Raw genomic sequence first — 56,703 nt, 5'->3', positions numbered from 1 at the left:
AATCCGGGGACGACCCCATCCATCGATGGAGGTCTTCAATGTCCTGGATCATTCTGTTTTTTGCCGGCCTGTTCGAAGTCGGCTGGGCCGTGGGCCTGAAATACACCGACGGCTTCAGCCGCCCTCTCCCTACCGCATTGACCGTTGCCGCCATGGCCATCAGCCTTGGCCTGCTGGGTCTTGCCATGAAGGAATTGCCGCTGGGCACGGCCTATGCGATCTGGACCGGCGTGGGTGCGGTGGGCACGGTGATCGCCGGGATCATTCTGTTTGGTGAGTCCATGGCACTGTTTCGGCTGGCCAGTGTGGCGTTGATCATTACCGGGTTGGTTGGGCTCAAGATCAGCGCTTAGGCCACTGACACCATCGCGGGCAAGCCCGCGATGAGGCCCGCCCGCCTACTCACCAACTATCTAACGGCCCCACGCAAATCCCCCACCAGCGCCTGCAATTTCGCTGGCTCAGCCACTTCAACAGCCACCGCCGGCCCCGCCACCAGGGTCACCCGCGACCACAACCGACGGAACATCCCCTTGTTCGGATCGCGGCTGAAGAAACTCCCCCACAACCCCTGCAACGCCAGCGGAATCACCGGCACCGGCGTTTCTTCGAGAATCCGCGTCAGCCCGCCCTTGAACTCGTTGATCTCGCCATCGGCGGTCAACTTGCCTTCAGGGAAAATGCACACCAACTCGCCATCCTTCAGATACTGGGCGATGCGGGTGAAGGCTTTTTCGTAGATTTGAATGTCTTCCTGGCGCCCGGCGATCGGAATCGTCCCGGCCGTGCGGAAGATGAAGTTCAGCACTGGCAGGTTGTAGATTTTGTAATACATCACAAAGCGAATCGGCCGACGCACTGCGCCGCCAATCAGCAACGCATCGACGAACGACACATGGTTGCAAACCAGCAGCGCGGCGCCCTCATCGGGAATCAGCTCCAGGTTGCGATGCTCGACGCGGTACATGGAATGGCCGAGCAGCCAGATCATGAAACGCATGCTGAATTCCGGGACGATTTTGAAGATGTACGCGTTAACGCCGATGTTCAGCACAGACACCGCCAGGAACAGCTGCGGAATCGACAGCTTGGCGATACTCAGCAAGACGATCGACACAATCGCCGACACCACCATGAACAGAGCATTGAGAATGTTGTTGGCGGCGATCACTCGGGCCCGTTCGTTCTCGACGGTGCGGGACTGGATCAGCGCATACAGCGGCACGATATAGAAACCGCCGAAGACGCCAAGCCCGAGGATGTCGATCAACACCAGCCAGGTGTGACCGAAGCCAAGGATTTCGATCCAGCCATGGCCGGCAATGCTGTCCGGAATTCCACCGGAATGCCACCACAGCAGAAGGCCAAATACGGTCAGGCCGAATGAGCCGAACGGCACCAGACCGATCTCGACTTTGCGCCCAGAGAGCTTCTCGCAGAGCATCGAACCCAGTGCGATCCCGACCGAGAACACTGTAAGAATCAGCGTCACCACGGTCTCGTCGCCGTGCATCCACTCCTTGGCGTACGCCGGGATTTGCGTCAGATAAATCGCCCCGACAAACCAGAACCATGAGTTGCCGACGATCGAACGCGAGACCGCAGGGGTTTGCCCCAGGCCCAGCCTCAAGGTGGCCCAGGACTGGCTGAAGATGTTCCAGTTCAGGCGCATGTCCGGCGATGCCGCCGCGGCCCGGGGAATGTTGCGGCTGGCCAGGTAACCGAGCACCGCGATGCCGATGATTGCCATGGACACCACCGGCGCGTAGTTGCTGGCGGACATCATGATCCCGGCGCCAATCGTCCCGGCGAGAATTGCCAGGAAGGTGCCCATTTCCACCAGGCCGTTGCCGCCCACCAATTCTTCTTCGCGCAAGGCTTGCGGCAGGATCGAGTATTTCACCGGCCCAAACAGCGCCGAGTGGGTGCCCATGGCAAACAGCGCCACCAGCATCAGCGACAGGTGATCGAACATGAAACCGACCGCGCCCACCGTCATGATGACGATTTCCCCGAGCTTGATCAGACGGATCAGCGCGTCCTTGGCGAATTTTTCCCCGAACTGCCCGGCCAGCGCCGAGAACAGGAAGAACGGCAGGATAAACAGCAACGCACACAGGTTGACCCAGATCGAGCGATCACCCTCAATCGTCAGCTTGTACAAAATGGCGAGGATCAGCGACTGCTTGAAGATGTTGTCGTTAAAGGCCCCAAGGGACTGTGTGACAAAAAAAGGCAGGAAGCGCCGAGTGCGAAGCAAGGTGAACTGCGAGGGGTGACTCATCTTCCATGTGTCCCTGATATTGGGTAGCTGATTTTGGGTAGAGAGCGGCGTGGATACTGTTATTGGAATGCCGAACGTCGATCCAGGCCACACACATTACCTAATCTTTGCCGGTTATTTCTTTAATCCTGCGATGCACGGCGAGACAAACAATTCCCCCCTCCACGCGCCCTGCACCGTGCGTTTGCCGACAATCAGCCACATCACCGCCAGCATGGCCACCAACACGCAACCAAAGACACCGAAAAACGTCAGGTTCAAGGTGCTGGCCAGTTTCAGCGTAGTCAGGGAATAGACACCCAGCGGGAAAGTGAAACCCCACCAGCCAAGGTTGAACGGGATGCCAGCGCGCAAGTAACGCATGGTGATCAGCAGCGCCATCAGCATCCACCAGAACCCGAAGCCCCACAGCGTGATACCGGCGACTAACCCAAGCCCATCAGCTATTTCACCAATCCCCGGCAGACCGTTGGCGGCAAAGATCGCCGGAGCGTCGGCGCCCAACAGCAACATGCCCAATGCACCAGTACCGATGGGACCCAAGGCCAGCCAGCTCGAGGCGGCCATGTTTTCGTGGGGCAATTTATGCAACGCCATGCGCAGCAACAAAATGGTCAGAATGCTGAACGCCACCGGCAGGGAAAAAGCCCAGAGCACGTAGCTGGTGATTAGCACGACCAACTGGGAATGAGCATCGGCCAGGTGCGGCGCCAGCAAACCACCACTGGCAGCCGCCACTTCCGCCGCTACCACCGGCAACAGCCAGACGGCGGTCATCTGGTCGATGCTGTGCTCCTGACGGGTGAACATCAGGTAGGGAATCAGCACGCCGCAGGCCAGCGACAGCGCCACGTCCAGCCACCACAGCACTTCGGCGACATGAATCACACCGTCGCCCCAGCGCGGCAGGCCGAACAGCAGAAAGCCATTGATGATGGTCGCCAGGCCCATGGGAATGGTGCCGAAAAACATCGAAACCGTGGAGTGGCCGAAAATCCGCCGCGCCTCGTCGAAGAACATGACCCAACGCGCGGCATACATAGCCGTGAACAACACAAACAGAACAATATTGAACAGCCACAAACCTTCGGCAAACGCATGCAGGCCGGGTATTGCGAGGGGCAGTTGCACGAGCGCGAGTGCCAGTACCCCGGTGCCCATGGTCGCGGCGAACCAGTTCGGGGTGAATTGGCGGATGGCTTCTCTTGGGTGCTGTAAATGACTGAGCGGTTTGATACCGGGTTTAACACTACGGGTGCAGGTCATGGTGAACTCCTGTCCTCTGATGAGGTAGGAACTCATGATAGATCCGAATAGAATATCTATATAACGGGTAATTTCTCTAACTGTTATCTGTTTTGCAGATATAGCATCAGACGCTGCCTTCAGTCTCGATCACCAATATCCTCGCCACGCCCTGCGGATGAGCCACATGCTCGGTGCCCACCGAGGCATAAAAAATATCGCCGACCTCCAGCAGGGTTTCCTTTTCGAGGCCTGCTTCGCGATAACGCATCTGCACCTGCCCATCCAGCACCACGAATACTTCCTGACCATCGTTGACGTGCCATTTATACGGCTGATCGGTCCAGTGCAAACGGGTGGTGATGCCGTTCATGTTGGCGATATCCAGCGCCGCCCAGGCGCGGTCACCGGTGAAGGATTTGCTGCGGATGATCTTCATGGGTCGGTCCGTCGAAATGAATGGCGGTGCCTAGGCTAACGGTCATCGAACATCGACGCCACAGGCTTTGACGGACCGCTCACGAAGCAACCCGATCAGCGCACCGAGCGACAGGATGATCAGTACCGCACCGTAACCGTCGGTGGTCGCCACCAGCCCAAAGGTGCGGGTCAGATTACCGGCCAGCAACGACGGCAAGCAGAACGCCAGATAACTGAGCACATAAAATGCCGACATCAATCCGGCCCGCTCATGAGGCAAAGCCAGCGGCACGATGCTGCGCAAGGCGCCAAGGAAACCCGTGCCGAATCCACTGCCCGCCACCAGCGTGCCGAAGAAAAACAATGGCAGGCTGGCGCTGTGGACCGCCAACAGAATCAGCGCAACGCCTGCGGGCAGCAAACTAGCTCCCAGCAGCAAGACCTTGTCGGCCGGCCGATTGCGCAAGGTGTAGATCATCGAGGCACCGGTCACTGTCAACACGGCCACCGTCGCACCGCCAATCAGGTTCGACGTGGACCCGGTGGCTGTCCGCACCAGGGACGGCGCCAGGGAGGCGAAAAAACCGCCGAGCGCCCACACAGCGAGGTTGATCGGCAGCACGCGCCACAACATTCGCCGCGCCTGAATCGGCACATGCAGGGTCGGGCGCAGCGAGGCCCAGGCACCCGGTTGTCGACTGACGCTTTCCGGCAGGCGCCAGACGTACAGCGCTTGCATCACAAACAGCGCGAACAACACCCAATAGGTCAATTGCAGCGGCAGGGGCGCAAACTCGGCCAATAATCCGCAACCCATGGCCCCCAGCGCCATGCCCAGCAACGGCGCAACACTGTTGACCATCGGTCCTTGCTGGCGATCAGTGTCCAGCAACGCCGCACTCAAGACGGCGGTGGCCATTCCCGTCGCAAACCCCTGAAGTACTCGCGCACCGATCAACCAGGCGACGCTGTCGGCGTTGATGAACAGCAACATCGCCAGCATATTCAGCAACACGGCGATAAAAATCACCGGTTTGCGCCCCAGATAATCCGACAGCGAACCGACCGTGAGCAGCGCCGCCAGCAAGCTGAGGGCATAGACACCGAAAATCAGAGTCAGGGTCGCGGCTGAGAACTGCAGGTGCTCCTGATAGAGGTGATACAACGGGGTCGGCGCGGTGGAAGCGGCGAGAAAACTGAGTAAGGTGATCGCCAGAAACCACAAGCTGGAACGATTTGTCGCTGGAAGAGACATGAGCACACTCCGCAAAAGCTAACTTTTTGCTTTTGCGGAGTCTGCTACCGGCCAGCGCTTAAAGCAAATTCTTTGTGTTAAGGTCCGCTGCATGGCTATTAAAGAAGGTTTACGCCCCGGTGGCAGAAGTGCCCGGGTTCAAGAGTCGATTCATTCGGCCGTCCGCGCGCTCCTCCAAGAGCAGGACCGCGCCTGCGTGACCGTGCCGCAGATTGCTGCCCGGGCCGGGGTGACGCCGTCGACCATTTACCGACGCTGGGGTGATCTGTCAGCACTGCTGGCCGATGTCGCTCTCGCCCGCATGCGCCCCGACAGTGAGCCGGCCAATACCGGCAGCCTGCGCGGGGACGTGCGAGCCTGGGCGGAGCAGTATCTGGACGAAATGAGTTCCGAACCCGGGCGCAACATGATGCGCGACGTGCAATCCAGTGCCACGCCGGGCTATTGCGTGAAGATCATTGGCGGGCAGTTGCAGACGATTCTGGATCGCTATCCCGATCAACCACGGCCAAGTGTCGACCGGCTGATCAATATGGTGGTGGCGCCGACGGTGTTTCGCATCCTGTTTGCGGCGCAGGCGCTGGAGGTTGAAGAGTTGCATCGGTTGATCGATATTGCGTTGAGTCAGTAACGCCGCCCATCGCGATGGGGCCCGCAATGACGACCGGGATCTGACTGATACACAACCTGCGACACCCCGCCACGCCACGACCTTGGTCGACACTGACTAACTCAGGCGGTCATGCGAGACTGTCTGGATCGGGCGCAGTCCCGGATGTCTTTTGTCTGGAGTTCCCATGTCGCTGTCCACCGGGCTGATCGCCACTGTCGCCCTGGCCTATATGGCCATCCTGTTCGCCATCGCCTTTTACGGCGACCGTCGCAGCACGCCGTTGCCGCCACGGGTGCGTGCCTGGGTGTACAGCCTGTCGCTGGCGGTTTATTGCACCAGCTGGACGTTCTTTGGCGCCGTGGGCCAGGCGGCCGAACAACTCTGGTCATTCCTGCCGATCTACCTCGGGCCGATCCTGCTGCTGGTGTGCGCGCCGTGGGTCCTGCAAAAAATGGTGATGATCAGCAAACAGGAGAACATCACCTCCATCGCCGACTTCATCGCCGCCCGCTATGGCAAATCCCAGTCCTTGGCGGTAGTCGTCGCGCTGATTTGCCTGGTCGGCGTGCTGCCCTACATCGCCTTGCAGCTCAAGGGCATCGTGCTGGGCGTGAACCTGTTGATCGGCGCCGGCGCCGACGCCATGGGCACGCGCGCGCAGGACACGGCATTGATCGTATCCCTGGTGCTGGCGCTGTTCACCATCGTTTTCGGTACCCGCAACCTCGACGCCACAGAACACCACCGCGGCATGGTGCTGGCGATTGCCTTTGAATCGCTGGTCAAGCTGTTCGCTTTTCTCGCGGTCGGCGCGTTCGTGACCTACGGCCTGTACGACGGTTTCGACGACCTGTTCGACCAGGCCATGCTCGCCCCGCGCCTGGAAGCGTACTGGAAGGAAACCATCAACTGGCCGTCCATGGTGGTGCAGACCGGTGTGGCGATGATGGCGATCATCTGCCTGCCCCGGCAATTTCATGTGACCGTGGTGGAAAACATCGACCCCCAGGACCTGCGCCTGGCCAAATGGGTGTTCCCGGCCTATCTGGCGCTGGCGGCATTATTTGTCGTGCCGATCGCGCTGGCCGGTCAGATGATGCTGCCCAGCTCAGTGCTGCCGGACTCATTCGTCATCAGTCTGCCTTTGGCCCAATCTCACCCGGCCCTGGCGATGCTGGCATTTATCGGCGGCGCTTCGGCGGCGACCGGCATGGTGATCGTCGCCAGCGTGGCGCTGTCGACCATGCTCTCCAACGACATGCTGCTACCGTGGTTGCTGCGGCGCAACAATGCCGAACGGCCATTCGAAGTGTTCCGCCAGTGGATGCTTTCGGTGCGCCGGGTGAGCATCGTGGTCATTCTACTGCTGGCCTACGTCAGCTATCGCCTGCTGGGCTCGACCGCGAGCCTGGCGACCATCGGCCAGATCGCCTTCGCCGCCGTGACCCAACTGGCTCCAGCCATGCTCGGCGCGCTGTACTGGAAACAGGCTAACCGTCGTGGCGTGTTCGCCGGGCTGGCCACCGGGACATTCCTCTGGTTCTACACCCTGGTGTTGCCGGTTGCCGCCAACAGCCTCGGCTTGCCCCTGAGCAGTTTTCCGGGCCTGGCCTGGCTGCAAAGCAACCCGCTGAACCTGCCGATCACGCCGCTGACTCAAGGAGTGGTGTTGTCCCTGGCGGGTAACTTCACCCTGTTCGCCTGGGTCTCGGTGCTGTCACGCACGCGGGTTTCGGAGCACTGGCAGGCCGGTCGCTTCATCGGCCAGGAAATCAGCGCCCGCCCCAACGCTCGCTCGATGCTGGCGGTACAGATCGACGACTTGCTGCAACTGGCTGCCCGGTTTGTCGGCGAAGAACGGGCCCGTCAGAGCTTCATCCGTTTCGCCTATCGCCAGGGCAAAGGCTTCAACCCGAACCAGAATGCCGACGGTGAATGGATCGCCCATACCGAACGCTTGCTGGCCGGTGTACTCGGCGCTTCTTCGACCCGGGCGGTGGTAAAGGCCGCCATCGAAGGTCGGGAAATGCAACTGGAGGACGTCGTACGGATCGCCGACGAAACCTCGGAAGTGCTGCAGTTCAACCGCGCCCTGCTGCAAGGCGCCATCGAGAACATCACCCAGGGCATCAGCGTGATCGACCAGTCGCTGAAACTGGTGGCCTGGAACCGGCGTTACCTGGAGCTGTTCAACTACCCCGACGGTTTGATCAGCGTCGGCCGGCCGATTGCCGACATTATTCGCTACAACGCCGAGCGCGGCCTGTGTGGCCCCGGCGAAGCGGAAGTGCATGTCGCCCGCCGCTTGCACTGGATGCGTCAGGGCCGCGCCCATACCTCCGAACGACTGTTTCCAAACGGCCAAGTGATCGAGCTGATCGGCAACCCGATGCCCGGCGGCGGTTTCGTCATGAGCTTCACCGACATCACCGCGTTCCGCGAAGCCGAACAAGCGCTGACCGAAGCCAATGAAGGCCTCGAACAACGGGTCACCGAACGCACCCATGAACTGTCGCAACTCAACCTTGCCCTGACCGAAGCCAAGGGCACCGCCGAATCGGCCAACCAGTCGAAAACCCGTTTCCTGGCCGCCGTCAGCCATGACTTGATGCAACCGCTGAACGCCGCGCGGCTGTTCTCTGCCGCCCTCTCCCATCAGGAAGAGGGTTTGTCCAGCGAAGCGCAGAAGCTGGTTCATCACCTGGACAGTTCACTGCGTTCGGCCGAAGACCTGATCAGTGATCTGCTGGACATTTCCCGTCTGGAAAACGGCAAGATCAACCCTGATCGCAAGCCTTTCGAACTCAATGAGTTGTTCCATACCCTCGGCGCCGAGTTCAAGGCACTGGCTCAGGAACAGGGGCTGAAATTCCGCGTTCGGGGCAGCGCGCTACGGGTCGACAGCGACATCAAACTGCTGCGACGGATCTTGCAGAACTTCCTGACCAATGCCTTCCGCTACGCCAAAGGGCCCGTGTTGCTCGGCGTTCGGCGACGCAACGGCGAGCTGTGCCTGGAGGTCTGGGACCGTGGACCGGGCATTCCGGAAGACAAACAAAAGGTGATTTTCGAAGAGTTCAAACGCCTCGACAGCCACCAGACCCGGGCCGAGAAAGGCCTGGGCCTGGGACTGGCGATTGCCGATGGACTGTGCCGCGTGCTCGGTCATACCTTGCGCGTGCGCTCCTGGCCGGGTCGCGGCAGTGTGTTCAGTGTCAGCGTGCCATTGGCTCGGGCACAAACCACGGTGCCGGCCAAGGTCGCCGAACTCAATGGCCATTTGCTCGGCGGCGCGCAGGTGCTGTGCATCGATAACGAAGACAGCATCCTGATCGGCATGAACAGCCTGCTCACGCGCTGGGGTTGCCAGGTCTGGACCGCGCGCAACCGTGATGAATGCGCGACGCTGCTTAACGACGGGATGCGTCCGCAGTTGGCGCTGGTGGATTACCACCTGGACGATGGCGAGACCGGAACCGACTTGATGGCGTGGTTGCGCACGCAGCTGGGCGAGCCGGTGCCGGGGGTGGTGATCAGCGCCGATGGACGGCCGGAGACCGTGGCCCAGGTGCATGCGGCGGGCCTGGATTACCTGGCCAAGCCGGTGAAACCGGCGGCGTTGCGGGCGTTGTTGAGTCGGCATTTGCCGTTGTAGCGTGATGATTGAGGCCTTTGCTGCGATCTTTTGCTCTTTATTCCGGCAACTCGGCCAAGCCATCGACATCCGTCATCGCCCGCTCCAGCAGATCCGCCGGCAAGCTCTTGCTGGCCCGCGCGCCAAGCAACTTGAGCTGTTCGCTGCGACTGACCAGATTGCCACGACCTTCTGTCAGCTTATTGCGGGCAGAGCTGTAGGCCTTGTCCAGTTGCTGCAAGCGATTGCCGACCTCATCCAGATCCTGAATGAACAACACGAACTTGTCGTACAGCCAACCGGCGCGCTCGGCGATTTCCCGGGCGTTCTGGCTCTGGCGCTCTTGCTTCCACAGGCTGTCGATGACCCGCAAAGTGGCCAGCAACGTGGTCGGGCTGACGATCACGATATTGCGGTCGAAGGCCTCCTGGAACAGCGTCGGCTCAGCCTGCAACGCCGCGGAAAACGCCGCTTCGATCGGGACGAAAAGCAGGACGAAATCCAGGCTGTGCAAGCCGTCGAGCCGCTTGTAGTCCTTGCCGGCCAGGCCTTTGACATGATTGCGCAGGGACAGCACGTGCTGCTTGATCGCGATCTGGCTGATGCCGTCGTCTTCGGCGGCCACATATTGCTGATAAGCCGTGAGGCTGACTTTGGAATCGACCACGACCTGCTTGTCGCCAGGCAGGTAAATAATCACATCCGGCTGGAATCGCTCACCGTCCGGCCCCTTGAGATTGACCTGGGTCTGGTACTCGCGCCCCTTCTCCAGGCCCGCGTGTTCAAGCACCCGTTCAAGAATCAGTTCGCCCCAATTGCCTTGGGTTTTCTGCCCTTTCAAGGCGCGAGTGAGGTTGGTGGCTTCATCGCTCAGGCGCAGGTTCAGTTGTTGCAGACGCTCCAGTTCCTTGGCCAGGGAAAAGCGCTCGCGGGCTTCGGCCTGATAACTTTCCTCGACGCGTTTTTCGAATGACTGGATGCGCTCCTTCAACGGATCGAGCAGTTGCCCCAGACGCTGCTGACTGGTTTCGGCAAAACGCTGCTCGCGCTCGTCGAAGATCTTGCCCGCCAGCTCGGCGAATTGCGCTCGCAGCTCATCTCGCGAGCCTTGCAGATCGTTGAGGCGCTGCTGATGACTTTCCTGCTGCTCACGCAACTCGGCGTTGAGTGACGCGGCTTGGGCGTCCAGGCGACGCAACTCAGCTTCTTTGCCGGCACGTTCGATGTTCCAGGCGTGGGCCGCGTCGCGGGCATCGTCGCGTTCGATCTGCAGTAACTCGACTTCACGGCGCAGGGCGGCCAGATCGGCCTGTTTGGCGGCGTTGGCCTGGCTCAGGTCAGCGACTTCATCACGGCAGGTGTCGAGCTGGGCGTTCAAGCCATCCTGCGTCAGCTGGGCCATGGCCAGGCGCTCTTCCAGCAATGCCAGTTCGGCCTGCCCCATACTCGCCCGACGCTGAAGTTGCCAGGCCAGTACCAGTAACGGCAGTGCAGCGCCCGCCAGCCCCAGCAATGCGCTGGTCAAGTCCATCGCCATAGCCACTCCTGCCGATCAGATAAAGCGTGAAGGTTAACCAAGGCGTCAGGTCTTGGACAGCTCAGTCTTCGATCAGGCCGAGTTCCTGCCGGGCGCGTCGGTCCCCTGCGCGCGCGGCCTGGCGCAACAATTCCTGGCCAATGCGGCGATCCCGGGCGTTCCCGCACTCGCGGCACATCAATTGGCCGAGGCGGCTTTGCGCGGCCACCACGCCTTCACGGGCAGGTTGCTTGAGTAAACGTCCGGCGAAGTGTTTGACGTTGAGGTTTTCGCCCAGGCGCGGGGTGTCCAGAAGCCACTCGGCCACACGCATCGAAAAGCGCTTGGGTGGGTTAATGCTGGAGGGTGTTGAGGCAGCAGAGACAGGTACTGAGCGAAACTTCATAAAGCACTGTGGGGCAGATCGGAAGGCGCGCCACTCTACTCTTTTTTTCGTACAGGTAAAGTCGAAAAAAGCCTGTACGCCCGTCCTAGAGCAAGCGCTAGGGACAATCCACAGAAGCTGTGGATAACTCAGTGGACAACCGCCCTTGAACTCGCGCAAAGCCGTGTGGAATGGGGCTCGCAGTCAAACTGACGATTTTTTCACCAGTAAAAAAAAGCGATGTTTTTCATTGACTTAAATTTTCGTTACAGGCACCCACCCCCGGTGAAGCAAGGATGACAGTGGGGTGACAGCCTGCGCAACTTATGTGCACAAGTACCTGCGAGGCAGTTATATCGGTGCGCTTTTTCGGCGCGTTTTTCGGTAATGCCTGGGGATAAACCCGGACAACCCGCGCCACAGATTGATCCTGGCTCGATCGCCCTCTCGGATCAACGGCCGTTTTTTGGGCTATCGCGGGGCACGTGTCGACCGATTACATGTTCCGACAGCGCTTGCGGATGTGCTCGGCCGGCACTCCAGTGTTTTTTTGCGAACAGGCTTCCCTTCGGTTATTCAATCCGTTAGTATCCGCGGCGTTAGTACCAAGCTGAAAGTCAATTCTGGTCGAACAAATCCCCCCGGTCAGCCTTCCCTGAGAGAAGCCTTCGCCGACAAAGCGGGATCGACCACCTCGATGGTTTCCAGGTAAATCTTGCGCCAACACAGCCTTTGAATCGAAAGCGAAGGGTGTTGCGAAGTTCACTTACTCTGACCGAACCAACCTGCAAATTGATCAGGATCTTCACCCCGGGCCCAGAACCTTTGCCCCTGATGTGTTGCCTGCCCTCCTAAGTACCTACCTGCCAGCCCAAGCGCGCCAACTTATCAGCGCTTCAAACTGGCTGCTTTGTTCCAGTCGGGTTCTTCGTTCGACCAATGGTGGTCGTCGTCACTGGAACGTTTTAACTTTGCACGGTTCTTATCCGTGTCGCTTGTAGGAACACCCGATTATGTCTACTCAAATCCACACTCAGGATGCCATTCGCACCCTAACCAACGCTTTTGCACCAATGAACTGCCTGATCATGGCCGCTCGCAAAGGCTGCTTCAGCTTTACCCTGGTCAACGAACACGGCATCGCTCGTCACAGCGAACGCCTGTACCCCGATCAATACTCCAGCGCCGAGCCGCTGCAGGCTGTGATCGAGCGTACTCGCCAGGCACTGGTTGCCTGAGACGCCAGAAAGGCTGAAAACCTCAAGAGCCCTGCTGAAAAGCGGGGCTTTTTATTGCCCGATATTTCTCTTTTAGCCCCTATTGCCTAAGCACCAACCGATATAACGGTTATAACTCGAAGCCGGAAATATTTTAAAAACAGTCCTTTACAGCAAAATAATGACACTACACTTCAACTCAAGCGGCTTGATCCGCTTCCGGCGAGCCTGATTCGATCCACAGCTGCCAAGGCCTCCTTCAGGTATCGCCGACCACTTCATGTTTCGAGGGCGTTATGGGTATCGCTGCCAGCGAACTGTGCCGTTATGTGATCCGTCCGACATTGATTTACCTCGGACGCCATAGCGCGACTGCCGAATCCCTGCTGCTGGGCATCGCCGCCAGTCAGTCAGCCCTTGGTTCAGCCCTGCATGACCGCCGTGGACACGGCTTGTACCGAATCGCCGAACCCCGCCACCAGGCTCTCTGGGATCACTACCTGGCCCTGGACCCGGAACGGGCGAGCCTGGTTCGCGGCCTGGCCAGCCAGCATGCTTTTCTCAGCGGGCCGCACCTGGAATTGACCGTTAACCTGCGTTACGCCACAGCTATCGCCTGGCTGCTGGTAGAAGAACAGAACACTCCCCTCCCCGCCTCCGATGACTTGCTGGGAATGGCCCGAATTTGGCGCCAGACCTTCCAGCCCCAAGGTCGTTTGCGAGACTTCACCTACGCCTGGCAAACCTGTGTTTCATCGTTGAATCAGGTCGCCTGCTGATCCACCCATTTCCGAAGATCGCCCAACATGTCGCGATTTTGGTCGGATTGTCCTACAAAACCGCTCTAAATCAAGCGATACAGGCTATGGCGCCCGGACGAAAATGTTGGTAATTTTCGCTCCGGTGATCACCAGGAGTTCTAATAATGAAAAAAGTAATGCTCAAAACCACCCTTAGCCTCGCCGTTGCCTTGGCATCCACCCAGATCTTCGCCAGTGGCTTTGCCCTCAACGAACAGAGCATCAGCGGGATGGGGACAGGTTTTGCCGGGCGATCTTCTTCTGCCGACGACGCATCCACTGTTTTTGGTAACCCTGCCGGCATGTCTCGCCTCAAGCGCGAACAAGTGACCGGTGGTGTTGCATTTATCGACGCGCACGCTGACATCAGTGATGCCAGCTCCCGCCCGAATGGTGGTACCAACAAAGGTGACATGGTCCCTTTCATGGGCGTGCCCATGGGCTACTACGTAAAGCCACTCGATGACCAGTGGGCAGTCGGTTTCGGCGTCTATGCTCCATTCGGTCTGGTGACCGACTACGAGAACGGCTTCGCCGGCCGTTACTTCGGCAGTAAAAGCGAAGTCAAAATCGTGACTCTCCAGCCAACCATCAGCTACGCCTTCAACGACAAGGTGTCGATCGGTTTCGGTCCGACCATCAACCGCATTGACGGCACCCTGGAATCGAACCTGTCGCTAAACCCGCGCGCAGCGGACGGTAACGTCAAGATCAAAGGTGACGACACCGCGCTGGGGTATAACATCGGCATCTTGGTACAAGCGACCGACAGCACTCGCGTTGGCCTGACCTACCACTCGAAAGTGAAGTACAAGCTCGAAGGTGACACCAAGGTCAACTACAGCCTCCTCGGGGCTCTGGGTCAGAACCCTAACCAGAAGTACGATGCATCCCTGGACATAACGACTCCTGAATCGGTTGATATCTCGCTCACTCACCAACTGGATGACAAGTGGACCCTCTACGCGGGCAGCACCTGGACTCGCTGGAGCCGCCTGAAAGAAATCTCCGTTGAGAACAGTGGCGTTCCTGCTGCCCTGAACGGCCGTTTTGGTACCATCACCGAAGAACAGAACTGGCATGACACCTGGGCTCACGCCATCGGTGCTTCGTACCAGCTGAACAAACAATGGGTTCTGCGTACCGGCCTGTCCGTCGACCAGGCACCGACCAACAACGAAAACCGCTCCCCGCGCATTCCAACTGGCGATCGCAAGATTTTCAGCATTGGCGCGGGCTGGAGCCCGACCGACGACCTGACCATCGACGTAGCGTACTCGTACCTGCGCGAAGAGTCGGTCAAGATCAACAACAGCAACGGCCGCCAGACCTATAGCGCCAAGTATGAAAACTGGGCGAACGGTTTCGGATTGGGCGCGACCTACCGTTTCTGATAATTCACGGCGAACCTGAACCCCTCGCCGCCTGAATTGAAAAAGCCCCGCACTCTTGTACAGAGGCGGGGCTTTTTAGTGCGCGCCGATCAGGGTTTCGAGGCCAGGGCTTTCTCCACTGCCTCGATGAACTCGGGATTGTCAGGCTTGGTCAGGCTGGAGAAATTGGCGATCACGTTGCCTTGGCGATCGACCACGTATTTGTAGAAGTTCCACTTCGGCGAACTGCTTTGCTTCGCAAGAACCTTGAACAAATGCGTGGCGTCATCGCCGCGGACTTTCTGCGGCTCGGTCATGGTAAAGGTCACGCCGTAGTTCACGTAACAGACCTTGGCCGTCTCTGCACCATCCTTGGCCTCTTGCTTGAAGTCATTGGACGGCACACCGACCACTTCAAGCCCTTGATCCTTGTAGCGCTGATACAGCGCCTCAAGGCCTTTGAACTGCGGGGCGAAGCCACAGAAGCTCGCGGTATTGACCACCACCAGCGGCTTGCCGGCGAAGCGTTGGCACAGATCGATGGACTCCTTGGCGCGCAGCTTCGGCAATGAGCCTTGTAACAGCTCCGGGCATTCTGCTGCCTGAGCCAGCCCGGAAAAAACCATCAGCAACGCGGGAACTGCAAGCCAACGCATCGGCATGTCGGTGCATCCTTGAGCAATCGTCAGAAAGCGAAACTACTCGCCTTCGCCGCTCGCTAGCAAGCACCCATGCCCAGCTGCATCAATGCCAGCCCACCCTGATGCCAGCCCCACCAAACCAGGGCCAGCAGCAATACGCCGACGGCGATGGCAGCCATCCGCGGCCAAAGACTGTTCATGCGGCACTCACCTGGGTTTGCAGGCGCGCCACCGGCTGCTCGCGCACCGGCCAGTTCAGGGCTGCGGCCATCAGACTCAAGAGAATCGCCACCTGCCAGATCAAGTCGTAGCTCCCGGTTCGGTCATACACCACCCCACCCAACCAGCCGCCGAGGAACGAGCCCAGTTGGTGGAACAGGAAAACAATCCCACCCAGCATGGACAGATTTCGGACGCCGAACAAGGTTGCCACGGTGCCGTTGGTCAAAGGCACCGTCGACAGCCAGAGAAAGCCCATCGCCATGCCGAACAAGTAAGCCGTGACCTGAGTGACCGGTGCCCAAAGGAATAGCGCAATCACCACCGCCCGCAACAGATACAGGCCGGTAAGCAAGCGCGGCTTGGACATCCGCCCGCCAAGCCAGCCCGCCGTATAAGTACCGAATATATTGAACAGCCCGATCAGCGCCAGCACCGTGGTGCCGACAGAGGCCGGCAGGTGTTGATCCACCAGGTAGGCCGGCAGGTGCACGCCGATGAACACCACTTGAAAACCGCAGACAAAAAAGCCGAACGCCAACAGCCAGAACCCCGAATGGGAGCAGGCTTCGCGTAGCGCTTCAGAAAGAGTTTGCTCATGCCCGAGCACCGGCAGCGGTTTGTCTTTAAGCATGCTTACCAACGGCACGATCAGCGCCACCAGCAGGCCCAGCACCAGCAATGCCGCAGACCAGCCAAGCCAGCCGATCAGCCCTAGCGTACCGGGCAACATGGCGAATTGACCAAAGGAACCGGCGGCACTGGCGATCCCCATGCCCATGCTGCGCTTTTCCGGCGGCACAGCACGACCGACCACCCCGAGGATCACCGAGAAGGAGGTGCCGGACAGGCCGATACCGATCAACAACCCGGCGCTCAAGGACAAGGTCACCGCCGAATCGGACAAGCCCATGAACACCAGACCCAAGGCGTATAGAACACCACCGATCAACACCACCTTCGCGGCACCAAAGCGGTCGGCCAATGCGCCGGTGAACGGCTGCGCCAGGCCCCAAATCAGGTTCTGCAGCGCAATGGCGAAGGCAAACACTTCACGGCCCCAGCCAAACTCGGCACTCATCGGCGCCAGAAACAGCCCGAAGCCGTGTCGCACCCCCAGGGACAACGCCAGAATCAGCGCACTGCCCAACAGCACCCAACCGCACGTACGCCACATCGATGTCATTCTTGTTCTCCGGTAGCGGGTATATACCCGCTTAAGATCGAACAAACTGGCCTCAAGCCAGTTCATCCAGCAGTTTCAGCAAGGTTTCACGCTTCTCGGCACCCAGACGGTCGATCAACCGCTGCTGCGCCGCTTCCCAGGCCGGCAAGGCTGCTGCCAGACGTTCGCGCCCTGTCTCGGTAAGCAGGACGATGCGATTGCGCATGTCTTCGCCCTCGACCAGCGTCACCAGACCGTCCCCCTCCAGCACCCGCAGATTGCGCCCCAGGGTGCTGCGATCCAGGCCCATGGCCTCGGCCAGTGTCGAGATGCTCGGCTGATCCAGACGCTGCAGGTTGCACAGCAAAGAATACTGGGCAACGTTGATCCCGAAGCCGTCGAGCGCGCCGTCGTAATGCCTGCTGACGCCACGAGCGGCGCGACGCAGGTTAGTGCACAAACATTGAGAAGGAAGCATGGTGCGTGTATATACCCGCGGTTAAATGAAAGCAAATTTTTCGACACATTTTACCTGTAGCAGCTGGCGAAGCCTGCGTTCGGCTGCGCAGCAGTCGTAAAATCAGAACTTGCGGTGCATCAGGTAGACCGCCTCAGCCGGACTCGCGACTGCTTCGCAGCCGAACGCAGCCTCGCGAGCTCGGCAGCTGCTACAAAGAGTGCGCTGCACCTGAAACTGCTTAACTGGCTGACAAGCCTCGCTTCTACGGGGATTCAGAGCAGCGCCAGCCCCACCAGCAGCGCCACTTCCAGCAACTCCAGCAACGCCCCGGCAGTGTCGCCCGTTGTCCCGCCCAATCGCCGCATCATTACATGCCGCAACCAGACAAACCCTATAGCTGCCAGTGCAAGCCCCCATACACCGCTGAGGCCCGCGATCAACACACAAACCACGGCACTGATCACCAACACCTGTTTCCCGGCCAAACGCGGCAGATGGTCGGCCAGCGCCTGCCCCAATCCACCGGCACGCACATAAGACGTGGTCAGGAATAACCCCAATAGCGCGCTGCGAGCAATCAGTGGAACGATGATCAGCACCACGCCGTGCTGCTGCTCGATCAACGCCAGCAACGCGGCAAACTTGAGCAGCAACACCAGCACCAGCGTCACCACTGCGATCGGTCCGCTGCACGGGTCTTTCATGATCGTGAGAGTGCGCTCACGGTCACCGAAACCACCGAGCCACGCATCGGCGCTGTCGGCCAGGCCATCCAGGTGCAACGCGCCGCTGAGCACCACCCAAACGGTCAGCAGCAACGCCGCGTGAAGCAACAATGGCGCGCCCAGCAACAGCCCGTTCAGCGCCCACAGAATGGCGCCGAACAGCAAGCCGACCAGCGGATAAAACAGCAGCGAGCGGCCCAACTCCTCGGGCGCCGGCATGCCCGGCAGGCGAATCGGCAGGCTGCTCAGAAATTGCAGGGCGATCCAGAACGGCAACATGGTCAGATCGCTTCCCTTAGCAAGACGCCGGATTCAACCGTCAACGAGAACAACGCGCCATGGCCGACCTCAACGTTGAGCAACTGCTCACGCGGCAATCCGCGCGCTTGCGCCAGCAACAATCGCATCACGCCGCCATGGCTGATCAGCAAAATTCGCTCACCCGCATAGACCGCGTGCAGCCGCTCGATGGCCGCCAACACCCGTGTCGAAAAGTCGGTAACCGGTTCACCGTCAGGCGGCGTGAACGAATAGGGATCGGCCCAGAACAAGCCCAACGCCTCGGCGCTGGTTTCCATCAGCGCCGCGGCGCTCTGCCCTTCCCAGGCGCCGAAATGCAGCTCTTGCAGATCCTTATCCAGTTGCACCGGCAACCCCAGTTGTGCCCCAAGCTCTTCAGCAAAGCGTGCACAACGCCGCAACGGCGAGCTGACCAAGCGATCCCAAGGGCCCTGCTCGACCACCGCGGCGCGCATCTGCTCCCAGCCCTTGCCGGTCAGCGCATCGTCGAGACTGCCGCGCAGGCCGCCACCGAGTTCGGTTTCGCCATGACGCAACAGGTCCAGGCGCAAGGTCATGCCGGGCGATCCGCCACCGCAGCTTCGGCGAATGTCGCCATCTGCCCGTGCAGGTCGCAGGCCAGCCGCAGCAATGGCACGGCCAACGCCGCACCACTGCCCTCACCCAACCGCAGGCCGAGATCCAGCAACGGTTCGGCGTTCAGGGTTTCCAGCACATGACGATGACCCGGCTCGGCACCACGATGACCGAACAGCAACCACTCACGGCAGGCCGGATTCAGACGCACCGCCACCAGCGCGGCGACGCTGCAAATAAACCCGTCGACCAACACCGCGACGCCTTCCTGAGCACAGGCCAGGTACGCGCCGACCAGCGCAGCGATTTCGAAACCGCCGAGGTTGAATAAGGTTTGCAATACATCGCCACGCTGCGCGCCATGCAACGCCAAGGCGCGTTCGATGACCAGGGCTTTGTGGCTGACACCCGCCGCGTTCAGGCCAGTGCCCGGCCCGGCCAGGTGCACCACCGGGCAATCGAGCAAGGCACAGGCCAGCGCGCTGGCCGCCGTGGTGTTGCCGATGCCCATTTCGCCACCGATGAACAGCTGCGCACCTGCTGCGATGGCGCGCTGCACACTGTCGCGACCGGCCTGCAAGGCGAGTTCACCCTGGGCCTGAGTCATCGCCGGGCCCTGGACGAAATTCGCCGTGCCCGGGCCGATGTTCAGGTGACGCACACCCGGTAGATTCAACGACGGCGTAACGGTGCCGAGGTCGACCACTTCAAGGGACGCCCCCAACTGCCGCGCCAACACGCTGATCGCCGCGCCGCCGCTGACGAAGTTGTGCAGCATTTGCCCGGTGACTTCCTGCGGAAACGCCGACACTCCTTCGGCGACCACGCCATGGTCACCGGCAAAAATCGCAATCCACAGCTGATCCAGTGTTGGCTTGACCTGCCCCTGCAACCCGGCCAGTTGCACCGCCACCGCTTCGAGCTGGCCGAGGGAGCCGGCAGGCTTGGTCAGTTGCTGTTGACGCGCCTGCGCCTGTTCGACCACTTGCGCATCGATTGGCTTGCACGGGTTCAGCCACCAGGATTGAGTCATAACGCAGTTCCTTTCAAAGTCAGGGGCAGGCCGGCGACGGTCAGGACGACACGTTGGCAGCGCTCGGCCAAGGCTTGATGCAGCCAACCGGCTTCATCGACATAGCGGCGAGTCAATTCGCCCAGCGGCACGACACCCATTCCGGTCTCGTTGCTGACAAAAATGATTTCACCCGGCAACGACGCCAGGCAGTCCAGCAGGGCTTCGCGCTCGGCCGACAAGCGCTCGGCGTTGTCGAGCATCAGCAGATTGGTCAGCCACAGCGTCAGGCAATCCACCAGCAGGCAACGGTCGACACCGGCGCTTTCGCGCAGCACGCGGGCCAGTTCCAGCGGCTCTTCGATCAACGCCCACTCAGCCGGACGGCGGGCGCGGTGATGGGCCACCCGCTCGTTCATTTCACCGTCCAGGGGTTGGCTGGTGGCGATGTAGGTCACTGTCAGGCCACTGTCAGACGCGAGTTTCTCGGCCAGACGACTTTTGCCGGAGCGGGCGCCGCCGAGGATCAGTTGGAGCATGGTTCATTCCTTCAAATGTGCGGTGTGATGCCCGCGAAGGCGTCCTCAAAATCAACTCAAAACCCGCAGAGCTCACGCAACAACAAAGTATCCAGATGCTTCTCCACCAGATCCGCCAACCGCTCGATATCGCGCTCGCGCAACCCGTGGTAATCCACCTCCTGCACCTCCTGCAAACCAGCCCAGCGCAATAGTGCACTGCACGCCGCCGGTGATTCGAACAGGCCATGCAGGTACGTACCGAAAATCTGTCCATCGGCACTTTGCGCACCATCGCAGCGACCATCGTCCAGCTGCACGGCGGCGTTTTCCAGCGCCGGCCCGGTGGTCACGCCGGCATGAATTTCATAGCCGCTGACCTGCGCATCTTCCAGCGCCAGACGCCCACGCACGTTGCGCAACTGCTTCTCTTCTTCGAGCTGCGTTTCGAACGCCAGCAAACCCAAACCGGCACTGGAACCCGCCGCGCCTTCGAGGCCCAGAGGGTCATGCACCTGCTCGCCGAGCATTTGCAGACCACCGCAGATTCCCAGCACTTTGCCGCCGTAGCGCAAATGCCGCGCGATCGCCGTGTCCCAGCCATTGCTGCGCAGGTACGCGAGGTCGCTGCGCACGCTTTTCGAGCCGGGGAGAATTATCAGGTCGGCGGGTGGAATCGCCTGGCCGGGGCCGATGAATTGCAGGTCCACTTGCGGATGCAGGCGCAGCGGATCGAAATCGGTGTGATTGCTGATGCGCGGCAGTACCGGCACCACCACCTTGAGCACTTGATCGGCCTTGTCGGTCTGACGCTGATCGAGGCCGTCCTCGGCCTCCAGGTGCAGGTCCATCACATAAGGCAACACGCCGATCACCGGTTTGCCGGTGCGCGCCTCCAGCCAGTCCAGCCCCGGTTGCAGCAAGGCGATGTCGCCACGAAAACGGTTGATGATGAAGCCTTTGACCCGCGCCTGTTCGCTCGGCGACAGCAGCTCCAGCGTACCGACCAAATGCGCGAAAACCCCACCGCGATTGATGTCGGCAATCAGCACCACCGGGCAGTCCACCGCCTCGGCAAACCCCATGTTGGCAATGTCGCCGGCACGCAGGTTGATCTCGGCCGGTGAGCCCGCGCCTTCGACCATCACCAGCGGATACGCCGCGCTCAGCCGTTCATGGGAGGCCAGCACCGCTTGCATGGCGATGGCCTTGTAGTCGTGATACGCGACGGCATTCATGGTGGTGACGGCGCGACCATGGATGATCACCTGGGCGCCAGTATCGCTGTTGGGTTTGAGCAGCACCGGGTTCATGTCGGTGTGCGGTTCGAGGTTGGCGGCTTGCGCCTGCACCGCCTGAGCGCGACCGATTTCGCCACCGTCGGCAGTCACCGCACTGTTGAGGGCCATGTTCTGCGGTTTGAACGGCACGACACTCACGCCCTGACGCGTGCCCCAGCGACACAACGCCGTCACCAGCGTGCTTTTACCGGCGTCGGATGTGGTGCCCTGCACCATCAACGTTGTCATGGGTTTTCCTTGGCGTAGGTCTGCAGGGCTTGTTCGAGGCGCGACCAGTCCGCTTCCTCCGCCGGCAAGCCAAACCGCACGCTGCTGTTGTGGGGGAACAAGCGCAGCAGAATGCCGCGTCGAGCCATGAATTCATGCAGTGCTTCGGCGCGTTCGGTGATCAGCCATTGGAACAGTGCGCAGCCGCCCTGAGGCTTGAAGCCATACTGTTCAAGCAGCAGCGCCAGGCGCTCGCCGGCTTCATCCGTGCGAATGCGCTGTCGGGTATGCCCGTCCGTATCCGTCAGGCAAGCCTGGCCCAGGACGCGGGTCGGCCCACTGACCGCCCAGGGCCCGACTTGCTCGGCCAGCAGCTTGAGCAACTTGCGCTCGGCCAGCACAAACCCCAGCCGCACACCGGCCAGGCCGAAAAACTTGCCGAAGGAACGCAGCACGATCAAGCCGATCTGGTTGGCGAACGGCGCCAGACTCAAATGCGGCGTGTTGTCCATGAACGCCTCGTCCACCACCAGCCAGCCACCGCGCTGGGCCAGCCGCGCATGCCAATCCAGCAGACGGGCCGGGGTCAGGCTCAGGCCTGTGGGATTGTTCGGATTGACCACCACCAGCACGTCGAGATTGTCGAGAAAGAAATCGACTTCCGACTCCAGGACCTCACGCACGACATAACCGTTGCGACGCCAGGCTTCGGCGTGTTCGGCGTAACACGGCGACAGCACGCCGACCTTGCCGGCCCGGCGCAAACGCGGCAGCAACTGAATCGCCATTTGCGAACCGGCCACCGGCAACACCTGAGCCGCACCGTAATAGTCGCAGGCGGCCTGCTCCAGACCGTCATCGGTTTCCGGCAGGCGCGCCCAGGCCCGCAACGGGATGTCCGGGACCGGGAATGGCCAGGGCGCAAGACCACTGGACAGGTCGAGCCAATCGGCTTCGGCGATACCGTATTCAAGTGCCGCCTTGCGCAACCGGCCACCGTGCTCAAGCATAGAACTCAGCCCCCACGCAGAGAATCAGCAGCCATAACCATACCCCGCGCTGGACCAATTGCCAGCCACGGTCGATGGAATCGGCATCCGCCGGCACGCCTTCGCCCAATTGTGGACGCTGATGCAATTCGCCGTGATAAATCGCCGCCCCGCCCAACTCGACCCCCAGCGCACCGGCACCGGCCGCCATCACCGGCCCGGCATTCGGGCTGTCCCAGGTCGGCCCCTGGGTGCGCCAGCATTTCAGCGCCAGTCGGGTTTTGCCCAACAGTGCGTAGGTCAACGCCACCAAGCGTGCGGGAATGTAGTTCAGAACATCGTCGATTTTCGCCGCGGCCCAGCCGAAACGCTCGAAGCGTTCGTTGCGATAACCCCACATCGCATCCAGGGTGTTGCTCAGACGATAGAGCACCACACCGGGCACACCCGCCACGGCAAACCAGAACAGCGCGGCGAACACCGCATCGCTGCCGTTCTCCAGCACCGATTCGGTGGCGGCGCGGGCGACTTCGGTTTTGTCCAGTTCACTGGTCTGACGGCTGACCAGATAACCGACGCGTGTGCGCGCCTCGACCAAATCATCGCTGCGCAGGGCCCTGGCCACCGGCTCGACATGCTCGCCGAGGCTGCGCATGCCAAGCGCGCAATAGAGCGCGAGAATCTCAACGATCCAGCCAACGTAAGGCGCCCAGGACAGCGCGGTGGCCAACAAGGTCAGTGGCACAACCGCCATCACCCAGGCCGTCACCCCGTGACTGCGCCAGCCGCGACCAGCGGAGTTGAAACGTTGTTCGATGCGATCGGCAAAACGACCGAACGCCACCAGCGGATGCCAGCGTTTGGGCTCACCCAGCAGCGCATCCAGCGCGACCGCGGCGATACTCAACAACGCCACACTCATTGACTCACTCCCCAATAATTTTCATACAGCAACTCGTTGAGCGGACGCGCCTGCGCCCAGCCTTCGAGTACCAGCATCGGCGCCGGATAGAATTCCTTGACCGGCCCCAGGCAAAGAACGGCCAAAGGCTTGGCCCCGGTCGGTAAACCCAGTAAATCCGCCAAGGCTTGCGGTTCGAACAGCGACACCCAGCCCATGCCCAGGCCTTCGGCGCGGGACGCCAGCCAAAGGTTCTGGATGGCACAGGACAGCGAGGCCATGTCCATTTCCGGCAACGTACGACGGCCGAAGATATACCGCTCGCGATCGTCCATCAGCGCGGCGACCAGCACTTCGGCGCAGTCTTGGATGCCTTCGACCTTGAGCTTCATGAATTCGTCGGAGCGCTCGCCGAGGGCTTCGGCGGTGCGGATGCGTTCTTCTTCCACCAGTTGCTGGATCTTGCCGCGCAGCGCCCGGTCGCTGATGCGGATGAACCGCCAGGGCTGCATCAGGCCGACGCTCGGCGCCTGATGCGCGGCTTCGAGCAGGCGCCTCAGCAACTCGGGCTCGACCGTGCCGCCGCTGAAATGGCGCATGTCACGGCGTTCGCCGATGGCTCGATAGACGGCATCGCGTTCGGCTTCGGAAAAGGCGTTGTCCGTCATGGCCTGCTCGCGATGGAGGCTTCACGATCGGGCGCCAACAGCGCAGCAATCGCCGCCGGATTGGACGGAAAATAGAAGTGCACATAAGAGGCCGTCATCCGCCCCTTACGATAAACCGCCTCCGCCCCTCGCCCGCCATTGGGGCTCAGGCCACGCGCAATCGGCTCAAGCTCGGTGCTGGTCAGCGAGTGGTGATAGGTGTGCCCACGCAGCAAACCTTCGGGCAATTCCACCGCCTGCAAAGCCAACGCCGCCAGACGCTTCTGCATCACCGCATCACCGGTCAGCAAGCCAACCAGTTCAGCGCGAGTGCCCTCGACATCGGTCAACGAATCCAACAGATACAACATGCCGCCACACTCGGCCAGTAACGGTTTGCCCGCCGCGTGGTGAGCGCGGATGGCGGTCAGCATCGGCGTGTTTTGTGACAACGCCACATGGTGCAATTCAGGGTAACCGCCTGGCAGATAAAGGCTGTCTGCCTCCGGCAACCCGCTGTCGCGAATCGGCGAGAAGAAAGACAATTCGGCGCCCATGGCCCGCAGCAGATCCAGACTCGCGCCGTAGGTAAACGCGAAGGCTTCATCCCGGGCCACGGCAATCCGCACACCGGCCAGCAACGGTTCAGCCGCAATCACTGCAGGCGCGGCGAACTCCACGGCCGGCGGCAACGCCACATCGCAACTGCTGGCCAGTGAGGCGGCCGCTGCATCGAGGCGCAGATCGAGGTCATTCAGTTCGCTGGCCTGGACCAGGCCGAGATGCCGACTCGGCAATTCGATGCCGGTTTCCCGGGACAACGCGCCATACCAGCGCAAGCCTTCTGTCAGGCTGCCTTCGAGTAATTGCGCATGACGCAGGGTGCCTACCCGATTGGCCAACACTCCGGCAAACGGCAAATCCGGCTGATAGCGCGCCAAGCCCAACGCCAGCGCGCCAAAGGTCTGCGCCATCGCGGTGCCGTCGATCACGCCGAGCACCGGCACACCGAAATGCCGCGCCAGGTCGGCGCTGGACGGCGTACCGTCGAACAGCCCCATGACGCCTTCGATGAGGATCAGATCGGCTTCGCCAGCGGCTTCCCACAACAGACGACGACTTTCCTGCTCGCCGACCATCCACATGTCCAGCTGATAGACCGGTGCACCGCTGGCACGCTCGAGAATCATCGGATCGAGAAAGTCCGGGCCGCATTTGAACACGCGCACCTTGCGCCCCTGATTGCGATGCAAACGGGCGAGCGCGGCGGTGACGGTGGTCTTGCCCTGACCGGAAGCCGGCGCGGCAATCAGTACCGCCGGGCAATGATGTGGTTGAATCACAACTCGACGCCTTTTTGCGCTTTGATCCCGGCCTGGAAGGCGTGCTTGATCATGCCCATTTCGGTGACGGTGTCAGCCAGTTCGATCATCTCCGGTTTGGCGCCACGGCCAGTGACGACCACGTGCTGCATCGGCGGACGGGCCTGCAAATCACTGAGCACCTGATCGAGATCGAGGTAACCGTGCTTGAGAGCGATGTTCAACTCATCGAGTACCACCAGGCCAATCGACGGATCACTCAGCAGTTCGCGGGACACCGCCCAAGCGGCTTCGGCAGCGGCGATGTCACGCTGGCGGTCCTGGGTTTCCCAAGTGAAGCCCTCGCCCATCACATGAAAACGCACTTGCTCCGGGAAACGCCGGAAGAACAGCTCCTCGCCGGTGCTGCTGCGCCCCTTGATGAATTGCACAACACCGCACTGCATGCCGTGGCCCATGGAGCGCGCTAGCATGCCGAACGCCGAACTGCTTTTGCCTTTGCCGTTGCCGCTCAGCACCAGCAGCAGGCCGCATTCGTTCGGCGAATTGGCGATGCGTTCGTCGATCACGGCTTTTTTGCGCAGCATGCGCGCCAGATGGCGTTCGTCACGATCAGGGGTATCAGTCATGGGGGAGCTCTCCGTTGAGGCTGGATAACGGCGGGCAGGCACAAGAATAGACGGCAAGAAGCCTGGCATCGCCCACCGTGATGCCGCTGAATGGATCAGGCCGGTCTCCGGGCTCATGAGCGGCCTCAAGGCCAACTGCGCGCCTTCCCATGTCGAGACTCGACACAGTGGCTCAAGGCGCAGTCTTCACTCATTTACCGTTGCGGGGGCAGCGCCGGGATCGTGATCATTCTTCGCTGGAAGAAATCCACTCACCGGCTTCCCTGTTTCACTCTGTCGACCAAGGCCACAGAGCACCTGAAACAAGCCGCGAAGGTTAGAGGGTTGGGGGTGGAGCGTCAATTAAAGACAGGACGCCTTCTGGCGAATAACTGCCGTCGATCAATTATCTGACGCCAATCTTGTGCCACACTGCCAGCAGTGATATCAAAGAGCCACAACCTCATAACACAATAACAAGGGTGAGCCACATGCAAGGCATGATCATCAGCAATCCGAAGCTGGAATTCCTGCGCCCGGTGCTGGAACGCTGGTTTGACTGTATCGACCGCTACAACGCCGTGCGCGGCGATAACGATACGCCTTACTGGTACGACGAAAACGCCAACCTCGGCCTGCTCTCTGCCGCGGCCTGGATGGCGGAAATGGTCACGCTGCAGCAAACACCGACGCGCAAACAGACCGAAGAAGGCGAACGTAACGCCCGCGCCGATCTGTTTATCGCCACCAGCGAAGAACGCGCATACTTGCAGGCCACCCAGCGCTGGCCGCGGGTCAATAACTTGAACCTGACCCAGGCACTGGCAGACATCACCAGCGACGCGAAGCGCATCAGCTACGCCAGCGACCTGAAACTCGGCTGCCTGTTTGTCGCCCCACAAAAAGCCCAGCACAGCGCCACCCCGGAAGAACTCCAGGACATGCTCGACGACCTGCAAAAGGAACACACCTGCGCCGTGGCCTGGTATTTCCCTTACGCCTACCGCAAGTTGCACAATGAAGCCGGCAACTACCATCCGGGGATCGCCGTGCTGTTCAAGGAAGCCCGCGGCTGACCGGTTTACGCTTCTCTATGATGATTACTGCGAGGTTGAGCGTGCGAGCGGTCATGACAACCTCCGCTATGGATTATGTGCCAAGTGCTCGGGTTGCAAGACGCGCTTGGCGCTCAGATAGGCTTTTTGCCAATAAGCTTTGGACAAGCTGTCCAGCTTGACCGTGCCGCCCGTGGCTGGTGCATGGACGAAACGCCCTTCGCCGACATAGATCCCGGCATGGCTGACCTGGGAGCCGCCATTGGTGGCGAAGAAGATCAGGTCGCCGGTTTGCAGGCCTTCCTTGCCGACGTTGGGAGCCTGCATGCCGATCATCTCGCGTGTGGAGCGCGGCAAGGAAATGCCTGCGACATCGCGATAGACGTAACCGATCAAACCGCTGCAATCGAACCCGGAATCCGGCGTGTTACCGCCCCAACGATAAGGCGTCCCCACCAGACCGAGCGCGCGAAACAGCACGTCTTCTGCGGCTGGGGAAAAGGCTTGGGAGGAACCGAAAACAATCGGCGCGCGAACCACCGGCGCAGGTGGCGGTGTGCGGCTGGCGCAGGCACTGAGCAGCGCTGCGAAGAACATGAGTGCGAGGCGGGCCGACATCGTCATAAACAGAACATCCTGATCTGGCTGCGGCTTTTTTCTGCCACAAAGACAGAAAAGAAAACCGCCTGCGCAGAACGCAGGCGGTTTGCCATCAATAATAGATCAGGATTCTAGCGGCTACGCGGCAAACTTCAAGTAAGACTTTAACTTCACCTTACAAGTCGTAAGTTTACTTGCGTGCAGTGACTATTGTCGGAGCCATTGCGAGTGCGCGCTTGGCTTCGATAAAGGTCTTGCTCCAGTAGCTGTCGCCCAGGCTATCGACCCGGACACCACCGCTTTTGCGGCTGCTGGAGTGGATGAACTGGTTGTCACCCAGGTAGATCCCGGCGTGACTGACACGACCGCGACGACCATTGGTGGCGAAGAACAGCAGATCACCCGGCTTGAGGGCGCTGCGAGCCACCAGCGGAGCGTCAACGTTGATCATTTCGCGGGTGGAGCGCGGCAGGTTCATGCCGGCCTCTTCACGAAACAGATAACCGATGAAGCCGCTGCAGTCGAAGCCTGCCTCGGAGGTGCCACCAAAACGGTAACGGGTACCGATCAGGGACATGCCACGCTCGAGGATGCTGTCGGCCAGAACCGGAAGCTGGTACGACTTGCCGCCGGCGAAGTCTGCCAGTTCTTTATCATTAGCCACGCCGTCTTGGTAAAGAGCTTCCTGGAAAAGAACGGAAGAAGACTGCGCCGTAACTGAATTTGAAACCCGCTGTTGTTGCTCTTGCTGGGACACTGGAGAGTGAGCAGCGCAACCGAACAACAGGGTGACGAGTGCGAGAGGCACGAGGGGTGCGAAGCGATTTAGCATGGGCACGACCGTGGCTGATAGTTATAAAGAAGCCGAGACTATGCCCGCTATCGATCTCATTTGCAAATTCAATCGATCTTTATGTGACTTATCGGTTTCTCGTTTCCATCTAAGCGCTTAAGCCCGTTTTAGACGTTAGCGCAGCCTGCAACCCTGTAGGAAAGCGGATTTTCTGGCGCCTTAAATATGCCGAAACCCGCGAAAAGCCTGGGTTTTACCAGCCCAGTGTCTCTTTCAGGAACGGGATTGTCAGCTTGCGCTGAGCTTGAAGGGAGGCCTGATCGAGGCGTTCAAGCAGCTCGAAAAGCGCACTCATGCTGCGGGTACCGCGAGTCAAAATAAAATGCCCGACTTCGTCAGTCAGGTGCAGGCCACGACGGGAAGCGCGCAACTGCAAGGCACGCAACTTGTCTTCATCAGAGAGTGGACGCATCTGGAAGATGAGTGCCAGTGTCAGCCGCGACTTGAGGTCCGCCAGCTTCACCGGTAGTTCGCGCGGGGATGTCGAGGCAGCGATCAGCAGACGTCGACCGCTGTCACGCAGACGATTGAACAGATGGAACAACGCCTCTTCCCAATCCGCCTTGCCGGCGACCGCCTGCAAATCGTCCAGGCAAACCAGTTCGTATTGTTCGAGGTTGTCAAGGATTTCGATGCCGCGGTCCATCAACTCGGCCAGCGGCAGATACACCGCCGGTTCACCCATCTGCTCGAAACGCAGGCAAGCCGCCTGCAGCAAATGCGTGCGCCCTACCCCGTGCTTGCCCCAGAGGTAGATCAGGCTTTCTGTCCAGCCAGCGTCGGCTTCGCACAGCCGCTCGACATAGCCGAGTGCAGCGGCATTGGCGCCTGGGTAGTAATTGATAAAGGTGGCGTCATCACGCAGACGCACACCTAGGGGCAGCTGAATCGGTTTCATGCTGACTGAACAGTTCCAAAGGAACCGTTAGTGGCCTCTGTGTAAAGTTTGCGAAGTTTATACCCGTGAAGCTGACCGCACAATGCGACAGACCACAAGCAAAATCAAAGGTTTGCGTTAACGCACTGGTTTTATGACAGTTTCTTTGGCGGTGCATGTGACAGCCGCGCGAGGGATACGGGCAAACCCGGCGTGAAACCAGGCTGCCCGCGACGAGCGATCAAGAAGCCTTACTGCTCAGATTCGTCGACACCACCGTAGATATCAGAATCCTTATACAAATCATGTACATGGCGCACCAGAACCATGATCACCGCCGCCACCGGCAATGCCAGCAGCACACCGGTAAAACCGAACAGCTCACCGCCGGCCAGAATCGCAAAGATCACCGCCACCGGGTGCAGGCCGATTCGGTCACCCACCAGCAACGGCGTCAGAACCATACCTTCCAGCGCCTGGCCGACCATGAACACCGCGACGATACCGATCATGGGATACAGGTCGCCACCGAACTGGAACAGACCGGCAATCAACGCCGCGCCAATCCCGATGACAAACCCCATGTACGGCACGATCGCCGCCAGACCGGCAATCAGACCGATCAACAGCCCCAACTCCAGCCCGACGATCATCAAGCCAGCGGCGTAGATCACGCCCAGCGCCAGCATCACCAGCAACTGCCCGCGCACGAACGCCCCAAGCACTTCATGGCATTCCCCGGCCAGGGACATGACACGCTCTTCACGATCACGCGGCAGCAGGCTGCGGATCTTGGCCATCATCAGGTCCCAGTCGCGCAGCAGATAAAAACTCACCACCGGGATCAACACCAGATTGGCCAGCCAGCCAATCAGCGCAAGGCCTGAAGCCGTCGCCTGACTGAGCACCACGCCGACAATGTCGGTGGTCTGGCCCATGTGCTCGCTGATCGCCGCCTTGAGCTTGTCGAACTTCCAGAAGCCCTCCGACAAACCCAACTTCGATTGCGCCCACGGCAACGCGGTGTGCTGCAACCAGTCGAGCATCTGTGGCGCCAGTTCATACAAGCGAAACAGCTGCTTGGCGAGCATCGGCACCAACACCAACAGCAGCGTGGTGAGGATCATCGTGAACAACGCGAACACCGCCACCACACCCCAGGTCCGCGACAGACCGAGCTTCTCCAGGCGGTCCACCAGCGGGTCGAACAGATAGGCCAGCAACAGCGCCACCAGGAACGGCGTCAGAATCGGATGCAACAGGTAAACAAACGCGCAAAGCAGGGCCACCCCACCGAGCCAGAACCAACGCCGCGTATCGGCCATGTACCACTCCTGCTTCTATATAAAGAAAAAACTCACCAATGGAAACGCAACTGCGGCGTCGGGGCTGGCGCTGGCGCTGCGGCCGGCGCCGAACCAGCAACCACGGGTTGAACAGGTGTCGGCGCCTGGCCGGCCGGAACTTCCTGCAATTGCGCCAGGGACAACTGAGCTCGCAGCTGATCGGCGCTGCCGTTGACGCGATAAAGCACGCGGTCGCCATCAACACTTTGCAGACGCGCGCCAAAAGGCTCCAGCAAACGCCCGAGCGTCGCATAACGTTCCAGATTCATGCCTTGCACTTCCAACAATTGCTCGCCCGATGCACCCGGCTTGGCGACGAAACGCGACGCCAGACGCTCGCTGACCGCCAGCATCACCGCATCGGCCACGGCGGCGGTATCAGCGCCCTGCACGCTACCGGCCTCTTTCTGATCGCCCAGCCACAGTCGCCACTTGGCTTGCCATTGCCCCCCTTCTTCACGGGCATGCACCGCCAGCAAGGCATCGGCATTGTAACGGTCGGAGGCACTGCGCAGCGGCGCAGGGTCGGCACCTTCCAGATTCGGTGCCGTGGCGACGATCTGTTCATTCAGGTCAGCCAGCGGCAAACGCAGCGGCAGACCACGGTGCTGAGCCGCCCGACGCAGGGGCGCAGCGCTGGCCTGACCATCACCGACCAGGCTCGAACCTTCGGCGGAATCGCTCAGCCACCAGCCGAGGATCGATGGCCGATTGGCACCCCACACGGCCAACCCGGCACGACGCAAGGCCTGCTCGGTGGTGGTCGGATCGAAATCGACTTTCAGCACTTGCGGCGGCCCGGCGTCATAGCCGAACTGACTGATGATCTGCTGAGGGTCTTTACGCACGGCCGCAAGGCCTGGGCTTTGCGCCGCCCTGGGATCGCCGGTCAAGCGCAACACCAGCGTTTCCAGCGCCTGCTGAGTCGCCTGATCGCGCTCCTCCGGTGTCTGGCCGGTGACCGGCTGGCGCACTTGATAGAGGCCTTTGACGGTTTCGGCATGGCTGGTCAGGCTGATCACGGATAAACAGCCCACGAACAAGAATTTAAGAAAACGCATGAAAGATTCCTGACGACAAGAGCGGCTGGAACAGACCGCATGAAGACGATTGAGCCAGGGCTGTGACCACACGCCCAAGCAAAACATTCACACGATCACGGTAAGTTTTCGCACTGTCATAACGATAGACGGTTAACGTCGTACCTTATACAGCCATGTGGGACGCCGCCAACACGGGCAATATCAGTTTTTTTAACGCGATATGCCCCTGCCCGTCGGCACGAGGATGGCCGCTGCCCCTCAAGCCTGATAAAATCGCGCGCCTTCGCAGACCGGCAACAGCCGGGCACCCTGAAATTCGCGTACGGCAATTGCCCTTCGCCAGCTTCAGTGGCCCCACTGGACTCGGTCGTTACCCCTGAATCCCCCCTAAAGGCCTGGATCATGAGCAAGCAACCCTCCCTGAGCTACAAGGACGCCGGTGTAGACATCGACGCCGGTGAAGCATTGGTCGAACGCATCAAGAGCGTCGCCAAGCGCACTGCGCGCCCGGAAGTCATGGGCGGCCTGGGCGGTTTCGGCGCCCTCTGCGAAATCCCGGCCGGTTACAAACAACCGGTGCTGGTCTCGGGTACTGACGGCGTCGGCACCAAGCTGCGCCTGGCGCTGAACCTGAACAAGCACGACAGCATCGGCATCGACCTGGTGGCCATGTGCGTGAACGACCTGGTGGTATGCGGCGCCGAGCCGCTGTTCTTCCTCGACTACTACGCCACCGGCAAACTGAACGTCGACACCGCTGCTCAGGTTGTGACCGGCATCGGCGCCGGCTGCGAACTGTCCGGCTGCTCCCTGGTCGGCGGCGAAACCGCTGAAATGCCTGGCATGTACGAAGGCGAAGACTACGACCTGGCCGGCTTCTGCGTCGGCGTCGTGGAAAAATCCGAAATCATCGATGGTTCGAAAGTCGCTGCCGGCGATGCCCTGCTCGCCCTGCCGTCTTCCGGCCCGCACTCCAACGGCTACTCGCTGATCCGCAAGATCATCGAAGTGTCGGGCTCCGACATCGAGAACATCCAGCTCGACGGCAAACCGCTGACCGACCTGCTGATGGCCCCGACCCGTATCTACGTGAAGCCGCTGCTCAAGCTGATCAAGGACACTGGCGCCGTCAAAGCCATGGCCCACATCACCGGTGGCGGCCTGCTGGACAACATCCCGCGCGTACTGCCAAAGGGCGCTCAAGCGGTGGTTGACGTCGCGAGCTGGACCCGCCCGGCGGTGTTCGACTGGCTGCAAGAGAAAGGCAACGTCGACGAAACCGAAATGCACCGCGTGCTGAACTGCGGCGTCGGCATGGTCATCTGCGTAGCCCAAGAGCACGTTGAAACCGCGCTGAATGTCCTGCGTGAAGCTGGCGAGCAGCCATGGGTCATCGGTCAGATCGCCACCGCTGCCGAAGGCGCGGCCCAGGTTGAACTGAAGAACCTCAAGGCTCATTAATGTCCGTCACCTGTGATGTGGTGGTGCTGCTGTCCGGCACCGGCAGTAACTTGCAGGCCTTGATCGACAGCACGCGGACCGGCGATAGCCCGGCCCGCATTGCTGCGGTGATTTCCAACCGCGCCGATGCCTACGGCCTGCAACGCGCCAGGGACGCGGGTATCGACACCCGCACCCTGGATCACAAGGCTTTCGAGGGCCGCGAGGCCTTCGATGCCGCGCTGATCGAACTGATCGACGCCTTCAACCCCAAACTCGTGGTACTGGCCGGCTTCATGCGCATTCTCAGCGCTGGCTTCGTGCGCCATTACCAGGGTCGCCTGCTCAATATCCATCCCTCGCTGCTGCCCAAATACAAAGGGTTACACACTCATCAGCGCGCGCTGGAGGCCGGCGATACGGAACACGGCTGCTCCGTGCACTTCGTCACCGAGGAACTCGATGGCGGACCACTGGTCGTACAGGCAGTAATACCGGTAGAGTTGCACGATTCGCCGCAGAGTCTGGCGCAGCGAGTCCACACCCAGGAACACCTGATCTACCCGATGGCCGTACGCTGGTTTGCCGAAGGCCGTTTATCACTCGGCGAACAAGGTGCTTTACTGGACGGACAGTTACTCGCGGCCAGCGGCCACTTGATTCGAACCTAGGAGATTTTATGCGTCGTGCCCTGCTCTTCGCTTGCGCTCTGCTCGCCCTGCCGTTTGCGCAGGCCGCGGACCTTCAACCCTTCTCCGCCAGCTACACCGCCGACTGGAAGCAACTGCCCATGAGCGGCACCGCCGAACGCAGCCTGACCAAGGAAGCCAACGGCGTCTGGAAACTCAGCTTCAAGGCGTCGATGATGATCGCCAGCCTGACTGAAGAAAGCACCCTGACCCTGGACAAGGACACACTGCTTCCGCAGTCCTACCACTTCGAACGCGGTGGCCTGGGCAAAGCCAAGAAAGCTGATCTGGACTTCGACTGGACCAACAAGATGGTCACCGGCACCGATCGCGGTGACGCCGTCAAGCTCCCGCTCAACCGCGGCATGGTCGACAAGTCCACCTATCAACTGGCGCTGCAGCATGACGTGGCCGCCGGCAAGAAAAGCATGAGCTATCAGGTCGTCGATGCCGGCGAAGTCGATACCTATGACTTCCGCGTGCTGGGTTCGGAGAAAGTCGATACCAAGGCAGGCCAGATCGATGCGGTCAAGGTCGAGCGCGTGCGCGATCCGACACAAAGCAAGCGCATCACCGTGCTGTGGTTCGCCAAGGATTGGGATTACCTGCTGGTCCGTCTGCAACAGGTCGAAACCGACGGCAAGGAGTACAACATCATGCTCCTCGACGGTACGGTCAACGGCAAGACGGTCAAAGGCAGCTGATCCGGACCGACATGAAAGCCCCGCAAACGCGGGGCTTTTTTTCGTCTGGCGTTTCGTTGGGCGGGAGCGATCAGGCACGGCAAAGCGTTGCTGATCAACGGACGGTCACCCTGGAACACCATAAAACGCCAAAGGATTCAAAAAGTGGAACGCCCGACTTGAGGAATGCTCTATAAATTCAGGGTCTTTTTTGATCGAATGACTTTTTCCTGATCCCTGCGAGGTTTCCCATGACTGTTACCGTCAATACTGTTTCCGCCGAAGGTTTTCGTCACAGTGTCCAGATCGATGACCATGAACTGTTTGCCGATGTCCCCAAATCCAGTGGTGGTGAAGGCACCGCACCTGAGCCTCATGACTATTTCGACGCAGCCCTCGGCGCCTGCAAGGCCCTGACCCTGAAACTGTACGCGAAGAAGAAGGGAATCCCACTGACCGGCGTCGGGGTCGAGGTCAAGCGCGACAACAGTGAAGAGCAAAAAGGCAAATATGCCCTGCACGTCAAACTCACGCTCAAGGGCGTACTCACCGACGCCCAGCGCGACGAGCTACACCGCGTGGCCGACCGCTGCCCGGTACACAAGCTGATGACCACCTCTGAAGTCAGCATCGAGACTCATCTGTCCGAAGGCGCCTTCAGCCAATAGCGGCAACGGCTACGCAAGCGGGTTATGCTCCCTGCGTCACCCGCTCAGCCTGGAATGCACCATGAACACTCCGCTCGTGATCCGTCCTCGCGCCGAAGATGTCGAAGGCCAGCCGATCCTTCGCCCTTTGCCGTCAGCCAAATGCCGCAACGTCGGGCCTTTCGTGTTTTTCGACCACATGCTCGAAACCCGTTATCCACCGGGCAAAGGCATGAACATCCGTCAGCATCCGCACATCGGCCTGTCCACCCTCACCTACCTGTTCGAAGGGCAAATCCAGCACAAGGACAGCCTCGGTTCCGATCAGGTGGTGAATGCCGGCGATGTCAGCTGGATGACCGCCGGCAGTGGGATTGCCCATGTCGAACGCACGCCCGAAGCATTGAGAGACAGCGGCGGGACGATGCACGGCTTACAGATCTGGCTGGCGTCGCCCAAAGACCATGAGCACGGTCCAGGACACTACAGCCACCATCCAGCGGCCACGCTGCCGGTCAGTGAAAACCTTGGCGTGAAGATACGGATGATCGCCGGGACGGGCTTTTGCCTCGAATCGCCGGTCCCGGTGCTTTCTCCTACGCTGTATGTCGAATTGAACCTGCAAACAGCGACCACGCTGCTGATTCCCACCGAGCATGAAGAACGGGCGCTGTATGTGTTGAGCGGTGAGGCGCAGCTTGATGGCGAGCTGCTGGAGCCCTACACGTTAGTGGTGCTGCCGGCCGGGGAAGAGATGACGCTGTTCGCCGAAAGCGACTGCCATGCCGTGCTGTTTGGCGGAGCGCCACTGGATGGGCCACGACGGATCAACTGGAACTTCGTGGCCAGCGATCCGGCATTGATTGATGAAGCACGTCGGCGCTGGGCGGCCGGGGATTGGCCGACGGTGCCAGGGGAAAGTGAGCGGATTGAGTTGCCTTAATTAAAAGATCGCAGCCTCGTTTCACTCGACAGCTCCTACATCGGCTGATCGTTCCCACGCTCTGCGTGGGAATGCCTCTGGGGACGCTCCGCGTCCAGTGACGCGGAGCGTCACGGGCTGCATTCCCACGCAGAGCGTAGGAACGATCAGTGTCAGGCAGCCATCAGCCTTAAAACACTTCATCCAGCAAGTTATGCATCGACGTGAACGCGCGAGCCGCGGTTTTCGCGTCATACATCATAGTGCCCGGCACGTTGGCATGCGGGTCGGTAAACGAATGCACCGCGCCGCCATAGCTCAGCAATTGCCAATCCACACCAGCGGCATTCATTTCAGCTTCGAACGCCGGCAGTTGCTCTTTCGGCACCAACGGATCGGCAGCGCCATGCAGCACCAGCACCGAACCCTTGATGCTTTTCGCATCGTTCACGTTCGGCGTATCCAGCGTGCCGTGGAACGACACCGCCGCTTTCACCGGCGCACCGGTACGCGCCAGCTCCAGCGCGCAGCACCCACCGAAGCAAAAACCGAAGGTCGCCAGTTTTGAGGTATCGACCGCCGCCTCGCCCTGCCCTTGCAACTGCTCGAATGCAGCCTGCATGCGTTTGCGCAGCAAGGCCCGATCATTCTTCAACGGCATCATCGCCGCGCCTGCCTCGTCGCCGTTCTGCGGACGAACCGATTGGCCGTACAGGTCGGCGATCAGCACCACATAGCCCTTGGACGCCACGGATTTGGCAATCTCCTCGGCACCGGCGCTGACGCCCATCCAGTTCGGCGCCATCAACAGACCCGGACGCGGGCCTTTATGGTCGGCATCGAAGGCCAGACGGCTTTCATACGATTGGCCGTCGATCTGATAGGCGACGGATCGAACAGTGATTTGACTCATGACTGACTCCCAGTAAAAAAGCACCAGAATGAAAAAACCCGCCGAAGCGGGTTTTTATACAACGTGGTTAAACCGACAGTTCAACCAGCAGCTTGTTCAGGCGGCGCACATAAGCCGCCGGGTCTTTCAAGCTGTCGCCGGCCGCCAGGGCCGCCTGATCGAACAGAATGTGCGACAGGTCGCCGAAGCGCTCGTCGCTCTGCTCGTTGTCGAGTTTCTCGATCAGCGGGTGAGCCGGGTTGAATTCGAAGATCGGTTTCGAATCCGGAACCTTCTGACCGCTGGCTTCCAGGATCTGACGCATTTGCAGGCCCAGGTCTTGCTCGCCGATGGCCAGAATCGCCGGAGAATCGGTCAGGCGGTGGGAAACCCGCACTTCAGCAACGGACTCACCCAAAGCGGTCTTGAGACGCTCAACCAGGCCTTCTTTGGACTTGGCGACTTCTTCCGCGGCTTTCTTGTCTTCTTCCGAATCCAGGTTGCCGAGGTCCAGGTCACCGCGTGCCACGTCGACAAAGCTCTTGCCGTCGAAGTCGTTGAGGTAGCTCATCAGCCACTCGTCGATACGGTCGGTCAGCAGCAGCACTTCGATGCCTTTCTTGCGGAAGACTTCCAGGTGCGGGCTGTTTTTGACTTGCGCGTAGGTTTCGCCGGTCAGGTAGTAGATCTTGTCCTGACCTTCCTTGGCACGGGCCAGGTAGTCGGCCAGGCCTACAACCTGCTCGCCGTCGTCGCCCTGAGTGGACGCGAAACGCAGCAGGCCGGCAATTTTTTCTTTGTTGGCGAAGTCTTCTGCCGGGCCTTCTTTCATGACCTGACCGAAGTTCTTCCAGAAACCTTTGTATTGCTCAGGCTCGTTCTTCGCCAGTTTTTCCAGCATGTCCAGAACGCGCTTGGTCAGCGCCGATTTCATGGAGTCGATGATCGGGTCTTTCTGCAGGATTTCCCGCGACACGTTCAGCGACAGGTCGTTGGAATCGACCACGCCTTTGATGAAGCGCAGGTACAGCGGCAGGAACGACTCGGCCTGATCCATGACGAACACGCGCTGCACGTACAGCTTCAGGCCTTTCGGCGCTTCACGCTGGTACAGGTCGAACGGAGCACGGGTCGGCACATAAAGCAGCGAGGTGTACTCGAGCTTGCCTTCGACCTTGTTGTGGCTCCAGCTCAGCGGATTCTCGAAATCGTGAGCGACGTGCTTGTAGAACTCCTGGTATTCCTCGTCCTTCACTTCAGTACGAGGGCGAGTCCACAGGGCGCTGGCGCGGTTGACGGTTTCCCATTCAATGGCCGGCTGCTCTTCGCCTTCAACGGCTGCCACTTCTTTCGGCAACTCGATCGGCAAAGCGATGTGGTCGGAATACTTCTTGATGATGTTGCGCAGACGCCAGCCATCGGCGAACTCGTCTTCACCGGACTTCAGGTGCAGAACGATGCGAGTGCCGCGCTCGGGTTTATCAACGGTGGCAACTTCAAAATCGCCTTCGCCCTTGGACGACCAGTGCACGCCTTCGCTGGTAGCAGCACCGGCACGGCGGCTGAATACGTCAACTTTATCGGCGACGATGAACGCCGAGTAGAAACCGACACCGAATTGACCGATCAGGTGCGAGTCTTTTTTCTGATCGCCAGACAGGTGCTTCATGAAATCGGCAGTGCCGGACTTGGCGATAGTGCCCAGGTGAGTGACCGCATCTTCACGGCTCATGCCAATGCCGTTGTCTTCGAGGGTGACGGTTTTAGCGTCCTTGTCGAAGCTCACGCGGATTTTCAGTTCAGCGCCGCCTTCCAGCAACTCAGGCTTGGCCAGCGCTTCAAAACGTAATTTATCGACAGCGTCAGAGGCGTTCGAGATCAATTCGCGAAGGAAGATTTCCTTGTTGGAATACAGCGAATGGATCATGAGGTGCAGCAGCTGCTTCACCTCGGTCTGGAAGCCCAGGGTTTCCTTTTGAGTTTCCACACTCATGGTCATCAAACTCCAATCAGATGGCAGTGGCCGCGACCTTGAGGGTCGGCGGCGGGTTGTCCTCAGAGTTGGGGGCTGAGATCAGGATTTCAAGGGCTCTTCGATTTTGAAGTGCGCCCGGGCTGTGGCAATGGGCTCGGCTTCAGTGCTTTGCCAGGCGGTAATCGCCACGTTTGCCACCCGCCGCCCCTGGCGACAAACCTGGCATCGGGCCCAGGTATCGCGAAACTGCCCTGCGCGCAGGTAGTCGAGGGAAAAGTCGATAATCTTCGGCACACCGGGCGAGCCGGTGAAAATCAACAGGTGCAGCGCCGCCGAGAGTTCCATGAACCCGGCAATCACCCCGCCATGAATCGCCGGCAGTAAAGGGTTACCAATGTTGTCCTTGTTGGCCGGCAGACGAAACAGCAGCTCATCTCCTACCCGCGAACATTCGACGCCGATCAGCTCGGCGTAAGGAATCAGCTGCAGCAGCGAGGCGTAGTCCCCCTGCGCATGGGCCTGTTGAAGCTGTTCCTTGAACGTGTCGGTCATTTCGCACCTCCAGCAATCACACCGCCAAAGCTTTTAGTACCTTTGACGCCCTTGCCCATGCGCATGAAGGTGCCCACCACGTGGGCGATGGGCTGTTCGGGGTCGTCCTGATAGGCAAAACCGCGCGCGAAGATCACATCAGTGGTCACTCGGTAGCATTGGGCGAAGCCAAACACTTCCTTGTGCGGCTCGGCGGCGTGCATGTAGTCGATGCGCAAGTCGAGCGTCGGGCAGACTTCGAACTCAGGCAGCACGCAGAGGGTGGCCATGCCGCAGGCGGTATCCATCAGCGAGGTCAGCGCACCGCCATGAATCACCCCGGTTTGCGGGTTACCGACGATCCGTGGGCTGTACGGCAGAATCACCGTCAGCCCTTCGCTGCTGGCGCTGTGAACGCGCATGCCAAGTACCTGACAATGGCGCAACGCCGACAGGAATCGTGTCGCACGCTCAAAAACGGGGTTTTCGGCCATTTGATAAAACTCTTCTTAGTGTCCGGACAAAGTAGCAGGCTAGTGGGCAAAAGTTCCCTTAAAAAACAAACATATATATCTGTGTGATTTGAGGAACTTAACCCTGATCGCTGTGCTCGAAAGGCCAGTAGATATTTTCCATCAGGAGAAACACCCCATGCGTAAGACTTTAGCTATTGCCTTGATGTTGACCGCTTCCCTCGGTCTCGCCGCCTGCGGTAAAAAACCCGAGGACAAAGCTCAAGATGCCACCAAACAAACCGAGCAAGTTCAGGAAAAAATGAGCGAAGCTCAGGATAAAGTGAACGAAGCAGCAAAAGAAAACGCCGAAGCTGCCAAAGCTCAGGTCGAATCGAACGCAGCAGCGGCAAAAGAAGCCGCTCCGGCAGCGCCTACAGAAGCACCTAAAAACTAAAACAGTTTTTAGCGTGATAAAAGAAAACCCGCCATGTGCGGGTTTTCTTTTGCCTGTTACTTGGTGCATTAGAGCAAAACGGTTCTAAAAGTCGGACTAATCATCAGCAACAACGAACACACTAAACCCAGGAACCACACCAGACTGCGCTGCCAGGCAAATACTCATCAAGCCGCCTCTTTGTTCAGCTCAGGCAATGGCGCCTCTGTAGGTGTATAGACCATTACGTCAAGAACGTCGGAGTGAAACTCGCGGCGATACAATACAAACACAACACCGGCGCTCATCAACATGAACAACCAGGGGCTGACAAACCACGCCAGCATGGTCATGCCGAAGTAATAGGAACGCAGACCGAAGTTGAATTGGTTGGCCGCCATGGAGATGACACGGGCGGCTCGGGAAGCAAAGGCTTTACGTTCTTGCTCGGACACATGCCGCTCACCGATCATCGGCGCCGAGCCCACGAGAATGGCTGCAAAGTTGTACTGACGCATGCACCAGCTGAACGTAAAGAACGCATAGACAAACACCAGCGCCAGGCACAACAACTTGATTTCCGACATGCCTTGGGAAGCCTGTTGCACCATCGGGATATCCGCCAGCAACGACACGGCTCTTTCGGATGCACCCAACACCGTGAGAATACCGGCCAGGATAATCAACGTGCTGGAAGCGAAGAACGAGGCGTTGCGCTCCAGGTTACCGATCACGCTGGCATCGGCGATGCGGTTGTCGCGCAACAGCATGCGGCGCATCCAGTCTTCGCGATATAGGTGCAGCACACTGGCCAGGCACGCGGTATCACGGCCCTTCCATGTCGCGTAGCGGGTGTAGCCACCCCAGCAGACGACAAACCAGAGCGCGGCGAGGATGTGGATCAGATTGGCGTGGATGAACGACATGCAGTTCCTTGTGATGTGTAGACGGTGACAGTGTTTCGACGTTACCTCAGAGAAAAAGACACCGCATCCCGCCGATAAAAAATGCCCCGTATCGATTGATACGGGGCATTTCTGTTGATGCTCAAGGCCCGCTTGTGACGGGCCATCAAGCGGCTTAAGCCAGCGCTTCTTCGCGCTTGCCCAGCAGACGGTCGCAAACCACGGCGAGCACCAGGGTCATGACCGACGGCACCAGCCACGCCAGGCCCTGCTCGCTCAGGGGCAGGTGAGCCAGTTGAGACGGCATCCAGTCGGCCAGACCGGCGCCTTTGAGGGCGTCGATCATGCCGAAGATGAACGACACCAGCATCACCGGACCGACGATGCGGCCTTGCTCATGCCAGAAGTCCTTGCAGAAGCTCAGGGCCACCAGAGCGATGCATGGCGGGTAGATAGCGGTCAGCACCGGGATCGAGAACGCGATCAGCTTGGTGAGGCCCAGGTTAGACACCAGCAGGGAGAACGCAGCCAGAATGATCACCAGCGTCTTGTAGGACAGTGGCAGCACACGGCTGAAGTATTCGGCACAGGCGCAAGTCAGACCGACCGCGGTCACCAGGCAGGCCAGGGAGATCAGCACCGCGAGGAAGCCACTGCCCAGGGAACCGAAGGTGTGCTGCACGTAGGCGTGCAATACCGCCGCGCCGTTGGTGGCACCGGCGGCCACTTCATGGCTGCCCGAACCGAGACGGAACAAGCTGACGTAAACCAGCGCCAGACCGACACCGGCAATCAGCCCGGCAATGATCGCGTAACGGGTGATCAACACCGGCGATTCGACGCCACGGGAGCGGATCGCGTTGACGATGACAATGCCGAATACCAGCGCGCCCAGGGTATCCATGGTCAGGTAACCATTGATGAAGCCCTGGGAGAACGGTGCCGCCACGTATTCAGGGGTGGCCACGCCGATATCGCCGGCTGGCAATGCGAACGCTGCGATGCCGAGAACGGCCAGGGCGATGATCTTCAGCGGTGCGAGGAACCGTCCTACGGTGTCCAGCAGACGGCCCGGATAGAGCGAGATGAAGAACACCAGCAGGAAGTACACCGAGCTATAGAGAAACAGCGCCAGCGGGCTCTCGCCGGTCAGCGGCGCCAGACCCACTTCGAACGACACGGTCGCGGTACGCGGTGTCGCGAACAACGGGCCGACAGCGAGGTAGCACGCGGCTGCCAGCAGGCCACCGGCGATTTTACCGATCGGGCTGCTCAAGGCATCCATTGCACCGCCGACCTTGGCCAGGGCGACAACGGTGATCACCGGCAGACCGACCGCGGTGATCAGGAAACCCAGCGCCGCCATCCAGACATTAGGCCCGGACTGCAAACCGACGATAGGCGGGAAGATGATGTTGCCAGCCCCGACGAACAGGGCAAATGTCATGAAGCCCAACGCCAGGATGTCCTGGCCTTTCAACACTTTCATTAAGGAAATACCACACTACTGAATCGGAATTTAGAGAGGGATTTCCCTTATGGGTGAGGGAAATGCTGTCGATCCGTATAGGACTGACCCGTTTAGCGCGCCGCTGCCTTGTGGGCCGCAGACGCAAAAATGGCGGCTAGCGTAACGAATTTGCCTGACAAACGCACTATTACAGGGCGAACTATCCGATACACGACATTTCAATGTCGCGTTTTTGCATGTAAATGGTGGACGACTGCAAGCCGTGGAAACGACAAAGGCCACCCGAAGGTGGCCTTTGTTTGTGGAGCGTCAGTTAAGCGCGCGGCTTACTTGACGGCCCAGCCAGTCAGCTCGGCCAGGGCCTTGCCGATGTCTGCCAGCGAACGCACGGTTTTAACGCCTGCGTCTTGCAGAGCAGCGAATTTCTCGTCTGCAGTGCCTTTGCCGCCAGAGATGATTGCGCCAGCATGGCCCATGCGCTTGCCCGGAGGAGCAGTCACACCAGCGATGTAGGAAACAACCGGCTTGGTCACGTGTGCCTTGATGTAGGCAGCCGCTTCTTCTTCAGCCGAACCGCCGATCTCGCCGATCATCACGATCGCTTCGGTCTTCGGGTCTTCCTGGAACAGCTTCAGGATGTCGATGAAGTTCGAACCCGGGATCGGGTCACCACCGATGCCGACGCAAGTCGACTGACCGAAACCGGCGTCAGTAGTCTGCTTCACAGCTTCGTAGGTCAGGGTGCCGGAACGGGAAACGATACCGACCTTGCCTGGCAAGTGAATGTGACCTGGCATGATGCCGATCTTGCATTCGCCTGGAGTGATCACGCCTGGGCAGTTAGGACCGATCAGGACTACGCCCAGCTCGTCGCACTTGACCTTGGCATCCAGCATGTCCAGGGTAGGAATGCCTTCAGTGATGCAAACGATCAGCTTGATGCCGCCGAAGGCTGCTTCCAGGATGGAGTCCTTGCAGAAAGGAGCTGGAACGTAGATCACGCTGGCGGTGGCGCCAGTGGCAGCTACAGCGTCTTTCACGGTGTTGAACACTGGCAGACCCAGGTGCTCGGTGCCGCCTTTGCCCGGAGTTACGCCACCCACCATCTTGGTGCCGTATTCGATGGCTTGCTGGGTGTGGAAACTACCTTGCGAACCGGTAATGCCCTGGCAGATAACTTTGGTGTCTTTATTGATCAGGACGCTCATTATTTGCCCTCCGCAGCTTTGACAACTTGTTGAGCAGCGTCGGTCAGGCTGGTAGCAGCGATGATGTTCAAACCGCTTTCTGCCAGTACTTTAGCGCCCAGCTCAGCGTTGTTGCCTTCAAGGCGAACAACAACCGGGATTTTCACGCCGACTTCTTTCACAGCGCCGATGATGCCTTCGGCAATCATGTCGCAACGAACGATGCCGCCGAAGATGTTAACCAGTACTGCAGCGACGTTGGTGTCGGACAGAATGATCTTGAACGCTTCGGTCACGCGTTCTTTGGTAGCACCGCCGCCCACGTCGAGGAAGTTGGCTGGTTTGCCGCCATGCAGGTTGACGATGTCCATGGTACCCATGGCCAGGCCAGCACCGTTGACCATGCAACCGATGTTGCCTTCCAGTGCTACGTAGTTCAGTTCGAACTTGGCAGCGTGCGCTTCGCGCGGATCGTCTTGCGACGGATCGTGGAAAGTCTTCAGCTTAGGCTGACGGTACATGGCGTTGGCGTCGATGTTGATCTTGGCATCGAGGCAATGCAGATCGCCGTCAGCCTTGATCACCAGCGGGTTCACTTCCAGCAGAGCCAGGTCGTGATCCTTGAACAGCTTGGCCAGACCTACGAAGATCTTGGCGAACTGAGCAACTTGCTTGCCTTCCAGACCCAGCTGGAATGCCAGCTCGCGACCCTGGAATGGCTGAGCGCCAACCAGTGGATCGATAGTGGCCTTGAGGATTTTCTCAGGGGTGTCGTGAGCGATTTTCTCGATGTCCACGCCACCTTCAGTGGAAGCCATGAACACGATGCGACGGCTCGAACGGTCAACGACAGCGCCCAGGTACAGCTCTTTAGCGATATCAGTGCACGATTCAACCAGGATCTTGGTGACTGGCTGACCATTGGCGTCAGTCTGGTAAGTCACCAGACGCTTGCCCAGCCACTGCTGTGCAAATGCTTTAGCGTCTTCTTTGCTGCGAACCAGCTTTACGCCGCCCGCTTTACCGCGACCACCGGCGTGAACCTGGGCTTTGACAACCCATTCGCTGCCGCCGATTTTGTCGCAAGCTTCTGCTGCTGCTTCCGGGGTGTCTACCGCGTAACCGGTGGATACTGGCAGGCCGTACTCAGCGAACAGCTGCTTACCCTGATACTCGTGAAGATTCATGCTTATTACCGTCTTCGTTAGGTACTGCGCATTCGGTGCTGCACTCATTCAAGTGCCGCACCACCTGTGACTGCTGCTTGCGTAACCTTTCCGGGTACCCGGTGCAGCTACGCAAGACTGCGTCCAGCGGACATTCCGCGGTGAGTCTTGCTCGCAAGGCTCACGACGGGCCGTACCGCCGTGGTTTCTTATTATCCGCTTAGCGTTTCTTGCGGTTGGCGATGTGGATGGCGCCGCCATTCACTGCCAACGCTGCTTCGTGCAAGGCTTCAGACAGGGTCGGATGGGAGAAAACCATCATGCCCAGGTCTTCAGCGCTGGTGCCGAATTCCATGCCGATCGCGCCCTGCTGAACCAGTTCTGCAGCGCTCGGGCCAATCACGTGGACGCCCAATACGCGGTCAGTCTTGGCATCAGCGATGACCTTGACGAAACCACCGGTATCGTTGGCGGCCATGGCACGGCCAGAGGCTGCGAACGGGAAGGTGCCGACGTTAACTTCTACGCCTTCAGCTTTCAAGGCCTGCTCGGTTTTACCGACCCACGCGATTTCCGGGTGAGTATAAATAACCGAAGGGATCAGGTCATAGTTCATCTGGGCTTTATGGCCCTTGATGCGCTCGACAACCATGATGCCCTCTTCCGAGGCTTTGTGAGCCAGCATCATGCCGCGAACCACGTCACCGATGGCGTAAACGCCCGGTACGGTGGTGGCGCAGTGATCGTCAACGTGCACGAAACCGCGCTCGTCCAGGGTCACGCCGCAATCGGCAGCCAGCAGATCGGTGGTCACCGGACGGCGACCAACGGCTACGATCAGCTTGTCGAAAGTGATGTTCTGTTCGCCGTTGGCATCGGTGTAGTTCACAACGACTTCGTCGCCGTTCACTTTGGAACCGGTCACGCGAGCGCCCAGCTTGATGTCCAGACCCTGCTTGGTCAGGGTTTTCAGCGCTTCCTTGGAAACAGCGGTGTCCGCTGCCATCAGGAAGGTATCCAGTGCTTCGAGAACGGTGACTTCGGCGCCCAGACGGGACCATACCGAACCCAGTTCCAGACCGATAACACCAGCGCCGATCACACCCAGGCGTTTTGGTACGGATTGGAATTCCAGAGCGCCAGTCGAATCGACGATCACATTCTGGTCGACCGGAGCCGGTGGAATGTCGATCGGACGCGAGCCCGGAGCCAGGATGACGTTTTCGGCTTCGATGATTTCAACCGAACCGTCAGGCTTGGTGACTTCGACTTTCTTGCCGGCCAGCAGTTTGCCGTGGCCCTGGATCGAAGTGACGCCGTTAGCCTTGAACAGGGTCGCAACACCGGAGGTCAGGCCTTTGACGATGTTGGCTTTACGGCCGACCATTGCTGGCACGTCCATGGTCACGCCAGCGTGGTTGATACCGTGGATCGCGAAGCCGTCTTGCGCTTCGTGAAACTTCCAGGAGCTGTCCAGCAGCGCCTTGGATGGAATGCAGCCGACGTTCAGGCAAGTACCGCCGAGGGCCAGTTTGCCTTCCTTGTCGGTGTATTTCTCGATGCAGGCAGTGGTGAGGCCCAGTTGCGCTGCTTTAATGGCAGCCACGTAGCCGCCAGGGCCCGCACCAATCACTACCACGTCGAATTTCTGAGTCATGTGTCATTCCTTCTCGAATCAAACCGGACGGCCCCTTTTGAGGACCGTCGTGGGACGAAGCTGGTCATTACAGAAGGGCCGTCCATCATTGAACGGCCCGTGCAACGAAATCAGATATCCAGCAGCAAACGAGCCGGGTCTTCCAGCAGGTTCTTGATGGTCACCAGGAAGGTCACAGCTTCTTTGCCATCGATCAGACGGTGATCGTAGGACAGCGCCAGGTACATCATCGGACGGATAACCACCTGACCGTTGATCGCCATAGGACGCTGGATGATGTTGTGCATACCCAGAATCGCAGCCTGCGGCGGGTTGACGATCGGAGTCGACATCATCGAACCGAAAGTACCGCCGTTGGTGATGGTGAACGTGCCGCCGGTCATTTCTTCCATCGACAGTTTGCCGTCACGGGCTTTCTTGCCGAAGGTAGCGATGCCGCCTTCGATTTCAGCCAGGCTCATCAGTTCGGCGTTACGCAGAACCGGTACAACCAGACCGCGGTCGCTGGAAACAGCCACACCAACGTCGGCGTAGCCGTGGTAAACGATGTCGGCACCGTCGATCGACGCGTTGACAGCCGGGAAGCGTTTCAGCGCTTCGGTGGCCGCTTTCACGAAGAACGACATGAAGCCCAGGCGTACACCATTGTGGCTCTTCTCAAAGAGATCCTTGTACTTCGAACGCAGAGCCATGACTTCGGTCATGTCGACTTCGTTGAAAGTGGTCAGCATGGCCATGTTCGATTGAGCTTCAACCAGACGCTCGGCAACCTTGGCACGCAGACGGGTCATCGGAACGCGTTTTTCTACGCGGTCGCCAGCAGCGAATACCGGAGCCGAAGCAGCCGGTGCAGCAGCCTTGGCAGGTGCAGCAGCCGGAGCGGCTTTCTTGGCGGCAACAGCTGCTACCACGTCTTCCTTGGTCACACGACCGCCTTTGCCGGTGCCGGCAACGGAAGCGATGTTGATGCCGTTCTCTTCAGCCAGCTTGCGAGCAGCCGGTGCAGCAACAGGATCGTCTTCGCCTGCTTCGGCAGGAGCAGCGGCAGCAGCGGCAGGTGCAGCAGCGGCGGCTGGAGCGGCAGCAGCACCGCCCTCACCGATCGAGCCCAGAACTTCGTCGGACAGAACGGTGTCGCCTTCGTTCTTGACGATCGCGCCCAGCACGCCATCAGCGGTGGCCAGAACTTCCAGTACGACTTTGTCGGTTTCAATGTCGACGATCAGTTCGTCACGCTTGACGGCGTCGCCCGGTTTTTTGTGCCAGGTGGCAACGGTGCCATCGGCAACCGATTCCGGGAAAGTGGGGGCTTTGATTTCGATAGCCATTATCTGTGGGTCCTTAAATTCGGTTTCAGGTGCGCGAAGGCGTTAAACAGTGAAAGCATCTTGCAGCAGTTGTTCCTGCTGCTCGGCGTGCATCGAAGCGTAACCGCAAGCAGGTGCGGCAGACGCCTCACGACCAGCGTATTCCAGGACCAGGCCTTGTTTATGGTTGGTCAGGCTGCGACGCATGTGATGCTGGCTGCTGTACCAGGCGCCCTGGTTCATCGGCTCTTCCTGGCACCAGACCACGTTTTCGAGGTTGGTGTAAGGGGCGAGCGTCTCCATCAGGTCGTCCTCAGGGAACGGATACAGCTGCTCGATACGCACGATGGCGATGTCTTCACGACCTTCGGCACGGCGTTTTTCCAGCAGGTCATAGTAGACCTTGCCGCTGCACAGGATCATGCGAGTGACCTTTTTCGGATCAAGCGCATCGATTTCCGGGATAACGGTCTGGAACGAACCTTCGGCCAGATCTTCCAGGGTCGAGATGGCCAGCTTGTGACGCAGCAACGACTTCGGAGTCAGGACTACCAACGGTTTGCGCAGCGGGCGAATCACCTGACGACGCAGCAAGTGGTAGATCTGGGCCGGCGTAGTCGGCACGGCTACCTGAATGTTGTGCTCGGCGCACAGCTGCAGGTAACGCTCCAGACGAGCCGAGGAGTGCTCAGGACCCTGACCTTCATAACCGTGCGGCAGCAGCATGGTCAGACCGCACAGACGGCCCCACTTGTGCTCGCCACTGGTGATGAACTGGTCGATAACCACTTGGGCACCGTTGGCGAAGTCGCCGAACTGGGCTTCCCAGATAACCAGAGCGTTTGGCTCGGTGGTCGAATAACCGTATTCGAACGCCAGGACCGCTTCTTCGGACAGGAACGAATCGTACAGGTCGAAACGTGGCTGACCCTTGTACAGGTTTTGCAGCGGGATATAGGTACCCGCGTCTTTCTGGTTGTGCAAGACAGCGTGACGGTGCGAGAACGTACCGCGACCGATGTCCTGACCCGTCATGCGAATCGGGTGACCTTCGAACGCCAGGGTCGCGTACGCCATGGTTTCGGCGTAACCCCAGTTGATCGGCAGGCCGCCGGCTTGCATCTTCTGACGGTCTTCGTAGATTTTCGAGACCTGGCGCTGAACCACGAAGCCTTCCGGAATTTCCAGCAGCTTGGCGGACAGTTCCTGCAAGGTTTTCAGATCGAAGCGAGTGTCGTGACGCGCGGTCCAGGCGTGGCCCAGATACGGACGCCAGTCCACGAACAACTCTTTGTTCGGTTCTTTGACCAGGCTTTTTACAACATGCAGACCGTTGTCCAGCGCATTGCGGTATTCGTCGACTTTCGCCTGAACACGCTCTGCGTCCAGTACACCGCTCTGGGTCAGACGATCGGCATACAGCTCACGGGTGGTGCGCTGTTTGGTGATCTGCTGATACATCAGAGGCTGGGTACCGCTAGGCTCGTCGGCCTCGTTGTGGCCGCGACGACGATAGCAGACCAGGTCGATCACCACGTCACGCTTGAACTGCATGCGGTAGTCGATGGCCAGCTGGGTCACGAACAACACGGCTTCCGGATCATCACCATTCACATGGAGGATCGGGGCCTGGATCATCTTCGCAACGTCGGTCGCGTACTCGGTGGAGCGCGAGTCCAGCGGGTTGCTGATGGTGAAACCGACCTGGTTGTTGATCACGATGTGCACGGTGCCGCCGGTCTTGAAACCGCGGGTCTGCGACATCTGGAAGGTTTCCATGACCACGCCCTGACCGGCGAATGCCGCGTCACCGTGGATGGAGATCGGCAGAACCTTTTCACCGGTAGGATCGTTACGACGATCCTGACGGGCACGGACCGAACCTTCGACCACTGGAGAAACGATTTCCAGGTGAGACGGGTTGAAAGCCATGGCCAGGTGAACTTCACCGCCGGTGGTCATGACGTTGGACGAGAAGCCCTGGTGATATTTAACGTCACCGGAACCCAGTTCGACCTTCTTCTTGCCTTCGAACTCGTCGAACAGCTCGCGCGGGTTCTTGCCAAAGGTGTTGACCAGCACGTTCAGACGACCACGGTGGGCCATGCCGATGACGATTTCCTTGGTGCCGTAGGAACCGGAACGCTGGATCAGCTCGTCGAGCATCGGAATCAGGCTCTCGCCGCCTTCCAGACCGAAACGCTTGGTACCCGGGTACTTGGTCCCGAGGTATTTTTCAAGACCTTCGCCGGCGGTGACGCGCTCGAGCAGGTGACTCTTGATGTCGGCGGAGTACGTCGGACGGCCGCGCACGCTTTCCAGACGCTGCTGGAACCACTGGCGCTGCTCGGAATCGGTGATATGCGTAAATTCAGCGCCGATGGTGCGGCAATATGTCTGCTGCAACGCTTCGTGAATTTCGCGTAGGCTCGCCTCCTCTTTGCCGATGAACAGGTCGCCGGCACGGAAGGTCGTATCAAGATCGGCATTGGTCAAGCCGTAATGATTGATTGACAGGTCTGCAGGTGCAGGACGCTGCCACAGCCCCAGCGGGTCAAGCTGGGCTGCCTGGTGGCCACGCATACGGTAGGCCTGGATCAATCGCAGCACTTCAACTTGCTTCTTCTCGTGCTCACTGCTCACGCTGCCGGCGGAAACCGGTTGGGCGCGGCGCTGGTTCTTTGCCAGCAAGACGAAATGATCGCGAATTGTGGAGTGCGAAACATCGGTGGCAGTGTTGCCATCAGCAGGCAACTTCTGGAAGTAGGTGCGCCACTCTTCTGGCACAGCGTTAGGGTCGTGCAGGTAGAGCTCGTAGAGCTCTTCCACATAGGCAGCGTTACTACCGGAAAGGTAGGCGCTGTTCCACATGCGCTGCATCACGCTTTCTTGCATGCTTGGTCACCCTCGGTTAGGGGAACACCACCGGCGTCGACACCGAGCAAACTTGCAGAAGTCCGAATGCAGCGACTAAAACAAGCCACTTAGGATCACGCTGATAGTCCGGGTACCAGCCCGGATGCCCCTGCTTGTCTCATTTCTTCAAAATAAGAGCCGCAGCCTTATGGGCTGCTGCTCAGGTTAAAACTACGGCGCCGGTTGAAGCCTGCGCCGCAGCATCTACGGGTACAGCGGTTCTACGGGTACAGCAGCTGAATCACACGCCGCTTTGCAGCAGCATGTTACGGATGTGACCGATGGCCTTAGTCGGGTTCAGGCCTTTCGGACAAACGTTGACGCAGTTCATGATGCCCCGGCAGCGGAATACGCTGAACGGGTCATCCAGCGAAGCCAGACGCTCGGACGTCTTGGTGTCGCGGCTGTCTGCCAGGAAGCGGTACGCTTGCAGCAGGGCAGCCGGGCCCAGGAACTTGTCCGGGTTCCACCAGAAGGATGGGCACGAAGTCGAGCAGCAAGCGCACAGGATGCACTCGTACAGACCGTCGAGCTTTTCACGCTCTTCCGGGGACTGCAGACGCTCGATGGCCGGAGCCGGCGTGTCGTTCTGCAGGTATGGCTTAACCTTTTCGTATTGCTTGTAGAAGATGCTCATATCGACGACCAGGTCACGGATAACCGGCAAACCTGGCAGAGGACGAACGATCAGCTTGTTACCTTTTACGACAGCAGACAGCGGCGTGATGCACGCCAGACCGTTTTTGCCGTTGATGTTCATGCCGTCGGAACCGCAAACACCTTCACGGCAAGAGCGACGATAGGAGAAACCTTCGTCCTGCTCTTTGATCAGGGCCAGCACGTCCAGCACCATCAGGTCTTTACCACCGGTATCAACCTGGAATTCCTGCATGAACGGCGCAGCGTCCTGATCAGGGTTGTAACGATAAACACTGACTTTCAACATGGCGGCCACCCTTAATAAGTCCGAATCTTAGGTTCAAAAGTCGGAACAGTCTTCGGCGAGAAGTTCACTGCACGCTTGGCAACGCGCTTCTCACCCGGGAAGTACAGGGTGTGGCACAGCCAGTTTTCATCGTCACGATCTTCGAAGTCTTCACGGGCGTGAGCACCGCGGGACTCTTTACGCACTTCTGCAGCGATGGCGGTAGCTTCGGCCACTTCCAGCAGGTTCTGCAGTTCCAGCGCTTCGATACGCGCGGTGTTGAACGCCTGGCTCTTGTCGTTGATCTTGACGTTGGCGATACGGCCACGCAGATCAGCCAGTTGAGCAATACCCTTCTGCATGTATTCGCCGGTACGGAATACACCGAAGTAGTTCTGCATGCAGCTTTGCAGCTCGCGACGCAGGGTTGCCACGTCTTCACCATCGGTACGCTCGTTCAGAGCGGACAGGCGCGACAGGGCCGCATTGATGTCGGCATCGGTGGCGTCGTCGTATTCGATACCGTCGGTCAGCGCTTTTTCCAGGTGCAGACCGGCCGCACGACCGAAGACCACCAGGTCGAGCAACGAGTTGCCGCCCAGACGGTTGGCACCGTGAACCGATACGCAAGCCACTTCACCGACCGCGAACAGGCCCGGAATGATGGTGTCTTTGCCGTCGGCGTCCTGAGTGATCGCCTGGCCATGGATGTTGGTGGCAACGCCGCCCATCATATAGTGGCAGGTAGGAACAACCGGAACCGGAGCGACGACCGGGTCAACGTGTGCGAAAGTCTTCGACAGTTCGCAGATGCCTGGCAGACGGCTGTGCAGCACTTCCTCGCCCAAGTGGTCGAGTTTGAGCATCACGTGGTCGCCATTCGGACCGCAACCGTTGCCGGCGATGATTTCTTTAACCATCGAACGGGCAACCACGTCACGACCGGCAAGGTCTTTGGCGTTCGGAGCATAACGCTCCATGAAACGCTCGCCGTGCTTGTTGATCAGGTAACCACCTTCACCACGGCAACCTTCGGTAACCAGTACACCGGCGCCGGCGATGCCGGTCGGGTGGAACTGCCACATTTCGATGTCTTGTACCGGTACGCCAGCACGCAGCGCCATGCCAACGCCGTCACCGGTGTTGATCAGGGCGTTGGTGGTCGAAGCGTAGATACGACCTGCACCGCCGGTCGCCAGCACGGTGGCTTTCGCGCGGATGTAGGTGGTTTCACCGGTTTCGATGCAGATCGCGATCACACCGACGAACTCGCCTTCGCCGTTCTTCACCAGATCGACAGCGTAGTACTCGTTCAGGAACACGGTACCGGCTTTCAGGTTGCCCTGATAAAGGGTGTGTAGCAGCGCGTGACCGGTGCGGTCGGAAGCGGCGCAAGTACGGGCAGCCTGCCCGCCTTTACCGTAATCCTTCGACTGACCGCCGAACGGACGCTGGTAGATACGACCTTGCTCGGTACGCGAGAACGGCATACCCATGTGGTCCAGCTCGTAAACGGCAGCCGGGCCTTCCTGACACATGTATTCGATAGCGTCCTGGTCACCGATGTAGTCGGAACCCTTGACGGTATCGTACATGTGCCAGCGCCAGTCATCGTTCGGGTCGGCAGACGCGATGGCGCAGGTGATGCCGCCCTGGGCCGATACGGTGTGCGAACGAGTCGGGAAAACCTTGGTGATCACGGCAGTCTTGTGACCGCCTTGTGCCAGTTGCAGCGCTGCGCGCATACCGGCACCGCCACCACCAATAATGATGGCATCGAAAGAAATCGTTGGAATGTTAGCCATGGATCAGATACCCCAGAGAATCTGCACACCCCAGACGAAGTAAGCGAACATTGCAACGCCGCATACTGCCTGGAAAAGGAAACGTACTGCAGTCGCGGACTTGCCCAGCGCCATCGGCGTCAGGTAGTCAGTCGCGATGGTCCACATGCCGACCCAGGCGTGAGCGCCCAGGGCCACAAGGGCCAGCAGACTGAAGATACGCATTCCGTTGTGGGCGAACAGGCCATGCCATTGGGCGTAGCCAATGCCAGGGTTCGCAGCGAGGTATCCGATCAGGAAAATGAAATAAGCCGCGAGAACAACCGCAGACACACGTTGCGCCATCCAGTCATAGAGGCCCGAACGCGAAAGGTTCGTAACGCTGGTTACCATATCCAAACTCCTGCCAGAACGATCAACACCACGGAAACGGCGATGATAATTTTCGAGCCCAGGCGGCCGCCTTCCAGCGTCTCACCGATGCCCATGTCCATGATCAAGTGGCGCACACCGGCTACCAGGTGATACAGAAGAGCGGACAGGAGGCCCCATGCTACGAACTTGGCCAGCGGACTGGTCAAGCATGCCTTCACCTCGGCAAAACCTTCCTCGGAACCCAGAGACTTGCCCAATGCATAAAGCATGAAGCCAAGGCCCAGGAAGAGGATGATGCCGGAAACACGGTGAAGAAACGACGTAACGCCGGTGATGGGGAGTTTGATGGTCCTTAGGTCTAGGTTTACAGGTCGTTGGCTTTTCACGGCTTTTTTTTCACACTGAAGAGCCCCTAACAATCAGGGCAAAGTTGTTGGGGAGTGCACTGGTCAGGTAACCACCACCCAGGGATGCGACCCCCAATAAAGCAGGCCCAAAAGCCCCTGGCGGTCGGTGGCCGAGTATAGACAGTTAGGCTACTAATGACAACGCGTTCACCTTCCCCTAATAGCGGATTGCACTAGCGGCATAAAAGGCGTAAACGGCAGGCAATTTCGAGAAAAAAGTCCGGTTAAAGCCTTCTGGAGCAAGACTTTAGGCAAATTGACATTCGAATTTATCTCACTATAGTGGTGCGGGCCCTGCGTGGGGGGTCTGTCTGATGATTTCAAGCATAAATAGGAGGCCACATGGCTGACAAAAAAGCGCAGTTGATCATCGAGGGCGCAGCCCCCGTCGAGCTGCCCATTTTAACCGGCACCGTTGGTCCCGATGTTATCGACGTTCGGGGCCTGACGGCCACGGGCCGTTTCACCTTTGACCCTGGTTTCATGTCGACCGCCTCCTGCGAGTCGAAGATCACCTACATCGACGGCGACAACGGTATTCTGCTGCACCGCGGCTACCCGATCGAACAGCTGGCTGAAAAGTCGGACTACCTGGAAACCTGCTACCTGCTGCTCAACGGCGAGCTGCCGACCGCAGAACAGAAGGCCCAGTTCGTCGGCACTGTGAAGAACCACACCATGGTCCACGAGCAGTTGAAGACCTTCTTCAACGGCTTCCGTCGCGACGCCCACCCGATGGCCGTCATGTGCGGCGTAGTTGGCGCCCTCTCGGCGTTCTACCACGACTCCCTCGACATCAATAACCCGCAGCATCGCGAAATCTCCGCGATCCGCCTGGTTGCCAAGATGCCGACCCTGGCTGCAATGGTTTACAAGTACTCCATGGGCCAACCCATGATGTACCCGCGCAACGACCTGTCGTATGCGGAAAACTTCCTGCACATGATGTTCAACACCCCGTGCGAGATCAAACCGATCAGCCCGGTACTCGCCAAGGCCATGGACCGGATCTTCATCCTCCATGCCGACCACGAGCAGAACGCATCGACCTCCACCGTACGCCTGGCCGGTTCGTCGGGTGCCAACCCGTTCGCCTGTATCGCCGCCGGTATCGCTGCACTGTGGGGCCCTGCCCACGGCGGTGCGAACGAAGCCGTGTTGACCATGCTCGATGAAATTGGCGATGTCTCGAACATCGACAAGTACATCGCCAAGGCCAAGGACAAGAACGATCCGTTCAAACTGATGGGCTTCGGTCACCGGGTTTACAAGAACCGCGACCCACGCGCTACCGTCATGAAACAGACCTGCGACGAAGTACTGAAGGAACTGGGCATCACCAACGATCCGCAACTCGAACTGGCCATGCGCCTGGAAGAGATCGCCCTGACCGACCCGTACTTCATCGAACGCTCGCTGTACCCGAACGTCGACTTCTACTCGGGGATCATCCTCAAGGCGATCGGCATTCCAACCAGCATGTTCACCGTGATCTTCGCCCTGGCGCGGACCGTCGGCTGGATCTCCCACTGGAAAGAAATGCTCTCCAGCCCGTACAAGATCGGCCGTCCGCGCCAGCTGTACACCGGCTACGAGTCGCGTGACATCACCAAACTTGAAGACCGCAAATAAGACCTGTCTTGCGATAGCGTCTTAAGTTGTACCGGGAACGGCCTCTATTTTTATAGAGGCCGTTTTTGTTTGTGCAGTAATGGCTGTTTGGGTCGGGGGCATATCCATTCCTGCGGTAACGGCTGCTGGCGGTTTCGCTCTTACAGCGAGTCACTTTGAAAAGCCCAAAGTAACCAAAGGCTCTTGCCCCTTTCGTT

54 protein-coding genes, 1 pseudogene and 1 riboswitch are annotated in these 56,703 nt (G+C 59.5%); of the genes and pseudogenes, 14 read left to right on the top strand and 41 right to left on the bottom strand.

Features of this window, described 5'->3' with window-relative positions:
* Positions 1-38: 38 nt before the first annotated feature.
* Positions 39-353 (top strand): quaternary ammonium compound efflux SMR transporter SugE, encoded by a 315-nt coding sequence (gene sugE / locus PMI21_RS20065; protein ID WP_007936130.1) that lies wholly within the window; start codon positions 39-41, stop codon positions 351-353.
* A gap of 56 nt (positions 354-409) precedes the next feature.
* Here the strand turns inward: sugE and PMI21_RS20070 are convergent, their stop codons facing one another.
* The 4 genes from PMI21_RS20070 to PMI21_RS20085 form a co-directional block, all read right to left on the bottom strand.
* Complete coding sequence (locus PMI21_RS20070) at positions 410-2,284, bottom strand: MFS transporter (RefSeq protein WP_007936129.1); 1,875 nt, start codon at positions 2,282-2,284, stop codon at positions 410-412.
* A gap of 114 nt (positions 2,285-2,398) precedes the next feature.
* A complete protein-coding gene (locus PMI21_RS20075) occupies positions 2,399-3,550 on the bottom strand; it encodes a TDT family transporter (RefSeq protein ID WP_007936128.1) in 1,152 nt (383 codons plus the stop codon).
* 106 nt (positions 3,551-3,656) lie between these two features.
* The gene (locus PMI21_RS20080) at positions 3,657-3,968 is read right to left on the bottom strand and encodes a cupin (RefSeq protein WP_007936125.1); all 312 of its coding nucleotides are present in this window, start codon (positions 3,966-3,968) and stop codon (positions 3,657-3,659) included.
* 42 nt (positions 3,969-4,010) lie between these two features.
* A complete protein-coding gene (locus PMI21_RS20085) occupies positions 4,011-5,204 on the bottom strand; it encodes an MFS transporter (protein WP_007936123.1) in 1,194 nt (397 codons plus the stop codon).
* 91 nt (positions 5,205-5,295) lie between these two features.
* Between PMI21_RS20085 and PMI21_RS20090 the strand changes: the two genes are divergently transcribed.
* Positions 5,296-5,835: a TetR/AcrR family transcriptional regulator gene (locus PMI21_RS20090; protein ID WP_007936121.1), complete on the top strand. Its 540-nt coding sequence runs from the start codon at positions 5,296-5,298 to the stop codon at positions 5,833-5,835.
* Between the two features lie 166 nt (positions 5,836-6,001).
* Positions 6,002-9,472 (top strand): hybrid sensor histidine kinase/response regulator, encoded by a 3,471-nt coding sequence (locus PMI21_RS20095; RefSeq protein WP_007936116.1) that lies wholly within the window; start codon positions 6,002-6,004, stop codon positions 9,470-9,472.
* A gap of 37 nt (positions 9,473-9,509) precedes the next feature.
* On the opposite strand, the gene rmuC is transcribed toward PMI21_RS20095, so the two are convergent.
* Entirely contained in the window at positions 9,510-10,874 is a 1,365-nt protein-coding gene (rmuC, locus tag PMI21_RS20100) for a DNA recombination protein RmuC (RefSeq protein WP_177318279.1), read from the bottom strand.
* Positions 10,875-11,049: 175 nt separating this feature from the next.
* On the bottom strand, positions 11,050-11,373 hold the full coding sequence (locus PMI21_RS20105) for a hypothetical protein (protein WP_081499465.1): 324 nt from the start codon (positions 11,371-11,373) through the stop codon (positions 11,050-11,052).
* A 992-nt stretch (positions 11,374-12,365) separates the two neighbouring features.
* Here PMI21_RS20105 and PMI21_RS20110 point away from each other — a divergent pair.
* The 3 genes from PMI21_RS20110 to PMI21_RS20120 all read left to right on the top strand — a co-directional run bounded on the left by PMI21_RS20110 (position 12,366) and on the right by PMI21_RS20120 (position 14,763).
* Entirely contained in the window at positions 12,366-12,590 is a 225-nt protein-coding gene (locus PMI21_RS20110; protein WP_007898912.1) for a hypothetical protein, read from the top strand.
* A gap of 275 nt (positions 12,591-12,865) precedes the next feature.
* Positions 12,866-13,348, top strand: a complete 483-nt coding sequence (locus PMI21_RS20115) for a hypothetical protein (RefSeq protein WP_007936111.1) — start codon at positions 12,866-12,868, stop codon at positions 13,346-13,348.
* A 146-nt stretch (positions 13,349-13,494) separates the two neighbouring features.
* Positions 13,495-14,763 carry an OmpP1/FadL family transporter gene (locus tag PMI21_RS20120; protein WP_007936109.1) on the top strand — a complete coding sequence of 423 codons (1,269 nt, stop codon included), beginning with the start codon at positions 13,495-13,497 and terminating at the stop codon, positions 14,761-14,763.
* A gap of 89 nt (positions 14,764-14,852) precedes the next feature.
* Here the strand turns inward: PMI21_RS20120 and PMI21_RS20125 are convergent, their stop codons facing one another.
* From PMI21_RS20125 to cobO, 14 genes are all read right to left on the bottom strand, one after another.
* Positions 14,853-15,404: a glutathione peroxidase gene (locus tag PMI21_RS20125; protein ID WP_007936108.1), complete on the bottom strand. Its 552-nt coding sequence runs from the start codon at positions 15,402-15,404 to the stop codon at positions 14,853-14,855.
* A gap of 56 nt (positions 15,405-15,460) precedes the next feature.
* Complete coding sequence (locus PMI21_RS30005; RefSeq protein ID WP_007936107.1) at positions 15,461-15,583, bottom strand: hypothetical protein; 123 nt, start codon at positions 15,581-15,583, stop codon at positions 15,461-15,463.
* The gene (locus PMI21_RS20130; protein WP_007936106.1) at positions 15,580-16,788 is read right to left on the bottom strand and encodes an MFS transporter; all 1,209 of its coding nucleotides are present in this window, start codon (positions 16,786-16,788) and stop codon (positions 15,580-15,582) included. The genes PMI21_RS30005 and PMI21_RS20130 overlap by 4 nt, the downstream gene beginning before the upstream one ends.
* Positions 16,789-16,840: 52 nt before the next feature.
* Positions 16,841-17,245, bottom strand: coding sequence for a MarR family winged helix-turn-helix transcriptional regulator (locus tag PMI21_RS20135; RefSeq protein WP_007936105.1), 405 nt, complete (start codon positions 17,243-17,245; stop codon positions 16,841-16,843).
* Between the two features lie 254 nt (positions 17,246-17,499).
* The gene (locus PMI21_RS20140) at positions 17,500-18,231 is read right to left on the bottom strand and encodes an adenosylcobinamide-GDP ribazoletransferase (protein ID WP_007936104.1); all 732 of its coding nucleotides are present in this window, start codon (positions 18,229-18,231) and stop codon (positions 17,500-17,502) included.
* Between the two features lie 2 nt (positions 18,232-18,233).
* Complete coding sequence (gene cobC / locus PMI21_RS20145) at positions 18,234-18,809, bottom strand: alpha-ribazole phosphatase family protein (RefSeq protein ID WP_007936097.1); 576 nt, start codon at positions 18,807-18,809, stop codon at positions 18,234-18,236.
* The gene (gene cobT / locus PMI21_RS20150) at positions 18,806-19,861 is read right to left on the bottom strand and encodes a nicotinate-nucleotide--dimethylbenzimidazole phosphoribosyltransferase (protein WP_007936094.1); all 1,056 of its coding nucleotides are present in this window, start codon (positions 19,859-19,861) and stop codon (positions 18,806-18,808) included. Before cobT ends, cobC begins: the two co-directional genes overlap by 4 nt.
* Positions 19,858-20,379: a bifunctional adenosylcobinamide kinase/adenosylcobinamide-phosphate guanylyltransferase gene (gene cobU / locus PMI21_RS20155; protein WP_007936090.1), complete on the bottom strand. Its 522-nt coding sequence runs from the start codon at positions 20,377-20,379 to the stop codon at positions 19,858-19,860. The genes cobT and cobU overlap by 4 nt, the downstream gene beginning before the upstream one ends.
* Positions 20,380-20,435: 56 nt before the next feature.
* The gene (locus tag PMI21_RS20160) at positions 20,436-21,887 is read right to left on the bottom strand and encodes a cobyric acid synthase (RefSeq protein WP_007936088.1); all 1,452 of its coding nucleotides are present in this window, start codon (positions 21,885-21,887) and stop codon (positions 20,436-20,438) included.
* The gene (gene cobD, locus PMI21_RS20165; protein ID WP_007936086.1) at positions 21,884-22,876 is read right to left on the bottom strand and encodes a threonine-phosphate decarboxylase CobD; all 993 of its coding nucleotides are present in this window, start codon (positions 22,874-22,876) and stop codon (positions 21,884-21,886) included. The genes PMI21_RS20160 and cobD overlap by 4 nt, the downstream gene beginning before the upstream one ends.
* Positions 22,869-23,777 (bottom strand): adenosylcobinamide-phosphate synthase CbiB, encoded by a 909-nt coding sequence (gene cbiB / locus PMI21_RS20170; RefSeq protein WP_007936084.1) that lies wholly within the window; start codon positions 23,775-23,777, stop codon positions 22,869-22,871. The genes cobD and cbiB overlap by 8 nt, the downstream gene beginning before the upstream one ends.
* Complete coding sequence (gene bluB / locus PMI21_RS20175) at positions 23,774-24,424, bottom strand: 5,6-dimethylbenzimidazole synthase (RefSeq protein WP_007936082.1); 651 nt, start codon at positions 24,422-24,424, stop codon at positions 23,774-23,776. The genes cbiB and bluB overlap by 4 nt, the downstream gene beginning before the upstream one ends.
* Positions 24,421-25,746, bottom strand: coding sequence for a cobyrinate a,c-diamide synthase (locus tag PMI21_RS20180; RefSeq protein WP_007936080.1), 1,326 nt, complete (start codon positions 25,744-25,746; stop codon positions 24,421-24,423). The genes bluB and PMI21_RS20180 overlap by 4 nt, the downstream gene beginning before the upstream one ends.
* Complete coding sequence (cobO, locus tag PMI21_RS20185) at positions 25,743-26,354, bottom strand: cob(I)yrinic acid a,c-diamide adenosyltransferase (protein ID WP_007936078.1); 612 nt, start codon at positions 26,352-26,354, stop codon at positions 25,743-25,745. The genes PMI21_RS20180 and cobO overlap by 4 nt, the downstream gene beginning before the upstream one ends.
* Positions 26,355-26,435: 81 nt before the next feature.
* A riboswitch (cobalamin riboswitch) is annotated at positions 26,436-26,670 on the bottom strand.
* A 154-nt stretch (positions 26,671-26,824) separates the two neighbouring features.
* On the opposite strand from cobO, the gene PMI21_RS20190 reads away from it, so the two are divergent.
* The gene (locus PMI21_RS20190; RefSeq protein WP_007936076.1) at positions 26,825-27,409 is read left to right on the top strand and encodes a hypothetical protein; all 585 of its coding nucleotides are present in this window, start codon (positions 26,825-26,827) and stop codon (positions 27,407-27,409) included.
* Between the two features lie 66 nt (positions 27,410-27,475).
* Here PMI21_RS20190 and PMI21_RS20195 read toward each other — a convergent pair whose 3' ends face one another.
* The 5 genes from PMI21_RS20195 to PMI21_RS20215 form a co-directional block, all read right to left on the bottom strand.
* On the bottom strand, positions 27,476-28,012 hold the full coding sequence (locus PMI21_RS20195) for a C40 family peptidase (RefSeq protein WP_007936074.1): 537 nt from the start codon (positions 28,010-28,012) through the stop codon (positions 27,476-27,478).
* 166 nt (positions 28,013-28,178) lie between these two features.
* Positions 28,179-28,820 (bottom strand): C40 family peptidase, encoded by a 642-nt coding sequence (locus PMI21_RS20200; RefSeq protein ID WP_007936073.1) that lies wholly within the window; start codon positions 28,818-28,820, stop codon positions 28,179-28,181.
* A 214-nt stretch (positions 28,821-29,034) separates the two neighbouring features.
* Positions 29,035-29,739 (bottom strand): DnaA regulatory inactivator Hda, encoded by a 705-nt coding sequence (gene hda / locus PMI21_RS20205; protein ID WP_007936072.1) that lies wholly within the window; start codon positions 29,737-29,739, stop codon positions 29,035-29,037.
* A 230-nt stretch (positions 29,740-29,969) separates the two neighbouring features.
* Entirely contained in the window at positions 29,970-31,043 is a 1,074-nt protein-coding gene (locus PMI21_RS20210; RefSeq protein ID WP_007936070.1) for an AI-2E family transporter, read from the bottom strand.
* A gap of 32 nt (positions 31,044-31,075) precedes the next feature.
* A complete protein-coding gene (locus PMI21_RS20215; RefSeq protein WP_007936068.1) occupies positions 31,076-32,125 on the bottom strand; it encodes a DUF2066 domain-containing protein in 1,050 nt (349 codons plus the stop codon).
* A 384-nt stretch (positions 32,126-32,509) separates the two neighbouring features.
* On the opposite strand from PMI21_RS20215, the gene purM reads away from it, so the two are divergent.
* The 5 genes from purM to PMI21_RS20240 all read left to right on the top strand — a co-directional run bounded on the left by purM (position 32,510) and on the right by PMI21_RS20240 (position 36,509).
* A complete protein-coding gene (gene purM, locus PMI21_RS20220; RefSeq protein ID WP_007936066.1) occupies positions 32,510-33,568 on the top strand; it encodes a phosphoribosylformylglycinamidine cyclo-ligase in 1,059 nt (352 codons plus the stop codon).
* A complete protein-coding gene (gene purN, locus PMI21_RS20225; protein WP_007936065.1) occupies positions 33,568-34,218 on the top strand; it encodes a phosphoribosylglycinamide formyltransferase in 651 nt (216 codons plus the stop codon). The genes purM and purN overlap by 1 nt, the downstream gene beginning before the upstream one ends.
* Positions 34,219-34,226: 8 nt before the next feature.
* Complete coding sequence (locus tag PMI21_RS20230; protein WP_007936064.1) at positions 34,227-34,940, top strand: DUF3108 domain-containing protein; 714 nt, start codon at positions 34,227-34,229, stop codon at positions 34,938-34,940.
* A 230-nt stretch (positions 34,941-35,170) separates the two neighbouring features.
* On the top strand, positions 35,171-35,587 hold the full coding sequence (locus PMI21_RS20235; RefSeq protein ID WP_007936063.1) for an OsmC family protein: 417 nt from the start codon (positions 35,171-35,173) through the stop codon (positions 35,585-35,587).
* 61 nt (positions 35,588-35,648) lie between these two features.
* Complete coding sequence (locus PMI21_RS20240; protein WP_007936061.1) at positions 35,649-36,509, top strand: pirin family protein; 861 nt, start codon at positions 35,649-35,651, stop codon at positions 36,507-36,509.
* 169 nt (positions 36,510-36,678) lie between these two features.
* Here PMI21_RS20240 and PMI21_RS20245 read toward each other — a convergent pair whose 3' ends face one another.
* From PMI21_RS20245 to PMI21_RS20260, 4 genes are all read right to left on the bottom strand, one after another.
* The gene (locus tag PMI21_RS20245) at positions 36,679-37,401 is read right to left on the bottom strand and encodes a dienelactone hydrolase family protein (RefSeq protein ID WP_007936059.1); all 723 of its coding nucleotides are present in this window, start codon (positions 37,399-37,401) and stop codon (positions 36,679-36,681) included.
* A 67-nt stretch (positions 37,402-37,468) separates the two neighbouring features.
* Positions 37,469-39,373, bottom strand: coding sequence for a molecular chaperone HtpG (gene htpG / locus PMI21_RS20250; RefSeq protein WP_007936057.1), 1,905 nt, complete (start codon positions 39,371-39,373; stop codon positions 37,469-37,471).
* 81 nt (positions 39,374-39,454) lie between these two features.
* Positions 39,455-39,907 carry a PaaI family thioesterase gene (locus tag PMI21_RS20255; RefSeq protein WP_007936055.1) on the bottom strand — a complete coding sequence of 151 codons (453 nt, stop codon included), beginning with the start codon at positions 39,905-39,907 and terminating at the stop codon, positions 39,455-39,457.
* Positions 39,904-40,380: a PaaI family thioesterase gene (locus PMI21_RS20260; RefSeq protein WP_007936052.1), complete on the bottom strand. Its 477-nt coding sequence runs from the start codon at positions 40,378-40,380 to the stop codon at positions 39,904-39,906. The genes PMI21_RS20255 and PMI21_RS20260 overlap by 4 nt, the downstream gene beginning before the upstream one ends.
* 157 nt (positions 40,381-40,537) lie before the next feature.
* Here PMI21_RS20260 and PMI21_RS20265 point away from each other — a divergent pair, with 157 nt between their 5' ends.
* A complete protein-coding gene (locus PMI21_RS20265; protein WP_007936051.1) occupies positions 40,538-40,795 on the top strand; it encodes a hypothetical protein in 258 nt (85 codons plus the stop codon).
* 68 nt (positions 40,796-40,863) lie between these two features.
* Here the strand turns inward: PMI21_RS20265 and PMI21_RS29855 are convergent.
* From PMI21_RS29855 to sdhC, 12 genes and pseudogenes are all read right to left on the bottom strand, one after another.
* Positions 40,864-40,953, bottom strand: a pseudogene (locus PMI21_RS29855) (MAPEG family protein); the annotation flags it as partial.
* A gap of 9 nt (positions 40,954-40,962) precedes the next feature.
* The gene (locus tag PMI21_RS20270; protein WP_007936050.1) at positions 40,963-41,700 is read right to left on the bottom strand and encodes a DUF599 domain-containing protein; all 738 of its coding nucleotides are present in this window, start codon (positions 41,698-41,700) and stop codon (positions 40,963-40,965) included.
* 154 nt (positions 41,701-41,854) lie between these two features.
* Positions 41,855-43,168, bottom strand: a complete 1,314-nt coding sequence (gene brnQ / locus PMI21_RS20275) for a branched-chain amino acid transport system II carrier protein (protein WP_007936049.1) — start codon at positions 43,166-43,168, stop codon at positions 41,855-41,857.
* A gap of 308 nt (positions 43,169-43,476) precedes the next feature.
* Complete coding sequence (gene sucD / locus PMI21_RS20280; protein WP_007919877.1) at positions 43,477-44,358, bottom strand: succinate--CoA ligase subunit alpha; 882 nt, start codon at positions 44,356-44,358, stop codon at positions 43,477-43,479.
* Positions 44,358-45,524 (bottom strand): ADP-forming succinate--CoA ligase subunit beta, encoded by a 1,167-nt coding sequence (gene sucC / locus PMI21_RS20285; RefSeq protein WP_007919879.1) that lies wholly within the window; start codon positions 45,522-45,524, stop codon positions 44,358-44,360. The genes sucD and sucC overlap by 1 nt, the downstream gene beginning before the upstream one ends.
* 199 nt (positions 45,525-45,723) lie before the next feature.
* Positions 45,724-47,160, bottom strand: coding sequence for a dihydrolipoyl dehydrogenase (gene lpdA, locus PMI21_RS20290; RefSeq protein ID WP_007936046.1), 1,437 nt, complete (start codon positions 47,158-47,160; stop codon positions 45,724-45,726).
* 110 nt (positions 47,161-47,270) lie between these two features.
* A complete protein-coding gene (gene odhB, locus PMI21_RS20295; protein ID WP_007936044.1) occupies positions 47,271-48,488 on the bottom strand; it encodes a 2-oxoglutarate dehydrogenase complex dihydrolipoyllysine-residue succinyltransferase in 1,218 nt (405 codons plus the stop codon).
* Between the two features lie 42 nt (positions 48,489-48,530).
* On the bottom strand, positions 48,531-51,362 hold the full coding sequence (locus PMI21_RS20300; protein ID WP_007936042.1) for a 2-oxoglutarate dehydrogenase E1 component: 2,832 nt from the start codon (positions 51,360-51,362) through the stop codon (positions 48,531-48,533).
* A gap of 262 nt (positions 51,363-51,624) precedes the next feature.
* Entirely contained in the window at positions 51,625-52,329 is a 705-nt protein-coding gene (locus PMI21_RS20305) for a succinate dehydrogenase iron-sulfur subunit (protein ID WP_007936040.1), read from the bottom strand.
* Between the two features lie 11 nt (positions 52,330-52,340).
* Positions 52,341-54,113: a succinate dehydrogenase flavoprotein subunit gene (sdhA, locus tag PMI21_RS20310; RefSeq protein WP_007936038.1), complete on the bottom strand. Its 1,773-nt coding sequence runs from the start codon at positions 54,111-54,113 to the stop codon at positions 52,341-52,343.
* 3 nt (positions 54,114-54,116) lie between these two features.
* On the bottom strand, positions 54,117-54,485 hold the full coding sequence (sdhD, locus tag PMI21_RS20315) for a succinate dehydrogenase, hydrophobic membrane anchor protein (protein ID WP_003210573.1): 369 nt from the start codon (positions 54,483-54,485) through the stop codon (positions 54,117-54,119).
* Positions 54,479-54,853 carry a succinate dehydrogenase, cytochrome b556 subunit gene (gene sdhC, locus PMI21_RS0127985; protein WP_015096190.1) on the bottom strand — a complete coding sequence of 125 codons (375 nt, stop codon included), beginning with the start codon at positions 54,851-54,853 and terminating at the stop codon, positions 54,479-54,481. Before sdhC ends, sdhD begins: the two co-directional genes overlap by 7 nt.
* Before the next feature lie 363 nt (positions 54,854-55,216).
* Here sdhC and gltA point away from each other — a divergent pair, with 363 nt between their 5' ends.
* Positions 55,217-56,506 carry a citrate synthase gene (gene gltA, locus PMI21_RS20320; protein WP_007936034.1) on the top strand — a complete coding sequence of 430 codons (1,290 nt, stop codon included), beginning with the start codon at positions 55,217-55,219 and terminating at the stop codon, positions 56,504-56,506.
* Positions 56,507-56,703 lie beyond the last annotated feature (197 nt).

Origin of the sequence: Pseudomonas sp. GM18 (assembly GCF_000282195.1) — a bacterium.
Classification (GTDB): Bacteria; Pseudomonadota; Gammaproteobacteria; order Pseudomonadales; family Pseudomonadaceae; genus Aquipseudomonas.
This window is presented reverse-complemented; position numbering and strand designations above follow the sequence as displayed.

Excerpts from the sequence above, each read along its gene's own strand:
- PMI21_RS20300 (WP_007936042.1), bottom strand. The coding sequence starts at position 51,362 with ATGCAAGAAAGCGTGATGCAGCGCATGTGGAACAGCGCCTACCTTTCC.
- PMI21_RS20070 (WP_007936129.1), bottom strand. The coding sequence starts at position 2,284 with ATGAGTCACCCCTCGCAGTTCACCTTGCTTCGCACTCGGCGCTTCCTG.
- PMI21_RS20265 (WP_007936051.1), top strand. The coding sequence starts at position 40,538 with ATGCGTAAGACTTTAGCTATTGCCTTGATGTTGACCGCTTCCCTCGGT.
- PMI21_RS20245 (WP_007936059.1), bottom strand. The coding sequence starts at position 37,401 with ATGAGTCAAATCACTGTTCGATCCGTCGCCTATCAGATCGACGGCCAA.
- htpG (WP_007936057.1), bottom strand. The coding sequence starts at position 39,373 with ATGAGTGTGGAAACTCAAAAGGAAACCCTGGGCTTCCAGACCGAGGTG.
- cobU (WP_007936090.1), bottom strand. The coding sequence starts at position 20,379 with ATGCTCCAACTGATCCTCGGCGGCGCCCGCTCCGGCAAAAGTCGTCTG.
- PMI21_RS20105 (WP_081499465.1), bottom strand. The coding sequence starts at position 11,373 with ATGAAGTTTCGCTCAGTACCTGTCTCTGCTGCCTCAACACCCTCCAGC.
- brnQ (WP_007936049.1), bottom strand. The coding sequence starts at position 43,168 with ATGAAAGTGTTGAAAGGCCAGGACATCCTGGCGTTGGGCTTCATGACA.
- PMI21_RS20075 (WP_007936128.1), bottom strand. The coding sequence starts at position 3,550 with ATGACCTGCACCCGTAGTGTTAAACCCGGTATCAAACCGCTCAGTCAT.
- PMI21_RS20125 (WP_007936108.1), bottom strand. The coding sequence starts at position 15,404 with ATGCCGATGCGTTGGCTTGCAGTTCCCGCGTTGCTGATGGTTTTTTCC.
- PMI21_RS20095 (WP_007936116.1), top strand. The coding sequence starts at position 6,002 with ATGTCGCTGTCCACCGGGCTGATCGCCACTGTCGCCCTGGCCTATATG.
- PMI21_RS20115 (WP_007936111.1), top strand. The coding sequence starts at position 12,866 with ATGGGTATCGCTGCCAGCGAACTGTGCCGTTATGTGATCCGTCCGACA.
- cobC (WP_007936097.1), bottom strand. The coding sequence starts at position 18,809 with ATGACCTTGCGCCTGGACCTGTTGCGTCATGGCGAAACCGAACTCGGT.
- cobD (WP_007936086.1), bottom strand. The coding sequence starts at position 22,876 with ATGCTTGAGCACGGTGGCCGGTTGCGCAAGGCGGCACTTGAATACGGT.
- bluB (WP_007936082.1), bottom strand. The coding sequence starts at position 24,424 with ATGACGGACAACGCCTTTTCCGAAGCCGAACGCGATGCCGTCTATCGA.
- PMI21_RS20200 (WP_007936073.1), bottom strand. The coding sequence starts at position 28,820 with ATGCTAAATCGCTTCGCACCCCTCGTGCCTCTCGCACTCGTCACCCTG.
- PMI21_RS30005 (WP_007936107.1), bottom strand. The coding sequence starts at position 15,583 with ATGAACAGTCTTTGGCCGCGGATGGCTGCCATCGCCGTCGGCGTATTG.
- sdhA (WP_007936038.1), bottom strand. The coding sequence starts at position 54,113 with ATGGCTAACATTCCAACGATTTCTTTCGATGCCATCATTATTGGTGGT.
- PMI21_RS20305 (WP_007936040.1), bottom strand. The coding sequence starts at position 52,329 with ATGTTGAAAGTCAGTGTTTATCGTTACAACCCTGATCAGGACGCTGCG.
- purN (WP_007936065.1), top strand. The coding sequence starts at position 33,568 with ATGTCCGTCACCTGTGATGTGGTGGTGCTGCTGTCCGGCACCGGCAGT.
- PMI21_RS20270 (WP_007936050.1), bottom strand. The coding sequence starts at position 41,700 with ATGTCGTTCATCCACGCCAATCTGATCCACATCCTCGCCGCGCTCTGG.
- sugE (WP_007936130.1), top strand. The coding sequence starts at position 39 with ATGTCCTGGATCATTCTGTTTTTTGCCGGCCTGTTCGAAGTCGGCTGG.
- lpdA (WP_007936046.1), bottom strand. The coding sequence starts at position 47,160 with ATGACTCAGAAATTCGACGTGGTAGTGATTGGTGCGGGCCCTGGCGGC.
- gltA (WP_007936034.1), top strand. The coding sequence starts at position 55,217 with ATGGCTGACAAAAAAGCGCAGTTGATCATCGAGGGCGCAGCCCCCGTC.
- PMI21_RS20110 (WP_007898912.1), top strand. The coding sequence starts at position 12,366 with ATGTCTACTCAAATCCACACTCAGGATGCCATTCGCACCCTAACCAAC.
- purM (WP_007936066.1), top strand. The coding sequence starts at position 32,510 with ATGAGCAAGCAACCCTCCCTGAGCTACAAGGACGCCGGTGTAGACATC.
- sucD (WP_007919877.1), bottom strand. The coding sequence starts at position 44,358 with ATGAGCGTCCTGATCAATAAAGACACCAAAGTTATCTGCCAGGGCATT.
- odhB (WP_007936044.1), bottom strand. The coding sequence starts at position 48,488 with ATGGCTATCGAAATCAAAGCCCCCACTTTCCCGGAATCGGTTGCCGAT.
- PMI21_RS20240 (WP_007936061.1), top strand. The coding sequence starts at position 35,649 with ATGAACACTCCGCTCGTGATCCGTCCTCGCGCCGAAGATGTCGAAGGC.
- PMI21_RS20215 (WP_007936068.1), bottom strand. The coding sequence starts at position 32,125 with ATGCGTTTTCTTAAATTCTTGTTCGTGGGCTGTTTATCCGTGATCAGC.
- cbiB (WP_007936084.1), bottom strand. The coding sequence starts at position 23,777 with ATGAGTGTGGCGTTGTTGAGTATCGCCGCGGTCGCGCTGGATGCGCTG.
- hda (WP_007936072.1), bottom strand. The coding sequence starts at position 29,739 with ATGAAACCGATTCAGCTGCCCCTAGGTGTGCGTCTGCGTGATGACGCC.
- cobT (WP_007936094.1), bottom strand. The coding sequence starts at position 19,861 with ATGACTCAATCCTGGTGGCTGAACCCGTGCAAGCCAATCGATGCGCAA.
- PMI21_RS20135 (WP_007936105.1), bottom strand. The coding sequence starts at position 17,245 with ATGCTTCCTTCTCAATGTTTGTGCACTAACCTGCGTCGCGCCGCTCGT.
- PMI21_RS20230 (WP_007936064.1), top strand. The coding sequence starts at position 34,227 with ATGCGTCGTGCCCTGCTCTTCGCTTGCGCTCTGCTCGCCCTGCCGTTT.
- sucC (WP_007919879.1), bottom strand. The coding sequence starts at position 45,524 with ATGAATCTTCACGAGTATCAGGGTAAGCAGCTGTTCGCTGAGTACGGC.
- PMI21_RS20085 (WP_007936123.1), bottom strand. The coding sequence starts at position 5,204 with ATGTCTCTTCCAGCGACAAATCGTTCCAGCTTGTGGTTTCTGGCGATC.
- PMI21_RS20160 (WP_007936088.1), bottom strand. The coding sequence starts at position 21,887 with ATGACAACGTTGATGGTGCAGGGCACCACATCCGACGCCGGTAAAAGC.
- PMI21_RS20235 (WP_007936063.1), top strand. The coding sequence starts at position 35,171 with ATGACTGTTACCGTCAATACTGTTTCCGCCGAAGGTTTTCGTCACAGT.
- PMI21_RS20210 (WP_007936070.1), bottom strand. The coding sequence starts at position 31,043 with ATGGCCGATACGCGGCGTTGGTTCTGGCTCGGTGGGGTGGCCCTGCTT.
- PMI21_RS20260 (WP_007936052.1), bottom strand. The coding sequence starts at position 40,380 with ATGGCCGAAAACCCCGTTTTTGAGCGTGCGACACGATTCCTGTCGGCG.
- sdhD (WP_003210573.1), bottom strand. The coding sequence starts at position 54,485 with ATGGTAACCAGCGTTACGAACCTTTCGCGTTCGGGCCTCTATGACTGG.
- PMI21_RS20190 (WP_007936076.1), top strand. The coding sequence starts at position 26,825 with ATGCAAGGCATGATCATCAGCAATCCGAAGCTGGAATTCCTGCGCCCG.
- PMI21_RS20140 (WP_007936104.1), bottom strand. The coding sequence starts at position 18,231 with ATGTTGCCGTTCTGGATCGCCCTGCAATTTCTGAGCAGCCTGCCGATT.
- PMI21_RS20120 (WP_007936109.1), top strand. The coding sequence starts at position 13,495 with ATGAAAAAAGTAATGCTCAAAACCACCCTTAGCCTCGCCGTTGCCTTG.
- PMI21_RS20130 (WP_007936106.1), bottom strand. The coding sequence starts at position 16,788 with ATGACATCGATGTGGCGTACGTGCGGTTGGGTGCTGTTGGGCAGTGCG.
- PMI21_RS20090 (WP_007936121.1), top strand. The coding sequence starts at position 5,296 with ATGGCTATTAAAGAAGGTTTACGCCCCGGTGGCAGAAGTGCCCGGGTT.
- PMI21_RS20195 (WP_007936074.1), bottom strand. The coding sequence starts at position 28,012 with ATGACGATGTCGGCCCGCCTCGCACTCATGTTCTTCGCAGCGCTGCTC.
- PMI21_RS20255 (WP_007936055.1), bottom strand. The coding sequence starts at position 39,907 with ATGACCGACACGTTCAAGGAACAGCTTCAACAGGCCCATGCGCAGGGG.
- PMI21_RS20080 (WP_007936125.1), bottom strand. The coding sequence starts at position 3,968 with ATGAAGATCATCCGCAGCAAATCCTTCACCGGTGACCGCGCCTGGGCG.
- cobO (WP_007936078.1), bottom strand. The coding sequence starts at position 26,354 with ATGACTGATACCCCTGATCGTGACGAACGCCATCTGGCGCGCATGCTG.